The sequence below is a fragment of the Capnocytophaga sp. H4358 genome (assembly GCF_002302515.1).
In the GTDB taxonomy this organism is placed as follows: Bacteria; Bacteroidota; Bacteroidia; order Flavobacteriales; family Flavobacteriaceae; genus Capnocytophaga; species Capnocytophaga canis.
The window spans coordinates 1,460,856-1,518,526 of the sequence record NZ_CP022380.1 but is presented as its reverse complement, the minus strand read 5'-3'; the positions used below and the strand labels follow the sequence as shown (position 1 = coordinate 1,518,526).

At 36.1% G+C, this 57,671-nt stretch carries 43 protein-coding genes and 1 riboswitch (2 of these 44 cut by a window edge); of the genes, 19 read left to right on the top strand and 24 right to left on the bottom strand.

Annotated elements, in window-relative coordinates; translation table 11 throughout:
• Positions 1-1,487: the end of a glycoside hydrolase family 2 TIM barrel-domain containing protein gene (locus tag CGC49_RS06510; protein WP_095912721.1), read on the top strand. 1,585 nt of this gene lie to the left of the window's left edge; 1,487 of the gene's 3,072 nt are visible here — the last part of the coding sequence; its start codon lies beyond the left edge, outside the window; it ends in the stop codon at positions 1,485-1,487.
• Positions 1,488-1,604: 117 nt separating this feature from the next.
• On the opposite strand, the gene CGC49_RS06505 is transcribed toward CGC49_RS06510, so the two are convergent.
• The 3 genes from CGC49_RS06505 to CGC49_RS06490 all read right to left on the bottom strand — a co-directional run bounded on the left by CGC49_RS06505 (position 1,605) and on the right by CGC49_RS06490 (position 4,715).
• Entirely contained in the window at positions 1,605-3,191 is a 1,587-nt protein-coding gene (locus CGC49_RS06505) for an NADP-dependent glyceraldehyde-3-phosphate dehydrogenase (RefSeq protein WP_042006359.1), read from the bottom strand.
• A 31-nt stretch (positions 3,192-3,222) separates the two neighbouring features.
• Positions 3,223-3,399, bottom strand: coding sequence for a CAL67264 family membrane protein (locus tag CGC49_RS06500; protein ID WP_182859263.1), 177 nt, complete (start codon positions 3,397-3,399; stop codon positions 3,223-3,225).
• Positions 3,400-4,115: 716 nt separating this feature from the next.
• Positions 4,116-4,715, bottom strand: coding sequence for a hypothetical protein (locus tag CGC49_RS06490; RefSeq protein ID WP_157909010.1), 600 nt, complete (start codon positions 4,713-4,715; stop codon positions 4,116-4,118).
• A 1,416-nt stretch (positions 4,716-6,131) separates the two neighbouring features.
• Here CGC49_RS06490 and brnQ point away from each other — a divergent pair.
• A complete protein-coding gene (gene brnQ / locus CGC49_RS06485; protein ID WP_095912174.1) occupies positions 6,132-7,430 on the top strand; it encodes a branched-chain amino acid transport system II carrier protein in 1,299 nt (432 codons plus the stop codon).
• A gap of 75 nt (positions 7,431-7,505) precedes the next feature.
• Here brnQ and CGC49_RS06480 read toward each other — a convergent pair whose 3' ends face one another.
• Positions 7,506-9,005: a GH3 auxin-responsive promoter family protein gene (locus tag CGC49_RS06480; RefSeq protein WP_095912173.1), complete on the bottom strand. Its 1,500-nt coding sequence runs from the start codon at positions 9,003-9,005 to the stop codon at positions 7,506-7,508.
• Between the two features lie 163 nt (positions 9,006-9,168).
• A complete protein-coding gene (aspA, locus tag CGC49_RS06475) occupies positions 9,169-10,560 on the bottom strand; it encodes an aspartate ammonia-lyase (RefSeq protein ID WP_095912172.1) in 1,392 nt (463 codons plus the stop codon).
• Positions 10,561-10,906: 346 nt separating this feature from the next.
• On the opposite strand from aspA, the gene CGC49_RS06470 reads away from it, so the two are divergent.
• Positions 10,907-12,073, top strand: a complete 1,167-nt coding sequence (locus CGC49_RS06470) for a dicarboxylate/amino acid:cation symporter (RefSeq protein ID WP_095893768.1) — start codon at positions 10,907-10,909, stop codon at positions 12,071-12,073.
• A gap of 40 nt (positions 12,074-12,113) precedes the next feature.
• Here CGC49_RS06470 and CGC49_RS06465 read toward each other — a convergent pair whose 3' ends face one another.
• Positions 12,114-13,568, bottom strand: a complete 1,455-nt coding sequence (locus CGC49_RS06465; RefSeq protein WP_042009626.1) for a sodium:alanine symporter family protein — start codon at positions 13,566-13,568, stop codon at positions 12,114-12,116.
• 88 nt (positions 13,569-13,656) lie between these two features.
• Positions 13,657-14,220 carry a hypothetical protein gene (locus CGC49_RS06460; RefSeq protein WP_095912171.1) on the bottom strand — a complete coding sequence of 188 codons (564 nt, stop codon included), beginning with the start codon at positions 14,218-14,220 and terminating at the stop codon, positions 13,657-13,659.
• Positions 14,221-14,401: 181 nt separating this feature from the next.
• On the opposite strand from CGC49_RS06460, the gene CGC49_RS06455 reads away from it, so the two are divergent.
• From CGC49_RS06455 to CGC49_RS06430, 6 genes are all read left to right on the top strand, one after another.
• On the top strand, positions 14,402-14,869 hold the full coding sequence (locus tag CGC49_RS06455) for a GbsR/MarR family transcriptional regulator (protein WP_095912170.1): 468 nt from the start codon (positions 14,402-14,404) through the stop codon (positions 14,867-14,869).
• Positions 14,866-15,963 (top strand): efflux RND transporter periplasmic adaptor subunit, encoded by a 1,098-nt coding sequence (locus CGC49_RS06450; RefSeq protein ID WP_095912169.1) that lies wholly within the window; start codon positions 14,866-14,868, stop codon positions 15,961-15,963. The genes CGC49_RS06455 and CGC49_RS06450 overlap by 4 nt, the downstream gene beginning before the upstream one ends.
• A 505-nt stretch (positions 15,964-16,468) precedes the next feature.
• Complete coding sequence (locus tag CGC49_RS06445) at positions 16,469-19,618, top strand: efflux RND transporter permease subunit (RefSeq protein ID WP_095912168.1); 3,150 nt, start codon at positions 16,469-16,471, stop codon at positions 19,616-19,618.
• Between the two features lie 331 nt (positions 19,619-19,949).
• Positions 19,950-20,696 carry a DUF6261 family protein gene (locus tag CGC49_RS06440; RefSeq protein ID WP_013997040.1) on the top strand — a complete coding sequence of 249 codons (747 nt, stop codon included), beginning with the start codon at positions 19,950-19,952 and terminating at the stop codon, positions 20,694-20,696.
• 485 nt (positions 20,697-21,181) lie between these two features.
• Positions 21,182-22,585 carry an efflux transporter outer membrane subunit gene (locus CGC49_RS06435; protein WP_095912167.1) on the top strand — a complete coding sequence of 468 codons (1,404 nt, stop codon included), beginning with the start codon at positions 21,182-21,184 and terminating at the stop codon, positions 22,583-22,585.
• 120 nt (positions 22,586-22,705) lie between these two features.
• Complete coding sequence (locus CGC49_RS06430; RefSeq protein ID WP_095912166.1) at positions 22,706-24,079, top strand: TlpA disulfide reductase family protein; 1,374 nt, start codon at positions 22,706-22,708, stop codon at positions 24,077-24,079.
• Between the two features lie 181 nt (positions 24,080-24,260).
• On the opposite strand, the gene CGC49_RS06425 is transcribed toward CGC49_RS06430, so the two are convergent.
• Positions 24,261-27,119, bottom strand: a complete 2,859-nt coding sequence (locus CGC49_RS06425; protein WP_095912165.1) for an Ig-like domain-containing protein — start codon at positions 27,117-27,119, stop codon at positions 24,261-24,263.
• A 439-nt stretch (positions 27,120-27,558) separates the two neighbouring features.
• Complete coding sequence (locus CGC49_RS06420) at positions 27,559-28,014, bottom strand: GAF domain-containing protein (protein ID WP_042005854.1); 456 nt, start codon at positions 28,012-28,014, stop codon at positions 27,559-27,561.
• 228 nt (positions 28,015-28,242) lie between these two features.
• On the opposite strand from CGC49_RS06420, the gene CGC49_RS06415 reads away from it, so the two are divergent.
• From CGC49_RS06415 to CGC49_RS06405, 3 genes are all read left to right on the top strand, one after another.
• Complete coding sequence (locus tag CGC49_RS06415; protein ID WP_095912164.1) at positions 28,243-28,923, top strand: TIGR02117 family protein; 681 nt, start codon at positions 28,243-28,245, stop codon at positions 28,921-28,923.
• Positions 28,924-29,031: 108 nt separating this feature from the next.
• Positions 29,032-31,626 carry a DNA gyrase/topoisomerase IV subunit A gene (locus CGC49_RS06410; RefSeq protein ID WP_042344656.1) on the top strand — a complete coding sequence of 865 codons (2,595 nt, stop codon included), beginning with the start codon at positions 29,032-29,034 and terminating at the stop codon, positions 31,624-31,626.
• A gap of 234 nt (positions 31,627-31,860) precedes the next feature.
• A complete protein-coding gene (locus tag CGC49_RS06405) occupies positions 31,861-33,291 on the top strand; it encodes an arylsulfatase (protein WP_095912720.1) in 1,431 nt (476 codons plus the stop codon).
• Between the two features lie 24 nt (positions 33,292-33,315).
• Here CGC49_RS06405 and CGC49_RS06400 read toward each other — a convergent pair whose 3' ends face one another.
• On the bottom strand, positions 33,316-34,110 hold the full coding sequence (locus CGC49_RS06400) for a hypothetical protein (RefSeq protein WP_042344655.1): 795 nt from the start codon (positions 34,108-34,110) through the stop codon (positions 33,316-33,318).
• A gap of 24 nt (positions 34,111-34,134) precedes the next feature.
• Complete coding sequence (locus CGC49_RS06395) at positions 34,135-34,629, bottom strand: RNA polymerase sigma factor (protein WP_042005451.1); 495 nt, start codon at positions 34,627-34,629, stop codon at positions 34,135-34,137.
• Between the two features lie 179 nt (positions 34,630-34,808).
• A riboswitch (TPP riboswitch) is annotated at positions 34,809-34,901 on the top strand.
• Between the two features lie 97 nt (positions 34,902-34,998).
• On the opposite strand from CGC49_RS06395, the gene CGC49_RS06390 reads away from it, so the two are divergent.
• Together CGC49_RS06390 and CGC49_RS06385 are read left to right on the top strand one after the other, a co-directional pair.
• On the top strand, positions 34,999-37,170 hold the full coding sequence (locus tag CGC49_RS06390; protein ID WP_095912163.1) for a TonB-dependent receptor: 2,172 nt from the start codon (positions 34,999-35,001) through the stop codon (positions 37,168-37,170).
• A gap of 161 nt (positions 37,171-37,331) precedes the next feature.
• Complete coding sequence (locus tag CGC49_RS06385) at positions 37,332-38,645, top strand: serine hydrolase (RefSeq protein ID WP_095912162.1); 1,314 nt, start codon at positions 37,332-37,334, stop codon at positions 38,643-38,645.
• 68 nt (positions 38,646-38,713) lie between these two features.
• On the opposite strand, the gene CGC49_RS06380 is transcribed toward CGC49_RS06385, so the two are convergent.
• The 12 genes from CGC49_RS06380 to CGC49_RS06320 all read right to left on the bottom strand — a co-directional run bounded on the left by CGC49_RS06380 (position 38,714) and on the right by CGC49_RS06320 (position 51,930).
• Entirely contained in the window at positions 38,714-39,145 is a 432-nt protein-coding gene (locus CGC49_RS06380; protein WP_042005449.1) for a hypothetical protein, read from the bottom strand.
• A gap of 333 nt (positions 39,146-39,478) precedes the next feature.
• On the bottom strand, positions 39,479-40,681 hold the full coding sequence (locus CGC49_RS06375; protein WP_095912161.1) for an IS256 family transposase: 1,203 nt from the start codon (positions 40,679-40,681) through the stop codon (positions 39,479-39,481).
• Positions 40,682-41,054: 373 nt separating this feature from the next.
• A complete protein-coding gene (rhuM, locus tag CGC49_RS06365) occupies positions 41,055-42,056 on the bottom strand; it encodes a RhuM family protein (RefSeq protein WP_095912160.1) in 1,002 nt (333 codons plus the stop codon).
• Positions 42,057-42,083: 27 nt separating this feature from the next.
• A complete protein-coding gene (locus CGC49_RS06360; protein WP_095912719.1) occupies positions 42,084-43,094 on the bottom strand; it encodes a YhcG family protein in 1,011 nt (336 codons plus the stop codon).
• Between the two features lie 38 nt (positions 43,095-43,132).
• Positions 43,133-44,548, bottom strand: coding sequence for a type I restriction-modification system subunit M (locus tag CGC49_RS06355; protein WP_095912159.1), 1,416 nt, complete (start codon positions 44,546-44,548; stop codon positions 43,133-43,135).
• Between the two features lie 100 nt (positions 44,549-44,648).
• On the bottom strand, positions 44,649-45,092 hold the full coding sequence (locus tag CGC49_RS06350) for a hypothetical protein (protein ID WP_095893750.1): 444 nt from the start codon (positions 45,090-45,092) through the stop codon (positions 44,649-44,651).
• Complete coding sequence (locus CGC49_RS06345; RefSeq protein WP_095912158.1) at positions 45,092-45,406, bottom strand: hypothetical protein; 315 nt, start codon at positions 45,404-45,406, stop codon at positions 45,092-45,094. Before CGC49_RS06345 ends, CGC49_RS06350 begins: the two co-directional genes overlap by 1 nt.
• 112 nt (positions 45,407-45,518) lie before the next feature.
• Entirely contained in the window at positions 45,519-46,721 is a 1,203-nt protein-coding gene (locus CGC49_RS06340) for an IS256 family transposase (RefSeq protein ID WP_095893597.1), read from the bottom strand.
• Positions 46,722-46,791: 70 nt separating this feature from the next.
• Positions 46,792-47,259, bottom strand: a complete 468-nt coding sequence (locus CGC49_RS06335; protein ID WP_095912157.1) for a hypothetical protein — start codon at positions 47,257-47,259, stop codon at positions 46,792-46,794.
• A gap of 90 nt (positions 47,260-47,349) precedes the next feature.
• The gene (locus CGC49_RS06330; protein WP_095912156.1) at positions 47,350-47,706 is read right to left on the bottom strand and encodes a four helix bundle protein; all 357 of its coding nucleotides are present in this window, start codon (positions 47,704-47,706) and stop codon (positions 47,350-47,352) included.
• A gap of 27 nt (positions 47,707-47,733) precedes the next feature.
• On the bottom strand, positions 47,734-50,997 hold the full coding sequence (hsdR, locus tag CGC49_RS06325; protein WP_095912155.1) for a type I restriction-modification system endonuclease: 3,264 nt from the start codon (positions 50,995-50,997) through the stop codon (positions 47,734-47,736).
• A gap of 360 nt (positions 50,998-51,357) precedes the next feature.
• Positions 51,358-51,930: a carboxypeptidase-like regulatory domain-containing protein gene (locus CGC49_RS06320; protein ID WP_095912154.1), complete on the bottom strand. Its 573-nt coding sequence runs from the start codon at positions 51,928-51,930 to the stop codon at positions 51,358-51,360.
• Between the two features lie 380 nt (positions 51,931-52,310).
• Here CGC49_RS06320 and CGC49_RS06315 point away from each other — a divergent pair, with 380 nt between their 5' ends.
• Positions 52,311-52,682, top strand: a complete 372-nt coding sequence (locus tag CGC49_RS06315) for a hypothetical protein (RefSeq protein WP_095912153.1) — start codon at positions 52,311-52,313, stop codon at positions 52,680-52,682.
• A gap of 156 nt (positions 52,683-52,838) precedes the next feature.
• A complete protein-coding gene (locus CGC49_RS06310) occupies positions 52,839-53,525 on the top strand; it encodes a transporter (RefSeq protein ID WP_095912152.1) in 687 nt (228 codons plus the stop codon).
• Between the two features lie 105 nt (positions 53,526-53,630).
• Here CGC49_RS06310 and CGC49_RS06305 read toward each other — a convergent pair whose 3' ends face one another.
• A complete protein-coding gene (locus CGC49_RS06305) occupies positions 53,631-55,115 on the bottom strand; it encodes a cellulose synthase family protein (RefSeq protein ID WP_095912151.1) in 1,485 nt (494 codons plus the stop codon).
• Between the two features lie 189 nt (positions 55,116-55,304).
• Here CGC49_RS06305 and CGC49_RS06300 point away from each other — a divergent pair, with 189 nt between their 5' ends.
• The 3 genes from CGC49_RS06300 to folK all read left to right on the top strand — a co-directional run.
• A complete protein-coding gene (locus tag CGC49_RS06300; protein ID WP_095912150.1) occupies positions 55,305-55,778 on the top strand; it encodes a lipocalin family protein in 474 nt (157 codons plus the stop codon).
• A gap of 29 nt (positions 55,779-55,807) precedes the next feature.
• A complete protein-coding gene (locus CGC49_RS06295) occupies positions 55,808-56,488 on the top strand; it encodes an OmpA family protein (RefSeq protein ID WP_042005741.1) in 681 nt (226 codons plus the stop codon).
• 180 nt (positions 56,489-56,668) lie between these two features.
• Positions 56,669-57,671: the 5' portion of a 2-amino-4-hydroxy-6-hydroxymethyldihydropteridine diphosphokinase gene (gene folK, locus CGC49_RS06290; RefSeq protein WP_042344640.1), read on the top strand. Its footprint extends 131 nt past the window's final position; 1,003 of the gene's 1,134 nt are visible here — the first part of the coding sequence; its start codon is at positions 56,669-56,671; the stop codon falls past the right edge of the window.

Genomic DNA, 57,671 nt, shown 5'->3' with positions numbered 1-57,671 from the left:
AGAGCTATCCCGGTTTGCAAGGTGGCTATATCTGGGATTGGATGGATCAAGGTATTTACAAGAAAAATGCTTCAGGAAAAACCATCTTGGCATATGGCGGCGACTTTGGTGATAAAAACACACCCAGCGACAATAACTTCTTGATTAATGGAGTAATCGCATCGGACAGAACCTTTCATCCTCATAGTTATGAGGTCAGAAAGGTGTACCAAGAAATTGGATTTTCCTTTGAAAAAGATAAATTAATGGTTCAAAACAAATATTTTTTCCGTGATTTATCGAACTTCGAATTCAGCTGGACTCTTTTAAGAAATGGAACTCCTATAAACCAAGGCAAATTAGATAACATTAACGTACTACCACGACAAAAAGGAGTTTTCCCGTTGGTAATCAGAGAAAAATTGACAAAAAAAGGGAAAAACACACAGGAAATTAACAGATTAGTATCCGAAATCGTAAAAAATGACCCAGAGAATGAATACTACTTACAGATCGAAGCTAAATTGAAATCTGATGAAGGTATTTTAACTGCCAACACCTCATTGGCTTTTGCCGAATTTCCATTAAACACCTACAAAAAACCTGTATATCAAGTAGATAATAACATCATTACTACCGAACAAACAGACAAAGAAATAACACTATCAAACAGAAATTTCAAAGCAACCATTTCTAAAGAAAAAGGAAGATTGGTATATCACCAAACTAATGGAAAAGAAAACATTTCAGGGGAAGGGCTTTACCTAAACCTCTGGCGACCAGCTACTGACAATGATTTTGGAGCTGGTTTACAAAAAAAGTTAAAAGACTTAAGATACGCTGATAAAGATGCAAAAATTGAAAAAATAACGCTTTCGGACGCTGAAAATGGACAAAAGCAAGTGAAAATACATAAATTTTTGATAGAAAACAGCATTAAATTCACTCAAACATTGACTTTTGACGGAAAAGGAAGCGTTTTAGTAGAAAATACATTTGTTCCTTTGAAGGAAAGCGACAGATTAACTTTCAAAATAGGAAACCACGTTACTCTTTCAAAAGATTTTACAAATCTCGAATGGTACGGACGAGGACCTTGGGAAAGCTATGAAGATCGTCAGACCTCGGCTTTTGTAGGACTTTACAAAGGAAGTATCGACGAACAATACCACCCGTATGTACGACCACAAGAATCGGGGAATAAAACCCAAGTGCGATATGCAAAATTACTGCGTAAAGATGGCAGTGGAATTCTTGTCCAAAGCGAAGAAAAATTCGTGAATATCAATGCATTACCCTATAGTCCTGCATCACTTTACCCTGGAGAAGAAAAACAACAAACACATTCCGAAGAATTGGAAAAAGATCAACACATACATTTAGACGTTGATTATCAGCAGTTAGGTGTAGGAGGCGATAACAGCTGGGGTAATTTACCAATGGCACAGTATCTGCTTTATTTACACAGACCTTACAGTTATTCTTATCGTATTATACCTGTAAAATAAGAACTCTCGGTTTTTTATAGGATATAAACATCAAATTGGGGTAGCATGTTTTAAAAACACGCCGAGATGAGGCATTTGCCTCATCTCGGCGTGTTCTTCAATTGAACCCAATAAAATCTACAAAATATAATCCGTGTTCATAAAGTTTGAAACCCCTGTTCGTAGGAGATTTTCTACAATTTTATTGTTATAATCATCATCCCGTGATGCTACAAAAGTACGTATTGAAAATGAACGCAATGCATCGTGAACACTCAAAGTTCCTACCGCAGAATCCTTACGACCCGTAAACGGAAAAACATCTGGACCTCGCTGACACAGACTATTGATATTCACACGACAAACCAAATTCACTAAATTGTCAATCAAAGGTGAAAGCTCATAAGCATCCTCCCCGAAAAGACTGATTTGCTGTCCGTATTTTGAATTAGCAATCTCATCTAAAATTTCGTTGATGTGCGAAAAAGATTTGATTGGCACTAATGGGCCGAATTGTTCCTCTGAAAACACACGCATATCGGTTGAAACGGGGTATAAAACTGCAGGGAAAATATAATTTTCAGAGCGTTCTCCTCCTCTTTGATTAACAATCTTAGCTCCTTTTGAAATAGCATCATCTATCAGTTCTTGGATGTAGGCAGGTTTTTCCTTCTCAGGCAATGGAGTAAGAGTTACATCTTTATCCCAAGGATTTCCATAGACCAACTCATCCACTTTTTTAGAAAATTCTTTGATGAATTTATCTTTAATTTTCTTGTGTACATATATGATTTTCAGAGCAGTACAACGTTGCCCATTGAAAGACAAAGCTCCCTTCACACATTCTTCAACGGCTAATTCTAAATTAGCATCAGGTAACACTACTCCTGGGTTTTTCGCTTCCAACCCGAACACTAATCGCAATCGGTTTTTATTAGGGTGTAAATCTTGTAGTGCGATAGCAGTTTTACTATTTCCAATAAGTGCTAACACATCCACACGACCACTTCGCATAATGGGCGGAGCTACCGTTCTACCGCGTCCGTACAAGATATTTATAACTCCACGAGGGAAACTGTTTTTGAAAGCCTCTAACAACGGAGCAAATAACAAAACTCCATGTTTTGCTGGTTTGAAAATAACGGTGTTACCCATAATCACAGCAGGAATCAGTAACGCAAAAGTTTCGTTCAGTGGATAGTTGTAAGGCCCTAAACAAAACACCACTCCCAAAGGCCCACGACGAATATGAGCATAAATACCATCTCTTTTTTCAAAACGAGAGGAATCTCGATCGAGGTTTTTATATTCCTCTATTGTGTCGTAAATATACTGTATCGTCCTATCAAACTCTTTGCGAGAATCTTCCAAACTTTTCCCAATCTCCCACATCATTAGTTTCACGACCTCATCGCGTTTGGTTGCCATCTGCTTGACAAATTTTTCCATAAATTGAATTCGGTCTTTCACTTTCATGGTTGGCCACAAACCTTTCCCTTTGCTGTAAGCCTCGCATGATGAATACAATAGCTCTAAAGCCTCTTCTTCTCCCATATTGGGAACACTCCCCAAAAATGTGGGCTCATAGTTTTCGGTCGATGAAATGGTGGAGTAAACATCTGTCATGGCTCCTTCCCATTTGCGTAATTCCCCATTTGCCAAATAAATATCTTGATGCAAAGGCTCGACACGAAACTCTTCAGGAATTTCTCTAAATTTTTTCATTCTATATTAATCTGTTTAATAATTTAAAGCATTACACTCTGCCTTTTAGCGAGTTAAACACCCATGCGATGGCTAAAAAACCTATCCCTACAGTAGCAAAACCTATTCCTGCTACTTCGTTGTATTTAAAAATCCCCAAACCAATGAGAATCAACCCCATAACAACCATAATCAAAGTGGCATATCCTAAAATAGTATTTTTATTCATTGTCATAACTGCAAAATTAATGGATTGCAACTGCAAAAGTCGTTCTTTATTTTGAAAAAACAAACTTAATTTTAGGGTATTTTAATTAGGTTAAACTCCTGAAATATTTTTTAGAATTTATTATGATTAAAACCACATAGTAACATAGAGTTCTATCCTATATTTCTCTTTAATATTGATTATATTTTTTTTGTAACTTTAGAGACACATCAAACAATTAACTTTTTTATTTTCAGTGATTTATATTATTTCTAAAAACATTTTACAAAAATTATTTTCCTATTACAGCAAAAAACATTATCTTAGCGAAAATCATACGAAGATAAATGTCATTTAAAGTTTTTTTTCTGACAGATTTCTAAGCTACGAGAAATTTCTTCATAGGAAAATAGTGCAAAATATAATGTTCTAAAAATCAGTCCATTAAATTAAAATCATAGGATCGGTTGCGTTCATGTTTAAGTGGTACGATAAAATTTTTAACTATGGAAACACTACCTATTTTATTTGGAATATCAATATTACTTTTGTTAGGCTTTATTGTGTTCGTAAAGTATAAAGTCCGCGTTCACTTGGTTTATAATAAGAATATTACAAACAAATCGTTTTATATTTGGGTACCTTTTGCCGATGTGTACTACTATTTTAGATATATTTTCGGAAAGAAAACGTTTTTTTGAATTTAAATTGCGAGATTTTACTATAATCTCGCAATTTTATTTCTCTTCTATATAATAAATTTCTATTGCTAAATTACCTCCTTCGAGTTTGTGCCAACCTTTATTTTCTGGATTTAGGTATATTTCCTTTCGTTTGTTCATGTGTCCTAAAATCCTGTAATTTGTTGATTTTTTGTTTGTATCTTCAGTTTTTTTCAGTGCAACAAAGAAATTTTCACAGAATTTAGGTGATAAATCTTCGATATTTATTTCCAATTTATTTTTCCTAACAGACTCAAATAATAGTGTTTGACTATGCAATTTTTTATCAGGAAGTCCGTTTTCACCTACTGAAAAAAATGCTAATTCAAAGGTTGCTTTCGTGTCGTAATTTTTCTCTATTTTTTCTATAAAGAACACTATTTTCTTGATTATAAAACACTTATCTACTTTAATTTCATTAGCAAAAAACGTATTATAATAGCTTCCTATGCTGTAATTTTTTCTTCCCTTAGTAGCCATTTTATTTAATTTTTCTTTTTGAAATTGTGTTACCACGACTTCACTAAGAAAAATAGTGTCATTTTCTACGGTATTTTGTGCTGTTGAAAGGCAAAAACCGCATATAATAAGCAAATATGTAATTGATTTTTTCATATAGTACATGTTCAGAGAAGTAATTCAAGTAGATTCTCAAATTATTCCTATAATAAACTTAAATTGACTCACTATGTCCTTACCGGAGGAAAGATAAATGTCCATTTCTGTATGTTTATAAACTGTAAACAAAAAAATATTTTTTGGGTAGTTCTTAGTATACGCTGACCAATATCAACATGTTTTTTGAGCAGTTTCTTTATGAAACCAAAATCTTTGCTTCTTGTTTTAAAAAGAGTAAAAGTAACAATACTTATGAACAATAATTTTAAAACTCGTTGCGAATATAAATATATTTTTAACACCGACAAACTGTACTCCATTTTTTGTAACGCATTCCTGTCAACATATAATTATCATATTTTCAAAACTTTATGATTTTTTAAAATTTCTAATAATCAATTACTTATTGTTTTGTAAAACATTTTACAAAATAATTTTCCTATTACAGCAAAAAACATTATCTTGGCGGAAATTATACGAAGATAAATGTCATTTAAAGGTTTTTCTGACAGATTTCTAAGCTACGAGAAGTTTCTTCATAGGAAAATAGTGCAAAAATATGATATACTAAAATCTCATTGTTGATATATCTCCATAAGTGAATAACAAATCTTCAAAAAATCAGTGAGATAACTAATTTATAACATACTTTTATATGAAAACAAATTCTCAAAGATGGTTTTTGGCAGGAAGTATTTTCTGTTTTTGTTACTTTGTATTTTTACTGTTAATTAACTATCATTCACTAAATAATGAAATAATGGTTGGTTCTGTTAGCTTTTTCGGTGAACTACTGACCATTCCATTGATTTTATTTCTTTTATTTATGTTTACTTTTAGTTTAATAAAAGTAATAAAAAAAGATAATAGCTTTAGACTTATATTTATTATTAACCTGATAACCATAGTGTTATTAATTTCGTCTACTTTTTATAATTAATTCCATTCATGGAATTGCGAGATTTTACGATAATCTCGCAATTTTTACTTTTACGAAAAAGTTTTTCAGAATTATGAAGGTAATGAAAAATAAGCGTCTGTTATTAAAAGAATTTTTGTGATTTTAGTAACTATCCTTTTTGCCATAAAAGGAATTGATGCTATTAAACGATTTATTGCAGGTTGTAAATCTGTAAGTTGCAATTGTTCACAGACCAAATGAAATGGCTTTAGTAATTTTTCTGTGAATTCAATTTTGAGTTCCCTAAATAGAAAATCTTTTGTTTTGAAGGGAGAAAGTTTTTTTTACTTTCTCTCTTTTTCTTTGGGCTAGCCCAAAGAAAAAGAGAGAAAAACTATCCCAAAAAATTGCACTTACTAATGGAATTTAAGAAGTTTACATCACAAAAATTTCAAGTGACCCTTTTTATTTTTACTTTTGCAGAAACATAAGTACCTTTTATACCTTAAAGAATGAAAACACACAAAAATAAAACTCTTACTATAACTACTGTTGGATTTGCCTTATTTGCTATGTTTTTTGGAGCTGGAAACTTGATTTTACCTCCTTTCATAGGACTTCAATCAGGCGATGAATGGCTAATGGCATTGGTAGGATTTTTCCTAACAGCCATTTTAGCTCCTTTTCTTGGTGTACTTGTTATTTCAAAATCAGGACTTTCGTTTACGGATTTGGGATATAGAACTCATCCAAAGTTAATCAATGTGTTGGCAATACTAATCATCTTGTGTATCGGGCCGTTAGTAGCAATCCCACGCACAGGAGCCACTGTATTTGAAATTGGAGTGCAACCGTCTTTTCCTTCATTTAGCAATGTTGTTTTCGCTATTCTATTTTTTGGAACAGTATTTCTATTATCAATTTCAAAAACCAAAACAGTGGATATTATCGGTAAGTTTCTGACCCCTTTTTTATTACTATCGTTGGTAGTGTTAGTAGTTCTGGGAGTCATAAACCCTCCTGATGTCATTACTGAAAGCACAATGACCGCAACCGAGGTTTTTTCTTTCGGATTTGTTGAAGGTTACCAAACATTAGATGTACTAGCATCGGTAATTTTTGCAGGAGTCATAATTGAAGCTGTTATTGACAAAGGGTTCTCTTCTGAGAATGAACGAAGTAGGATAACACTTGCCGCAGGACTGGTGTCTACTATTTCATTGCTTCTCATCTATGGAGGATTAATTTACTTGGGAGCTACAACCGATTTTCCAATGCAAGATAACAGTACCCGTACGCAATTGCTATTGCACATTTCCTCCTCCATCTTGGGAGAAAAAGGAACTTTCGTAGTAGCTATTGCTATTGCTTTCGCGTGTTTAACCACGGCAATTGCATTGACTACGGCCACTGGAAGCATTTTTGAAAAAATATCACACGGGAAAATACCTTATCGTTTGAGCGTTATTCTTTGCACACTGATTTCGGTAGTCTTATCCATTAACGGAGTAGATGCTATTATAAAATATGCTGTCAACATATTATTGTTCATCTACCCGATTGTCTTTGCATTAATACTATATTTATTACTTTTTGGTCGATACGTAAAAATACGACAACCCTACGTAGCAAGTATCATTACTACCGCTATCGTTTCTTTAATTTCCGTAGGAATCAATTTGGATATGCAAAAAGAGTTGTTAAGCACTCTAAAATCCTATTTACCATTACAGGAATATAGCTTAGAATGGTTATTACCATCCTTAATAGCTTTTGTCTTTGGAACTGCTTTGGATCGAAATCAAAATTAAAAAAGTAGATAGAAAAATGCTTTTTCGTACTTTATCGAAATTTTATGACAAACCGTAGGACTCCTGTCAAAGTTTTTATTTTAAATTTTCAAGTTCTAGTTGCTCAACAATCTTTCGGTCATTAGCCAAACGTTGTACTTTGTTTTGTCCTCCAAATTTACCACTTTGTTTCATATAACGTACGAATCCATCTTTGGCAACTTTAGTTATTTTCAAAGGTTGTAGTACCTTTCCTTGAATCAAATCGAAGTAATATGAATTCTTTTGCTGTAGGAAATTGTCTAATTTCGAGGCGAAATCTGCCATATTATCAGGTTCTTTTTCAAATTCGACAAACCATTCGTGATAAGGCAACTGATTTTCGGAAGGATTTACCTGTGGAGCTACCGTAAATTCGGACACCCGCACCTCCGTACCTTGAATAGATTGAATCATAGCTTCTTCAATTTCACTAGCGATGACATGTTCTCCAAAAGCCGAAATAAAATGTTTTATACGTCCCGAAACAATTATTCGATACGGATTTAAACTTGTAAACTGCACAGTATCACCAATATTATATGCCCAAAGCCCAGCATTGGTGGAAATAATCATCACATAATTTACATTCAGTTCTACCTCAGCTAAGGTCAGACGTTTTGGGTTTTCTGAAAAAAAATCGTCAGACTTGATAAATTCATAAAATATACCCGAATTGAGCAACAAAAGCATTCCTCTCTCAGTTTGCGTATCTTGAAAAGCAAAAAAGCCTTCGCTGGCAGGAAAAAGCTCAATACTATCGACCTTTCTTCCGATAAGATGTTCAAACTTTTGGCGATACGGCTCGTAATTGACCCCTCCATATACAAAAAGTGAAAAATTCTTAAACAAATCACCTATATTTTTACCTGATTTTTCTTTAAGTCGCTCAAAATACATCTGTACCCAAGGAGGAATACCGCTAATGAGGGTCATATTTTCGCTAATAGTTTCCTCAACAATAGCATCTACTTTGGTTTCCCAATCTTCGATACAGTTGGTTTCCCATGATGGAACACGGTTCTTTTGTAGATATTGAGGCACATAATGTGCCGAAATCCCTGATAGCCTACCTATTTTGATACCATTTTTTTCCTCTAAAACAGGACTTCCTTGTAAGAAAATCATTTTACCGTTAACGAAATTAGCTTTTTTGGTTTCGTGAATATAACACAAAAAAGCATCTCGTGCAGCTTGTACTTGATAGGGCATAGATTCTTTTGTGATTGGAATATACTTAGTTCCGCTGGTTGTACCCGAAGTTTTAGCAAAATAAAGTGGTTTTCCTCTCCAAAGCACATCTCTCTCGCCCGATATCAAACGCTGAATATAAGGTTTTAAGTCTTCATAATCTCGAACAGGCACCTTTTTAACGAAATCGGCATGGTCTTTTATATTTTCAAAATCATGATCTTTGCCAAAAGCAGTATGTTTTGCCCTACGAATAAGTTCCTCAAAGACGTTTTGCTGCGTTTCAATAGGCCTTTTTGCCCATTTGTCTATTTTTCTCTTAACAATAGACGCAAATAGTTTGGCTCCAAACGATTTTAGTGACATCCTACGTATTTATTTTATATTGGCAAAGATACGTATTTTTTTTTACCTATTAACACCTCACAGAAACAATTGATAGACAAGCAAATAGAAAAGATCTACCGTAAAAGTTAAAATCTTCATTTTAACCTTTACGGTAGTTCCAAATATCATTGCTTAGAAAAGTTTATATTCCCAACATATTTTTAGGGTCTAAGATTGTATCCAACTGCTCTTGCGAAAGCAATCCTTTTTCTAAAACCAAATCATAGACTGATTTACCTGTTTCTAAGGCTTCTTTGGCAATTTTCGTGCTGTTTTTGTAACCTATATGTGGATTCAACGCAGTAACGATACCGATACTATTTTTTACCATATTTAAACATACTTCACGATTAGCTGTAATGCCATCAATGCACTTGGTTCTGAGGGTCTCTATAGCTCGTTGCACAAAAACAATAGATTCTATAATCGACTGACATATAACAGGTTCCATTACATTCAATTGCAATTGACCAGCTTCAGCGGCAAAAGTAACCGTAAGGTCATTTCCGATAATCTTGTAACACACTTGGTTAACCACCTCGGGGATAACAGGATTTACTTTCCCCGGCATAATAGATGAACCAGGTTGCATCGGGGGTAAGTTAATTTCGTTTAATCCAGCACGTGGACCAGAAGAAAGTAAACGCAAATCGTTACATATTTTAGATAATTTAACTGCCATACGCTTCAATGCAGATGAGTAGATTACGTACGATCCAGTATCGGGAGTGGCTTCAACTAAATTCGACGCAGCTACGAATGCTTCTCCTGTCAAATCTGCTAATTTTTTAGCACATACAGCAGGAAATTCTTTGGGTGCATTGATACCCGTACCGATGGCAGTTCCTCCCATATTAATTTCTAAAAACAAATTAGCATTGTATTGCAAGCGAGTGATTTCCTCCTCCAACGTTGCGGCAAAAGCTTCAAACTCTTGTCCTAAAGTCATCGGCACAGCATCTTGCAACTGGGTTCGTCCCATTTTGATCACATCGGCAAATTCTACTCCCTTTTTACGGAATGAAGCTATCAATAATCTCAAATGCTCAATCAAGGTTTGATTCATTCGGATAATTGCCAATTTTATGGTAGTTGGGTAGGCATCGTTGGTTGATTGTGATAAATTTACATGGTCATTAGGAGAGCAATGCTGATAGTCTCCCAACCCATGTCCCATAATCTGTAAAGCTCGGTTTGCTATTACTTCATTCGCATTCATATTCACAGATGTACCAGCCCCTCCTTGAATCATATCCACAGGGAACTGATCGTGCATCTTGCCTTCGATTAATTCATTACACGCTTGAGAAATGACGTTCAACAACGAGTCACTTAACAATCCTAACTCGTGATTGGTTTGTGCAGCTGCCAGTTTCACATAAGCAATGGCACGGACAAACTCCGGAAAATCACTCATTTTACTTCCTGAAATATGGAAATTGTCAATAGCTCGTTGAGTTTGTACCCCATAATAGGCATCAAAAGGCACTTGTAAATCACCTAACAAATCAGATTCAGTTCTAAATTTTGACATATTTTCTTATTTTTTTATTAATCTATTTTTTTGAAATTTCATGTATCTATAACTTCGAGTGCTTCACTTTTATTTTATGCAATCATCTATTCTACCAATGGTTGCAAATAATCTTAAATATTTTGTTGTTAAAAAATCTTTTCCTAAAAAGATTGATTATCAAAAAGAAATAAGCGTACCGATTTGCTTTTGTACCTAAGAAAAACGATTAACATTAGAAATGATTAAACCTTATTTCGTGTAAAGATACTAAATATATTTGAATTAAATTGAAAATTATTTTGTCTTTTTTGAAAGGATCTACTATTTTTGTAGCAGATGTATTTCTCACATAAACCGAAATCAAATGAAACTATTTAATAATCTTCTATTTAGAGTGTTTATTGCCATTATCATTGGTATTCTTGTAGGCTCATATGCCCCTGAATGGTATAATCGTTTGTTTGTGACATTCAACAAGCTATTCGGAAGTTTCTTAGGATTTTCTATTCCTCTTATTATCATGGGATTGGTAATGCCTGCTATTGCTGAATTGGGTAAAAATGCAGGACGACTGCTCTTTATGACAGTAATCATAGCCTACTCATTTACTTTATTTTCAGGATTTTCTACTTTTTTTGTAGGGAAAATAGTCTTTCCAAAACTATCAGGAGAAAGTCCAACCGTAAATACAGAAGTTGTTGAGCGTACATTAACTCCTTTTTTCACGCTCGACATTCCGCCAATTCTGGATGTGATGAGTGCTTTGGTACTGGCTTTTATGATCGGAATTGGGTTATCACTAAAAAGTAACTCAACGTTAGGGGGTGTACTTAAAGATTTTAAAGACATCATTGTACTGGTAATTGAAAAAGTGATTATTCCATTATTACCGATCTATATCATGAGTATATTTTCTGAAATAGCCTACAGCGAGAAGGTTGCTTCTGTAATGGGGCTATTTTTTAAAATCATCGGAATCATTTTTGTGATGCACATTGCTTTGTTGCTACTTCAATTTTTACTAGCGGGAATTATCTCTAAAAAAAATCCATTGAAGGCTTTATTGACCATGATGCCTGCATATGCCACAGCATTGGGAACACAATCATCAGCAGCAACCATTCCTGTAACTTTACAACAAGTAATCAAATTGGGGGTTTCGGAACGAATAGCTGGTTTTGTTGTGCCTTTGTGTGCCGCTATTCACCTTTCGGGAAGCACCATGAAAATCACAGCCTGCGCCATGGCATTAATGTTGATGAACGGACAAACGGTTAGTATTGATCTATTCGCGGGATTCATTATGATGTTGGGAGTTATTATGGTTGCCGCCCCTGGCGTTCCAGGCGGTGCTATTATGGCTGCTTTAGCTATACTACAATCAATACTTGGTTTCGATGCTCAGCAACAAGCACTGATGATCGCCCTGTACATTGCTATGGATAGTTTCGGGACTGCTTGTAACGTTACTGGTGATGGGGCAGTATCCTTAATAGTCAATAAATTAAGTAGCAGACAAGTCGGTGAATAACCGACATTTACCAACTCACACCATTCTAAATATTTCTAATCTACGGATTCCAGAAATCACTGTTCTTTATATTAGATTTTTTAGGATCAAAAATTGGATTTTTTATGCCTTTTTTCCTTTGAGAAACATAATCTTTCCAAACGCGGATAACCACACCGCTGAGTAGCAAAATAGCAACTACATTGACCCATGCCATGAGCCCTACACCAATATCCCCAACAGTCCATGCCAATTTAGCTTCTTTAATTGCTCCCATATACACTCCATAGAGGAAACCGATACGCAAAATCCAAATATAAAGTTGAGCATTTCGTTTCCCTTTGAAAATGTAAGCGATATTAGTTTCAGCATAGTAGTAGTATGCCAAAATAGTAGTAAAAGCAAAAAAGAAGAGTGCAAGTGCCACAAAATGACTTCCGATAACTGGAAAATGAATATTCAACGCCTCTTGTGTAAAAAAACTATATTCCACAGAAGGAATCTTTTCGACGATGGCTATTTCTGTTTTTTCATTAATTACGTTGTACTTTCCTGTGAAAAGTATCATAAAAGCAGTTGCAGTACAAATGAAAAGCGTATCAACGTAAACGGAAAATGCCTGTACCAATCCTTGTTCCACAGGGTGTTTTACTTCGGATGCAGCTGCGGCGTGTGGTGCTGTTCCCTGTCCCGCTTCGTTAGAATAAATACCACGCTTTACACCCCATGCGATTGCCGAACCTGTTATACCTGCGTAAATAGACTCGCTACTGAATGCAGCATCAATTATTAACATAAAAACATCGGGAATTTGTGAAAAATGCATACCTATAATGATCAAAACCATCACAATGTAACTAACCGCCATAAAAGGCACTATGATTTGCGTTACTTTACCCAAACGTTTCACACCTCCAAAGATAATAATCGAAACCAGAATAATGATTGCCACGCCTACTGTATGAACTTCATATCCAGCTATGTTTACATTTGGAATCTGTACAGATTGATTCAGGGAGGTTACAATACTATTACTTTGAATACCTGGTAACAAAAAACCACAACTGAGAATTGCCACCAAAGCAAAAAACACAGCATACCACTTGATTCCCAATCCTTTTTCGATATAGTAAGCAGGGCCTCCACGGTATTGTCCTTTGATTTCTTGTTTGTAAACCTGACCAAGCGTAGCCTCTGCAAATGCCGAAGTAGCACCCAAAAGAGCAATCACCCACATCCAAAAAACTGCCCCTGGCCCACCAAAAGAGATTGCCGATGCAACTCCGATAATATTCCCCGTACCTACACGTCCTGAAATTGCCAACGAAAACGCTTGAAATGGCGATATACCTTGTGCCGAATTACCTCCGCTAAAAAGCAAACGAACCATACTTTTTAGATAACGAAACTGCAAAAAACCTGTGCGAATCGTGAAATACACTCCCGAAAAGATACATAAACCAATTAAGGCATACGACCAAACATATCCACTGATAATTTCAAAATATTTTTCCATAGACTTTTCTTTAAGTTCGGAGCCTTTAAACTCGACATTTGTTGTTAAGGAAATTCAACTCTATCGGATACGCATTTTACAACGAAAACTAACGTTTAAAGAAATCGTAACCAATTTTAAAACTAATCCAAAAAGTACCTCCTTTGCTATTAGGTGTTCTTCCAAGTGTGGTCGAATAACCGTAACCAACATTAAATTCGTAATTAAAATTTCGGCTAAAGCTACGGCGAATCCCAAAAACAGGTATAACACTAATCGCATTATAGTCGTTGCTTACATTACTATCATTAGAGATTACAAACCAATTAGGAGAAAATTCTGTCCTAAGTGAAAAATAATTTCCTGAATTATTGCTAATATTTTTTCCTTTTTTTACACGGCGGTTCAATCCATAGTACCACTTTGGCTCTATGGAAATAGCAGGAGCAAGTAAAAAGCCCGTTTTGTCATAAATATCTCCTGTCCAAAAACCTCCATGTAAACTTGCATCAGAACGCAAAGTTATAGCATCGGAAAGCCGGTGTTCATTGTAAATATTTACCCCCAATAATCCTGCTTGAAAGCCTACAAGATCTTTCTCTACACTTACATGTTGTGCATAAACTGCATTCAGTCCTAATACCATAAACATGGTAGCAATGATTTTTTTCATGAAAATAAGTTTTAATTAAAGCGAAGCAAACATATAAAAAAAAATTAAAATACAAACCCATGAACATCTTTAATCGTCTTTTTCACACCTCTAACAGTTAAAAACATCCAAAAAGTTCAATACTTATTGAACTAATTAAACTTTTTTTCTACTTTTGCCCCGAAATGATTTTTTCGCAGAAATGATAAAAAACACAGACCATACTTTACTACAAGATTTGATTACCTTGTACACCAACCATTTTGGGCTAAGCCCTATTATGGCAAAAATTTGTGCTTATCTGAAATTGGACTTCGAAGGAAATGGTGCTACCTTCGACCAACTTCAACAAGCCTTGGGTGTAAGTAAGGGTTCCATCTCGATGAACCTACGTAAACTCATCGATAAGGAGATTATTTTAGAAATTAACAAGTTCAACGAGAGAAAAACCTACTTCGTTTACAATCAAGACTATATTATACTATGGTTAAAACAATCCATCGAGCGGATGGAATACACCCTTAGTGTAGTACAACGCGTTAATAACCTATCGAAAAAGCACCCCAATACTCCTAAAACCTTACTAAAACGCAAACAAATCCATCAAGAATTTTTACAACAAGGTATAGAAGCATTTAAAGAAACCCTTTTTAAAATAGAAAACGTATGAGAATAATCTTCATTTTGGCAGGTTTGAGCCTAATGACAGCCTGTAACAACACCCCAAAACAAGTTCAACAAGGTGTAAAAACGCTTCCGGTAATCACGGTGGGGGAACAAAGCAGTACATATCACCTTTCTTATCCGGTGAACATTGAAGGAAAGGTGAATAGCCCTGTACAAGCGCGAATATCGGGATATATTACACAAGTGTTGGTTGATGAAGGTCAGCAAGTAACCAAAGGTCAACCTCTTTTTAGATTGGAAACTCAAGCACTTAACCAAAGCTCTCAAGCCGCCAAATCGGCAGTAGATGCAGCGCAGGTGGAAGTCAACCGCCTTGAACCTCTTGTCGCCAAAAATATTATCAGTTCCGTACAGTTAGAAACTGCCAAAGCCAACTTGGCTCGGATAAAGGCAAGTTATGCCGAAGTGAATGCCAACATTGATTATGCCATAGTCAGAGCTCCTGTAACAGGTGTAGTGGGTAGCATTCCCTTACGTGAAGGTGCTTTGGTTAGTGCCAATAACACGGTTTTGACTACTGTTTCAGATGTGAAAGAGGTATATGCTTACTTTTCTATGAATGAGAAAGACTATATTACCTTCTTAGAGGTTGCCAAAGGCAAGTCCTTGAATGAAAAAATCGGTAATTTACCTAAGATTACATTAGTTTTAGCCAATGGCGAACGCTATCCGCACCAAGGAACAATCAGTACCGTAACGGGTCAAGTTGATAAAAACACCGGAAGCATTCGGTTTCGAGCTACATTCCCCAATGCGGAAGGACTGCTTACTAATGGTAACAGCGGTACCATACTTATTCCGGAGGTACACGCAAATAGTTTAGTAATTCTGGAGGTAGCCACCTTTGAGCAACAAGGCTTGGTTTTCGCCTATAAAGTAGAGCAAGACACTGTAAAACAAGTCATCATTACCCTTAAAAACCGAAATAATAACTTAGCCGTAGTGTCTGACGGACTGCAAAAAGGCGATATTTTGGTCGTGCAAGGACTTAATGGTATCCGAACAGGTATGAAAATCCAAACGAAACCCATTTCTATGGATAGCTTAGTACAAGCCATCAAACCTGCTTTCAGATAATTTTTATATAAAAACGATAAAAGCAATCTATTTTTTAAGTTTATCAATAATTAAAAATGCTATATCCGAAAATTATAGCGGTTTTTTACAAATGAAAAACGACATATCTGAAAAATATAGTCGTTTTCAGAAGTGAAAAAGCTATTTCTTGAAAAATTATATCGGTTTTTTACAAGTGAAAAACAACATATCTGAAAAATATAGTCGTTTTCAGAAGTAAAAAATCCATTTCTCGGAAAATTATAGCAGTTTTTTACAAGTGAAAAACGACATATCTGAAAAATATAATCATTTTCAGAAGTGAAAAAGCTATTTCTTGGAAAATTATAGCGGTTTTTAAAAGTATAAAACTAAGTAAGTCCGTTATAAAAATAGGTTACAACAAATAACAAACAATAATCATTTATAGAAAAATAAGTTTTATAAATCAGATAAACTCATTCAATTTATTCTATTTGTATGTTTATCAATATATAAAACCATAAAAAATCAAAATAAAACAAATATGGTAAAACTATTTATCGACAGACCTGTAATGTCAACAGTGATTTCCATACTCATTGTAATACTCGGTATATTGGGTATTGTAGGCTTACCCATTTCGCAATACCCTGATATTGCTCCGGTGACGGTTCAAGTATCGGCAAATTATACCGGCGCTAATGCGGAAACCGTTTTGAAATCGGTAGTAATTCCGTTAGAGGAGCAAATCAATGGGGTAGAAAATATGGACTATATCACCTCTACTGCTACGAACAATGGTTCGGCATCGATAAACGTTTATTTTAAGCAAGGAACTAATCCTGATATTGCTGTAGTTAACGTACAGAATCGTGTGGCTCGTGCCAACTCCATTTTACCTGCCGAAGTTACTCGCGCAGGGGTGGTTACTCAAAAGCAAAACACAGGGGCTTTGATGTTTATGACGTTTTACTCCACCAATGATAAGATTAACGACATCTTTATACAGAATTACTTAAACATCAATATCATTCCTGCCATAAAGCGTATCAATGGTGTGGGTGATGCTAATGTATTCGGTGGGAAGGATTACGCTATGCGAATTTGGTTACGTCCTGAAAAGTTAGCCGCTTATGGTTTAAACCCTGCTGAAGTTACCGCTGCCATTACCGACCAAAGTCGTGAGGCTGCAGCAGGTACACTCGGTCAGAACAGCGGTAGCTCTTACGAATACGTAATCAAGTATAAAGGAAAATATAATGAGGTTCAAGAATATGAGAACATCGTAATAAAGGCAATGAACAACGGTCAGATACTCCGATTGAAAGACGTAGCTGATATTGAATTGGGGGCTTTGTCTTACACAGGATTTGCACGTAATAACGGAAACCCTGCCGTTTCAATGGGAGTCTATCAAACGCCGGGCTCTAACGCACGTGATATTATCAACGATGTAAAAAAATACCTCAAAGAAGCCGAGTTAGCCCTTCCTGAAGGTATCGGATACACCATAAATATGGACTCTAATGAGTTTTTAGACGCTTCCATTTCCAAAGTTTTAACCACTTTACTCGAAGCCTTTCTACTTGTTTTCTTAGTAGTTTACTTATTCCTACAAGATTTCCGCTCCACACTAATTCCTGCCATAGCAGTTCCGGTATCAATAGTAGGTACATTCTTCTTCTTGAACCTATTCGGATACTCTATAAATATGCTTACACTATTCGCTTTGGTACTTGCCATTGGTATTGTAGTGGACGATGCTATTATTGTAGTAGAAGCCGTACACGCCAAAATGGAGCAAACTCGCGACAAAGCCAAGGCTTCTACCCTATCGGCTATGCACGAGATAACAGGTGCAATTATTTCGGTAACCTTAGTAATGGCTGCGGTATTCATTCCGGTAACGTTCATTGGCGGAACTACAGGCGTATTTTACAAACAATTCGGGATTACACTTATCATTGCTATTGCTATTTCGGCAGTGAATGCCCTTACGCTTAGCCCCGTACTATGTGCTTTACTACTGAAACCTCATCCGGATAAAGCCTATGAAGAAAAATCTTTCATTGGCAAGTTTTTCCATAAGTTTAACCTTGCTTTCGAGGCAGCCACCAAGCGGTACGGAAAAACCTTTACCTTCTTTTTACGCCACAAATGGGTAACGCTTATCCTCTTTGTAGTGGCAGGAGGTGTGCTTTATTACAGTAACGAGAAAATGAAAACAGGATTTGTTCCTACGGAAGATAATGGTATGCTGATGATGAACGTAGAGCTTATCCCCGGAGCGTCGATGGAGCGTACGGCAAACGTACTGCAAGAGGTACAGGAGCGAGTTCGTAAAATACCCGGAGTGCATTCGGTAACAGGAATTTCAGGTAGAAGCTTTATCTCGGGTGCCGGAAGCAACTACGGAATGGGTTTTTTACGATTGAAACCCTTCGCCGAGCGACAAGCTGACCCAAGGCAAAGCATACAAGCTATCATAGGTCAGGCTTTTGGAGCAGTTTCAGGTATTGCCGATGCCAAAGTCATTTTCTTTCAGCCACCTGCTGTACCCGGTTTCGGTATGAGTTCAGGGTTTTCAATGGTTTTGTTGGACAAAACAGGGGGCGAAATCAGCGAACTTAACAGCACCACACAGCAGTTCCTTCAAGCCCTTAACCAACGCCCTGAAATTCAGTACGTGCAAACCTCTTTCAACGTAAACTATCCGCAGTATCAGTTAGAAATAAACGTAGAACGTGCTGCACAATCGGGCATTAGCGTTACGCATATCCTTTCGGTGCTACAAAATTACATCGGTGGACTCTATGCAACAGACTTTACCAAGTACGGAAAACAATTCCGAGTGATGGTACAAGCACTTCCTGATGACCGAAAAAGCATTCAAAGCCTTGACGGACTTACCGTACGTACCTCCAACGGGCAGATGGCACCTATTTCGCAATTCGTTACGCTCAAACGTACCTTTGGTCCGCAGAGTGTGAACCGCTATAATCTGTTTACTTCGGTAGCCTTAACCGGAGCTAATGCCGAAGGATACAGTACCGGTGATGCCTTAAATGCAGTAAAAGAGGTGGCATCGGAAACTTTAAATAGTAATTATGGCATTGACTATACGGGGCTTACTCGCGAAGAGCAACGTGCAGGTACGCAAACCCTTGTTATTTTTGCACTTTCGCTGATTTTCACCTATTTCATTCTATCGGCTCAGTATGAAAGTTATCTGTTACCCTTGGCGGTAATCTGCTCACTTCCGTTCGGAATTATGGGGGCTTATTTGGGGCAATGGGCAATGGGATTGGAAAACAATATTTACTTTCAGATATCGCTCATTATGTTGGTCGGTTTGTTGGCTAAGAATGCTATCTTAATCGTGGAATTTGCCGTACAACGTAGGCATCACGGCGAGAGCCTATCCAAATCGGCAATCAATGCCGCTATGGCAAGGCTCAGACCCATTTTGATGACCTCATTTGCCTTTATCGTGGGCTTACTACCTTTGGTATTTGCCGGTGGCGTGGGGGCAGCAGGTAACCGCTCGGTAGCCACAGGTGCGGTAACAGGGCTTTTGTTAGGTACATTCATTGGGCTGATTGTCATTCCGGTACTTTTCGTGGTTTTCCAACACCTACAAGAAAAAATAGTAGGGATTAAATCCGTAGAAAAACAACACGAAAGCCAAGCGTAAAACAGATTTATATCGGTACGAACTACCATACAGACACAAAACAACACCTCATACGTTCTTTAAAATACTGTTTATTGGGCTTATCGGGCAGATTTTAAAAACATAAAAACAGCCTTAGTTAGCACTTATAAAAGAATAGTTCAAGCAAAAACCATAGTTACTTAAACAGAAGCTAAGTCATTTTATAACAAAACGTTAAAAACGAGTAGCTACTCAAAATTTAACTTTTCGTTAATGTTAAGCAATCGTTTTTTGAGCTAAATTTGTAACACCTTCCAACTCAAATACACGGAAGGCAAAGTATATTTAACTATTTTAAAAACGCATAACTATGGAAATGATTTTAAAAATTAAGGAGGTAAACCTTGGGAAATTCAACAACGCAGAGTATACTCAATTTTTAAGTTTTACTAAGGAATTGATTGAAAAGGCAGGTTTGGAACAGCTTGGCATAGCCGACACCGCTTTTGAGCAATTTAAAAGCAACATCGAACTGCTTACCGATGCCGCTCATCAGAGTCGCATCAGTAGTGAAACCAAAGAGCTTTCGGAGATTGATAAGCAACGTAATGAAATCCTCGCATTTTTGCTGATGAATTTCCGTTCGGAACTGAAAAACCCTATTGAAAAACGGCGTAAAGCAGGTACCGAACTCTACAATGCTACCAAACCTTACAGCAAAATTAAGAGTTTGCCTATCCGACAGAAGACACAAAACATTGAGGGCTTAATTACGGACCTTACCAAAGAGGCAAACTTACCTCACTTGAATACTTTAGGGATTAAAGAAGCCGTTGAAAAACTAAACGCTCTGAATGTCAAGTACAAAAAACTACTTGCTAATCGGGCTGATAGCCAAATTTCAGTTCCTCAAATCCGTATTGGGCAATTGCGTAAGGAAACCAATCAGATTTATGATTACCTCATCACCAAGGCTTTTGTCAGTTCGGTAGCTTCGCCATCGGAAGAAAACAAAACGTTTGTGCATTCCATAAACAAACTCATTACCGATACCACCATCGCCTACAAGCTACGGCAAGGACAAAAGGTGCGTAAAGACGGAATGAATACCAATTAAAAGCCACTGAAAATTCAGGAGAATGACAAAATGATGCTTTTTTCAATACGTTTGCTTTTACTTATGTAGCGAATTTTTATGCTTCATCTTCCAATATGCTGTAATGGACTTACAGCATATTTTGTTTTTGTGATTTTAAACCCTAAATGGAGTTAAAAATAATTTCTATTATTTACCCCACTACCCTACCCTAAGCCCTAAAAAACAATATTTTGGAAATGTTAGAAACCATTTGCTTTATAAAAGTTTCGATTTTACTCAACTTAACAACACCTTTGTCACGCTGAGCGAAGTCAAAGCCTTATAAAATCTATTGAATAATTTTGAATTACAAGGGTTAAAAACATCCTCCGTCCTACGGACACCTCCTTCAAAAGAGGATTTAAGAAAGTGAGAAATCACAAAATTCCTCCTTTCAAGAGAATTAGGAAGATGTAAAACCCATAAATATTAAAAAAACATCGTATTTAATACTATTTAGCCTTATGAAACAACAGATAAAAAAGGGGATAATTGCCTTAGGAGGGCTTCTCATTTTGGCTTCGTGTGCCGGTAGAAAACCCTACATACGTACCGAATTGCCTACAGAAAACCTTTATCGTACCGACCAACTACCCACCGATAGCATCAGTACCGGTAGCGTATCGTGGCGAACTATCTTCACCGATGACAAACTGCAAGGCTACATTAAGCAAGCCCTTGAAAATAATTTGGACATACGCATAGCGTGGCAAAATATGGAGAAATCAAAAGCACAATTGCTACAAAGTAAATATGCTTTTCTGCCTACTTTAAGTCTGAACCCAAGTTACACCTATACAAGTCCTTCTTTAAACACCCCCTCAGGAAACTTTTCAGGCGAAAGAACCCACCTGCGTCAATGGGATTTGACAGCTACCACGGCGTGGGAAGCCGATGTTTGGGGAAAAATCAATGCCCAAAAGAAAGCCAATTACGCAGGAGCATTATCAAGCATTGCTTCGCACCAAGCCATACAATCGGAAGTGGTAGCTACATTGGCTACGGCTTACTATCAGCTGCTGATGTTGGACAAACAACAACAGATTTTAGAAGCCACCATCAGCCTTCGCCTTAAAAGTTTGGAAACTACACAAGCCCTAAAACAAGCCGGAAGCACCACCGAAGTGGCTGTACAACAAACCCAAGCCCTTTACTACAATGCACAAGCACAGCTTGTTGGTATTAAAAACAACATTCACGCTTTAGAAAATAGCATTTGTATCCTTTTAGGTATTCCCTCACACCCCATAGCACGTAATTCATTGGAAGGACAATCCTTCCCCACAGATTTTAATCAAGGATATGCAGTGAGTTTATTAGAAAATCGCCCTGATGTACGCAAAGCAGAACTCGATTTAATCCAAGCCTTTGAACTGACTAACGTAGCTCGGGCAGCTTTCTACCCTACATTTACCATTACAGCACGTGGAGGATTCAGCAGTCAAACCTTTGAAAATTGGTTGGATACCAAATCCATATTTGCTAATTTCATAGGCGGATTGGTACAACCTCTGCTCAACAAACGGCAAATCCGTTCGCAGTACGAAATTAGCCAAGCTAACCGCGAAACAGCACTGCTCAAATTCAAAAAAACAATGCTTACCGCAGGTAAAGAAGTATCAGACGCTTTGCAAAATTATCATTCGCAACACGAGTATATCCTGCTAAAAACCAAAGAAATGGAGGCTTACCAAAAAGCTACCGAATATTCGCAAGAACTTTTCAATAGTGGTATGGCAAGTTATTTGGAGGTGATTTCGGCAGAGGTAAATCGACTTAATGCCGAACTAAGCGTAGCCAATGCCGAGTTTAATAAGATGCAGTACGGAATTATGCTCTACAAAGCCCTCGGAGGAGGTTGGAAATAACTCAACTTTTCAATCGACTGAAAGAAGAGAACTTTCCCCTTTATTGAATTTTATGCTCTAAAAATTAGGACATTTCAATTTTTATTTTACTTTTGTAACACTAACAAATTTTATTATTTTATGAAAAGATTTATTATCCCCGTTTTAGGATGTGCAGTATTGGCGTCCTGTACAGACAAAGCCCCCGAGTACACCGTGCTATCGGGCAAGGTAAGTAACTATGATTTTGAGAAAATCATATTAGTTGGAGATGGTTTTGAAAAGGAAATTATGCTCAACGCCGACAAATCATTTATCGATACGTTGATGTTAGCCCACGACGGAGGCTATACCCTTGCTCGTACTGATATCTACTTGCAAAAAGGCAAAGATTTGAACGTTGATATGGATTTTAAAAATTCGCAGGAAAACAAATTTTCGGGCAGTTTAGCTCCTGAAAACAACTATCTTTTGAGTAAAGTAAAACTCTCACAAGAGGTATTAGGTAAAGATAAAACAGACTTTTATAAATTAGAAGAGGCTGATTTTATTGCAAAAGTAAATGAATATAGTACAAAACAAAAAGAATTACTCAATAAAACCAATTTCAACGTGAAAGGATTTAAAGCTTTGGAAGAAAAAACTATCGCTTATGAAGCTGATTTCCTATTAAATCGATACGAAAATTATCATTCTTACTTTGCACAAAAGGAAGGGTTTAAAGTTTCTGAAAATTTCCCTAAACTAAATACTACTGACCTTGATAACGCTGAAGATTTTCGCTTTTCAAGAACCTACCGAAGTTTGGTAAATGAATTATTCCAAAAAAATAACGATAATGCATACAATGAACAATTCGGACAGGAATATGATAAAGAAAAATACTTAGGTATTATTTTGACTAATTTCAAAAAGATAAAAAGTGACAACGTTCGTAATGCCATCGCAAAAAGATTCTTAGAACACTACATTTCACCGGAAAGTCCTCTAACAGAAAAGGTTTATCAAGAGCTTATGGCTAACGTAACTGATGAAACTCTGAAAGAGAAATTCACCGAAAGCTATAACAAAGTTAAGGCTTTGGCAAAAGGAAACCCCTCACCTACCTTCAATTTTGAGAATCATAAAGGTGGAAAAACCGCTTTGGCTGACCTAAAAGGCAAATTGGTATATATTGATGTTTGGGCAACTTGGTGCGGACCTTGTTTGCAAGAAATTCCTCACCTAAAAGAGGTAGAGAAAAAATACCACGGAAAGAATATTGAATTCGTGAGCATTTCAGTAGATGATAAAAGAGATTACGATAAATGGAAAAACTTCGTAACAGAAAGAGAATTGGTAGGCACACAACTCTTTGCTGACAATGCGTGGGAGACTCCATTCGTTAAAGATTATGTAATCACCGGAATTCCGCATTTTATATTGCTTGATACACAAGGAAACATCATCAGTGCAGATGCTCCTCGTCCATCAGACCCTAAACTCATTGAGTTACTCACCGAAAACGGTATTTAATAAACTACAAAGGACTGTCGTTAATGACAGTCCTTTTTTTATTAGAGTTATTATCAGTTTGAGTATTTTGTAGGTTTGCTTTGTTTCAACCTTAAAAAAACTCCGACTTCACTTGGTTTAACATCTATTTAATCTAACACAAGTGAAGCCGAAGCTGAGTTTTAAAGGATATAGTATTGCTTTAATTTACAACCATCCCTACTCTTACATCTATTGATGCTGTCTTTTTCGTTTTTTTATCTCTAATAGTTATAACACCCTCTTTAGTTTCATTTCTTGTAGATTCTATTCGGATACTATTCTGCACAATTTTAACGGTAATCAGATCTCCTAATTCATTTTTAATTATTTCGTAATCACCACTTCCTGAAGTAATTGAAATCCAAGCAACAGTATCTTCATTGACATAGTTCGAACCTACTGTACCCCATATAAACAGTTGATTGTGGGACAGCTCAAAAGGAACATCAACCACAGGTTCTGTTACGTTTACTCGTACCACTTTGGTTTGTTTTGTCACTGTGTCCTCAACAGTTACAAAAGATTCTCCCGCAGCATATGTTTTGAGATTCAATGTACTACCTATAAGGGCTGCTGAAACAATCCTTCCATTTGATTCAGTAACTCGATATGAACCAGAACCACTAATTATCAAAACATTAGCCGATTTAGGATATTCAATAGAAATAATTCCTGTTGATAAAACCAAATCAGGTGCTCCATCAACAATAACATTCAAAACATCCGTTTTTCCAGTTTGGGCATCGGTAACTGTAATAGTTGCTCTTCCTGAATTGGCAGCATAGATGTAAAGAACTCCTCGGGAGCGGAAACTATAAGCCACTTTTGAATCACTGGTTCCAAAACTGTAGGCACCACTACCAGAGTGTACGGAAACCGAAGAATTTGTTTCACCCTTTTTCAATCGAAGCTCTCTGGCTGAGAATTTAACATCCCCTATTTGATTGAGTACTGTTACTTTTATTTCTGCTTTTATGTGAGTTCGACGATCTGTAACAGTAATTGTAGTATTTCCTCTCTGACTTCCTTTGATAGTGAGTAGATTACCATTAATTTCTGCACTGGCATATGCGTGTTGAATGCTAAATGAATAATCACCACTTCCTGAGGTAATGACTACCGCTACTTCCTGTCCTTTTAGCACTGTAACTTCTGTTTTATCCAATGCCAATCGCTCTCCATCGGAAACAATCACACGTAGCGTATCCGTTTTTCCTGTTCGCGTGTCGGTAACTGTTAGGACTGCTTCCCCTTCTCTGTAAGACGAATGGATGTAAAGCACTCCTCTTGATTGTGAAGCACGAGCAATGTCAGGATTACTTGAAGCTATACTGTAGAATCCACTTCCTGAAACAATTTGAACGGTAGATTCTGTTTTCCCTTTTTTAATATTAAATTCTCTGACTGAGAATTTAACATCGGGAATCACTTCAATAACGCTGACAGCAATTGTAAACTCGTGCTTAGTTTCATTATCCACAACTTTGATGGTTGTATTTCCTTTAGCATTTCCAGTAACGACAACCTTCTGTCCTGAAATATTTGCTGTTGCTACTGATGGATTTACGGATGAAACACTATAGGAATCATTCCCTGACAAGATGATCGCTTCTTCAGTTTTTCCTTTATGAACACTTATGCTTGAAGGCTCAAGAATCAGAGGTTTTAATGCCTTTATTACATCAATTTCCAATGTTTTTTTCTCGTTTGTTTTGAGGTCTGTGACGGTAAGTGTTGCTTTTCCGACAGCATTGGTTTCAATTTGAATAAAATCTTCCTCAACAGAAGCCGAAACAATAGAAGGGTTGGTTGATTCTACAGCATAGTTTCCATTCCCTGATATTATGCGAATAAATGAAAGATATCCTTCCTGAATTTGAATTTTATCTGTTTCTAACTGCAATTTTTTATCCATATTAACAACCTCTATTCCGATTTCAATTTTCAAACACGGATTGGCTTTATCAATCATTACGATATTTACCTGTCCCAAATCTTTTGTTGTAAACTTCATTCCATTATTGTCATTTGAAACCTCAGCAACGGTAGAGTTCGATGTAGAAATTTCATAATTTCCACTTCCTTTAAGGACTTTAATCGGATAATCATATCCTTTTGCTACTTTGTATGTAACCTTACTCCACGTTTTTATTTCTGTATTATCCGTTCCTATATTGACAACAAAATCTTCTAACGATTTTATTTTGATGGATTTTTCAAAATTAGTTTCTAAGTCTCGAACCGTAAGTTTCCCTTCAGTTTTGCCTTTTGCATTGAAGATTATTTTTGTACCTATTTCGTCAACAGCAAGTGAAGCATCAATATTAGGGTTGTCCATCATGAGTTCATATTCTCCCGAACCAAAGATTTGGAATGACGATTCAGAACAATTCGGAGCGAACTCAAACACTTCTTCTTTAACACTAAATTCCAATTTAAGAAGTTGAACAACTACTTTAACCTCTACCACCTCTTGTGATGTTTTATCTTTTATTTTTACAGTTGTAGATCCTTCCTCTTTTCCCTTGAAAACAATTGCTGTAGTTGTGGATGTGGTTGAAGAAAAGGTTGTTGCAACAATCTTCTCATCGCCACCGACCACCTCGTAAGAACCGTTTCCGGATGTGATAGCTATTGATTTGGAAGCTCCTACATGCAAGGTAGTTTCCGTAGTAGCTACAGAAAATGGAAGATTGACTACCACTTTAATTTTTAACTCTTCCCCACTAACTTTATCTTTTATTGAAATACGGGTTTCTCCCGATGAGTTAAATCTGATGGAAATGACATTCTTAACAACACGTGCTGTGGCAATTTTTTCATTTTCTGAAGTAATTTCATATTGACCATTCCCTGTGGCAATCTCAATAGTCTCGTTGAAGTCCTTAGAAGCATCCCCCGTGAAAGTAGCTACAAGCTCTTGCTTATTGAGGGTTAGTTTTTCTATTTTCTCTTCTGGAATACATGCCGTAGCCATTACAAAAAGTAACGTAACTACATAAATACCAATTTTTTTCATAACATTTTCCTTTTTATTTTCAGGACAAAGGTAAAATGTTACGTTCTAAAAACACTTGTAGAAACGTAAGAAAGAATTGTAAAAACTCTGCATTAACATTCCTTTGATTTGCAAAAATCAAGCATAAGATTTCGCTATGTTTTTCACTGAGTGCAATTTACGAATACAAATAACAAACGAGTAACAAATATTTTTCTTAAAATTATTAATAACCCGACACTATTACAAGAAGCATATGAGATAAGAAACTGAAAATCAAGCAAAAATATACTCTTGGCAGAGACTTAAAGATAATTCGGAACAGACGTTCGGCTCACTCTCCGACAATGCTCAGCTGAACAATTAACGTGTCAGCTGAGCTATCGAAGATTTATTACAATGTTTTTTTCAAATACAAATAGTTCGTATTCGTGAAATACTATTTTAAAAGAAACTTATTTTAGTCAAATAGCTTGGCTACCTGCGTATTTACGAATTCTAAAAAACGAACATCCTCTTGCGAAAAAGGATTCAATTGATGAGAATCTATATCAATTTGTCCGATATTTACGCCATTGACAAACAGAGGAATAACGATTTCAGACTTCACAGTAAGACTACAAGCTATGTAGTTGTCCTGTGCTTTGACATCGGGAACTACAAAGTTTTGATTGGAGACTGCTACTTGTCCACAAATTCCTTTCCCGAACGGAATTTCAGTGTGATCGGTAGGTTCTCCTGCAAAAGCTCCTAAATGCAAAGTTCTCGTTTGGTGATTGGCAAAGTAAAATCCTACCCAATCGTAATGCTCTACTCTGGATTGCAACAAGTCACAAATGGTTTGCATTTTCTCATCACGAGATGCATCTTCTTGATTACAAATAGCTGTAATACTTAAACTTAACTCTTCAAACATATTTTTATTCTATTTTTTATTCTATTCAAAGGTAGAAAAATCAGCAGTGTTGTAGCTATAAGCCTAACTCAGACCATGCAAAAATATAAACTATTTTCCTACGCTCAAAATAGGTAACAATCCATTTTTTATTGTATTTTTGCTGAAATTTTATTGATTATTAAATGTTTATGTACAAACAAAAACATTAACTTTATTGATAATTTAAAGATTTAATATCATAATCAGATGAAAAAATTTTTTATTTTACTTTTAAAAACTATTGGGACTATTATAGGATTTATCGTTTTATACATTCTTTTAGGTGTTCTACTTCCCTTTGTTCAAATTGCAGAAAAGGAAGTTTCTGAACCAAAAAACATGCCTATATACATCTATACCAACGGAATGCACACTGATTTGGTAGTTCCTATCAAAACAGAAATCATAGATTGGAGTCAAAAAATTCTATTCGAGAACACTCTATCGAAAAGAACTGATTATCAATATATTGGAATCGGTTGGGGAGACAAAGGATTTTATCTAGAAACCCCCACTTGGGCAGACCTAAAAATTTCTACTGCTCTAAAAGCTGCTTTCTGGCTGAGTGAGTCTGCTATGCATTGTACTTTTTACGACAAAATTATAGAAAACGAAGATTGTAAAAAAATAATGCTCACCGAACAACAATATCAGGATTTGGTGAACTTTATCCAAAATCAGTTCGACCAAGACGAAAAAGGCAATTTTATTTTTATTAAAACTGATGCGGTCTATGGAGAAAATGATGCCTTTTACGATGCTAAGGGAAAGTATAACCTCACTCGAACTTGTAACACTTGGGTAAATGATGGACTAAAAGTAGCGGGACAAAAAGCAGCCCTATGGACTCCAACGGATACAGGTATTTTTAGGCATTATAAAGAATAAAAAAACCTCACAAAAGAAACTACAAAAATCACTCGTTGAGACTTTCGACTGAAAAATATTTTCTATATTTGCGGACATTGAATTTCTATTCATAACTCTATTTATCGTATGGAAGAGAACACACCACAAGAGCAACCCTCAGGCGAGAGTATCATTAAAGTTACAGGAATGTACCAAAACTGGTTTTTGGACTATGCCTCGTACGTTATTCTGGAACGTGCCGTCCCTGTTATTGAAGATGGATTCAAACCTGTTCAACGACGTATTATGCACTCTCTCAAAGAATTGGAAGACGGAAGATACAACAAAGTTGCTAACGTTGTGGGACATACGATGCAGTATCATCCGCATGGAGACGCGAGTATTTCCGATGCCATTGTACAAATTGGACAAAAAGATTTACTCATTGATATGCAAGGTAACTGGGGAAACATTCTTACGGGTGACCGTGCAGCAGCCTCCCGTTATATTGAAGCTCGACTCTCGAAATTCGCTTTAGATGTGGTGTTTAGCCCCAAGGTAACGCAGTGGCAAATGAGCTATGACGGACGCAAGAAAGAACCCGTACACCTACCCGTAAAATTTCCGCTACTCTTGGCTCAAGGCACAGAAGGGATTGCAGTGGGATTATCAACCAAAATATTACCTCATAACTTCGTGGAATTGCTCGACGCATCAATCGCTCATCTGAAAGGAAAACCTTTTGAGTTATACCCTGATTTTCCTACGGCAGGAGTAATGGATGCAAGTAACTACAACGATGGACAACGTGGCGGACGCATTCGTGTACGAGCTAAAATATCGCAAGTGGATAAAAGTACGCTCCGCATTACCGAAATCCCGTTTTCAACTACCACCGATTCACTTATCGAATCCATACTGAAAGCCAATGAAAAAGGAAAAATAAAAATCAAAAAAGTAGAAGATAATACCGCTGAAAATGTAGATATTATAATACATTTACCTTCAGGAATATCGCCCGATAAAACCATTGACGCTCTCTATGCTTTTACGGCTTGTGAAACTTCAATTGCTCCACTGGCGTGTATCATTGAGAACAATACGCCTCTTTTTCTGACCGTATCGGAAATACTAAGGCGATCTACAGATAACACGGTACAGCTGCTCAAAAGTGAATTAGAATACGACTTGGCCGAATTAGAAGAAAAACAACACTTCTCTACTTTGGAAAAGATATTTATTCGCGAAGAAATGTATATTGACTTTAAATTGTACTCGGAAAGAGAAACTCTTTACCAATACTTACGCGATCGCTTTGAGCCTTTCAAAGAACAACTTATCAAAGAAATTACGGACGAACATCTGCAGCGCTTAACGCAAATCCCGATGATTCGTATCACCAAGTTCGACACTTTCAAGGCAGATGAAAATTTGCTCAAAATTGAAGCCGATATCGAAGAAATAAAAAATCACTTAGCAAACCTAATTGATTATGCCATAAATCATTTCAAACGCTTGAAAGAGACCTACGGAAAAGGCAAAGAACGCAAAACTGAAATACGTCCGTTTGACAATATCGAGGCAACAAAAGTGGTAGTGAGGAACATCAAATTATATGTCAATAAAGGAGAAGGTTTTGTGGGTACATCACTCAAAAAAGATGAATATATCGGCGATTGTAGTGATATTGACGATGTGATCGTCTTCACCGAGAGTGGAATGATGAAAGTGGTAAAAGTCAGCGAGAAAACGTATATTGAGAAAAACATCATCCATGCAGCTGTTTTTAAAAAAGATGACAAACGTACCATCTACAACGTTATCTATAAGGACGGACATACCGGTTTTTCTTACATCAAACGCTTTAACGTCACGGGAATTATCCGCGACAAAGAATACGAACTGATACCGAAACATAAAGACTCAAAAATACTGTATTTCACCCCTAATCCAAATGGAGAAGCCGAAGTAGTAACCATTAATTTACGCCAAGTAGGAAGCATTCGTAAATTAAAATGGGACGTGGATTTTGCCGATACCATTATAAAAGGACGCGGAGTCAAAGGTAATTTAGTGTCAAAATTTGCTATTAAGCGCATTGAACTTAAAGAAAAAGGCGTTTCGACTCTCAAACCTCGAAAAATTTGGTTTGACGATATCGTAAAACGCTTAAATACAGACGAAAGAGGAAATCTACTCGGTGCATTCAAAGGCGACGATCGATTGTTATTGATCACGAAAGACGGTAGCGTAAAAACTGTAATTCCAGACTTAAATTTACACTTCGAGAACAATATCTTAATCATGGAAAAGTGGATTCCTCAAAAGCCTATTTCTGTGATTTATTATGACGGCGAGAAAGAACGTTACTACGTAAAACGTTTTGTCATTGAGAACGAAAACAAAGAAGAACTTGTGATTACAGAACATCCAAAGTCACAGCTATTGTTCGTTTCATCGGATTGGAGACCAATGGCAGAAGTAGTTTTTGCCAAAGAAAAAGGAAAATCCGAGAAGGAAAATCTAATAGTAAATCTGGAAGAATTCATATCTATAAAAGGCATAAAAGCCCTTGGTAATCAGCTTTCTACTGAAAAAGTAAAAGAAATAATAACCATAGAATCGCTCCCTCCACACCAGGAGAACGAAATGGAAGAAAACTTGGAAGAGGAACTTGGCGATGACGAAATCACTGACTCATCCGATGAATCGGATGGGCTACAAACCGAATTGGAATTCTAATAAACTTAATTGATATGCTCACTTTTCCTCTTGAAATGTTCTTCATAAAGTCGTACCTTCGTGGTTTGAACTTAACTTAAGAGTTATGACATCCGTAAGGATATATAGATATCAAATATCGGTTAGAAAAGCCAAGAACACAACTTCTCGAAACATGTAGTTGATAATTTTGTGATTTCTAAATTGTCTTCTGAGTTAAAAATCCGTATGAATGAAATTTTAATAATTAATTTTATGAAACAAATTTTTAGTTTTTTACTGCTTCTGTGTGCTATTCCAGCAGTGGCACAAATGGAGAAGAAACCAAACATTATCTTCATTTTGGCAGATGATTTGGGCTATGGCGACACCGAGCCTTACGGACAGCAAATCATCAAAACGCCACATCTGAACAAATTGGCGGAGGAAGGTATGAAGTTCACGCAATTCTATGCTGGTGCATCTGTGTGCGCTCCCTCCAGAGCATCAATTATTACTGGCGAAACTACAGGGGTAACACATATTCGTGGAAACAAAGAAGTTTCAGAACCCATTGATGGTCAAGCTCCTATTCCCAAAAACTCACGCTCCATAGGCAAAATACTAAAATCAGCGGGTTACAACACGGCTATTTTCGGAAAATGGGGATTAGGTACGGTAGCCTCAACAGGAAACCCTCTCTTACATGGTTTTGATACTTTTTTCGGATATAATTCCCAGCTTCGAGCCCATCGCCGATTCCCTCCTTTTTTGTGGCAGGACAACGAACGTTATTACCTTACTGAAAATGGAAATTACGAACATCAAATCGTTTATTCTGAAGATGTTATACATGAAAAGGCACTAGACTACTTAGAAAAACAATCCTCTGAGAAACCTTTCTTTGCAATACTTGCCTACACCTTGCCACATGCCGAACTCGTAGTGCCACAGGACAGCATCTTAGAGTCTTACTCACATCTTCCTGAAAAGCCATACAAAGGAATTGATTACAACGGTGAGAAAACAATTATTGGAGGATATATGAGCCAACCTAAAGCTCATGCTACACATGCCGCTATGGTCTCTCGCTTGGATAAGTATCTGGGAGATGTTCGTAAACTACTGAAACGTAAAAACTTAGATGATAACACAATAATCATTTTTGCCAGTGACAATGGAGCTCATTTTGAAGGTGGTGCCGACCCTGATTTTTTCAAATCATCAGGTATTTTGCGAGGTTTAAAACGTGATCTATATGAAGGTGGCATACGCACTCCATTTATTGTTTATTGGAAAGGGAAAGTTAAACAACAGACTACGAGCAACTTTGTGGGAGCTTTTTGGGATTTGATGCCTACCTTTGCGGATATTGCAGGGGTTCCATATACTAAAACTGGAAGTGAAGTTTCGATTTTGCCAACCTTATTAGGAAAGGATAAAAAACAAAAGCAACATAAATATCTCTACTGGGAATTTCACGAACTTGGTGGGCGACAAGCTGTTCGTTATGGAAAATGGAAAGGCGTCCGTTTGAATGTGAATAAAGACAAAAATGGTTCTATTGAACTGTACGATCTTGAAAAAGACCCTTCAGAGAAAAATAACATTGCTAAGAATCATCCAAGGATAGTAAAAAAAATAGCTAAAATGATGGAACAAGCTCACCAACGCTCAGCATTGTTCCCATTTGCTTGGGAAAAATAATTATATGAGAGATGCTTGGTGGGACTATCCTTCCCACCAGGCTACTGCAAAACCAATAATAAAACCTACGCAAAAGCTCGCGATAAATAAGGCTAACAAGATTAGCGATACCCAAAGGATACCATTAATTATTTTCCCCGCCTTACCAAATTTTTTTTCGAAATACCCCCTGCTCAATGTGTACCAAATATAACTTATTTCGGAATTCAATGAGTCTCTACCGAATTGAAATTCATCATTTTCATCGCTCATTGAGGTTACTAAATCTGAAATTTCAACAATGTATTTTCCGTACATTTCCTTGAGCCACATTTTTCCAATAATATACAATGCTATAACAAAAACAACCATACAACAAGCTACCAACATCAGATGAGGGATATTACCATTTAAAAACGTAGGACTCATTGCCCAATAAAAACAGAAAGCTATCGGGATAGAGGAAATGTAGTACGATTTGTACAATTCCGTGTTTAAAACCAATTCATATCTGAGGTTCAATAAATTGTGATACGTACTGAAGCTCTGAGTGTTGATTCTTTTGTAAAGCGAATAAAACTTACGGAAATAGTAGGCTGTAATTAATATTAAAATAAGATACAATCCGCCAAAAACGAACAATTGTTCTGAGGTTTCACAGAGGAAGAGTAATCCTGCAACTACGGCTAATGTGAATACGGAAAACCAAAATTCTTTTTCCATATTAGCTCGGATTTTCTCCAAAGGTGTACGCAATTGTTGTTGTTTTTCAATAGAAATTTCAGGAGTTTGACTTACTTTTTCTTCGCTCCAAAGGTTTTTAATGTTTTCAATATTCATTTTTAAAAGGTGTTAGATATTTAATTAAGATTTATTGACCAATTCGGTAAGTTTAGCCTTAGCTCGGTTGAGTTTCACACGGACATTTCCTTCAGAAATCCCCAGTTGCATTGCTATTTCTCTGCCAGAATAATCTTCTAAGTAATAGAAAATAAGAGCTTTATCAATTGGATTTAGTTTTTGTATAGCTTCATACAATTGTTTTATTTGTTGTTCTTTTTCAGAGGAATCTTCCTCAACAATTTTGATTTGTTCCCAATTTTCGTGATTGGAAATAAATCCTCGTTTTTTTTCTGATTTCAAAAATACGATGGCAGTATTCAAAGCCACGCGATACATCCACGTGGAAAAAGAACTCTTTTCTTGGAAAGTTGGGTAGGATTTCCAGAGCTGATACGTAATTTCTTGGAACAGATCTTTTTGGTCGTCAGGGTCATTCATATACATCTTGGCAATTTTGAAAAGTACACTCTTGTGCTTCTGCACCCGTTCCAAAAATTCTTTTTCTAATGCCTTCATCTTTTTTTGATTTCTGTTTGGTTAGTATTTGGTAAATCAAATTTGTTACAAAGAAAATGTTTTTTTTAATTGGAAGAAAGCAATTAGAATAAACTTCTGTGCGCTAATCACTGATACTGTTGACCAAACGCTAATCACAACCTCTGTTGTATATATTAACTTTTTTTTATACTTTTGCGACCGTCTCAAAGGGGTGCTGCGTTTGCGGCTGAGATTATACCCATAGAACTTGGGCTGGTAATGCAGTCTAAGGAAACGAAGTCAATAATAAGTGGCTTGTTTTTGCTTTTTGGGTAGCAGAAACAGGCTTTTTTTATTCATTCCATAAAATAATTACCTCTTTTATTTTGTAAAAATTTCATTTTACTGATGAAAAAATTATTTTTTATGGGAGCGATGAGCCTTATTACTTCGGCTTATGCTCAAACAATTGAGTCTGAAAAAGATTCTATCAATCAGGATGTAATCCAATTGGATGAGGTTTTAGTTTCTGCTGTCCGGGCTGACAGAAAAACGCCTATTGCATTTTCTTCTATCAACAAAAAAGAGTTAGCTAAACGCAATTTAGGACAAGACATTCCTATTTTACTTAATTTTATGCCTTCGGTAGTAACTACCAGTGATGCAGGTAATGGCGTAGGGTACACTGGAATACGAGTTAGAGGAAGTGACGCTACACGTGTGAACGTAACTATCAACGGCATACCCTACAACGACTCGGAGTCACACGGCACGTTTTGGGTGAATATGCCAGATTTTGCATCCAGCGTAGAAAACATTCAATTACAACGTGGAGTTGGCACGTCCACCAACGGTTCAGGAGCGTTTGGAGCAAGTTTGAACATGCTTACAGACGCATCTTCTTATGAATCAAATGCTTTACTATCAACTTCTTACGGAAGCTACAACACTCAAAAGCACACAGCGAAATTCTCTACAGGGTTGATGAATAACACCTTTGAACTTTCAGGACGTTTGTCAAAATTATATTCTGATGGATATATTGATCGTGCTTCCTCAAAATTAAATTCTTACTTCTTACAAGGAGCCTTTGTTGATCAAGGAACTCTTATCAAAGGATTGGTATTTGGTGGAAACGAAAAAACCTATCAGGCGTGGAATGGCGTTGATGAAGACGAAATGAAAAAATACGGTCGCCGTTACAATCCTTCAGGGAAACATAAGGACAACAACGGAAACACTGTTTTCTATGACAACGAAACCGACAACTACAAACAGGATCACGCTCAGCTGCATTGGAATCAACGTTGGAGTAATATGTGGAACACTAATTTTGCGTTGCACTACACCAAAGGTTTCGGATATTATGAAAACTATAAAAAAGACCAAAAACTATCCAAACATGGCATCAAGCCAATTGAGTCAGGAGGCGTAACATCTTCAAAATCAGATTTAATTCGCAGAAAATATTTGGATAACGATTTTTACGGAGCAGTGTTTTCATTGAACTACAAAAATAAAAATTTAGATTTTACCTTCGGAAGTAGTGCCAATCGTTACGTAGGCGATCACTTTGGAGAGATTCTATGGGTTAGAAAACCTGCAAAATATAATTTCAAGCAGGAATACTACCGCGATGATGCTATTAAAACAGAGGCAAACAATTTTTTAAAAGCGACTTACTCTATTGGCAAATGGATTTTCTTTGGAGATTTGCAACTTAGAAACGTAAATTACAAAGCTAACAGTGAGGATACAGGTTTGGTAAATGACTCGTTTGATTTTTTCAATCCGAAGGCAGGCGTAACATATTCATTAAACACTCAAAATCAACTATACATTTCGTATGCGAAAGCTCAACGCGAACCGAATCGTGACGACTACGAAAACGGCAATCCACGCCCAGAAAAACTAAACGATTTTGAAGGAGGATGGCGATTCAAATCTGAAAATATAGCATTGAATATCAATGGATACTACATGCAATATCAAGACCAATTGGTACTAACAGGAGCTTTGAACGATGTAGGAGCTCCAGTGCGTGAAAATAGTGGAAAAAGCTATCGATTGGGCGTAGAAATTGACGCGGTTGTAAAACTCGGAAAATGGCAAATTCAACCGTCAGTAACGCTTAGCCAAAACAAAAATATTGATTTTTACACCAACTTTGACGGAAAGTTAGTGAATTTGGGAAATACGAATATTTCATATTCGCCAAACATAGTGGCTGGAAATGGATTAACATTCAACCCTTTGGAAGGACTACAATTAAGCTTATTCAGCAAATACGTTGGAGAACAATTTATGAGTAACACGGATGCTGACAAATCAAAATTAAATTCTTATTTGATCAATGACCTCAGCATAAATTACCAAATTCCAATGAAAAAATGGGCAAAATCTGTAACCTTTAGCTTATTGGTTAATAATATCCTCAATGAGGAATATATTTCTAATGGATATTATTACACTTACGATGATGATTGGACTACGGTTGGAGTTATCAAAACCATTGAAGCCACAGGTTTTTATCCACAAGCCGAAAGAAATTTCTTGGCTGGAGTAACGGTTTCATTCTAAATATATTTGTATTTTTATAATAATTTTCGGCTTTGTTTCAAAAATGAAACAGAGCCGAATTTTTAGTAAAACATTAGTTGTAAATAAATTACATTCATAATCATCCAATTTTTGTAACAAATTTCATATTTAAATACTAACGGAATAAAATTCAAAAGGAAATGAAAACACCATTAAAGATTTTTCTGCTATTTGTTTGCCAAATCACAGTAGCACAGCAATTCAACAAACAAAAGTTGGATGCTTACCTAACAACTTTGGAGCAACATAACAAGGCAATGGGAAGTTTCGCTATTTCTAAAAATAGTAAAATTATTTACGAAAGATCCATAGGTCTTGCTAATGTCAACACACAACAGAAAGCAACGAACGATACGCGTTATCAAGTTGGATCTATCACTAAAACATTCACTTCCGTATTAGTTCTTAAAGCTATTGAAAATAAGAAATTAGCTATAGAGCAACGTTTGTCTGACTTCTTTCCGAACATACCTAACGCAAATATCATAACCATCCGACAATTACTTTCACATCAAAGCGGTATTTTCAATTTCACATCGGCTGAAGATTATTTCAATTGGCATACCACACAACAGACAAAAGAGCATATGTTAGAAAGAATTGCTTTGTTTGAACCTGCTTTTACACCAGGCAGTAGAACGGAATATAGCAACTCTAACCACGTATTATTGAGTTATATTTTAGAAGAGATCTACAAAAAACCATTGGCATTAATCATTGAGTCTGAAATTGTAAAACCATTGAAGTTGAAAAACACATACTTGGGCGGCGAAGCTAAAACTAATGACGGTGAAGCTACGTCGTATCAATTCGTAAAAGAATGGGTTAAAGAACCTGAAACACACCTATCATTTGTTTCAGGAGCAGGAGCTTTGATTTCTACTCCCACTGATTTGATAACATTTGCCGAATCTCTATTTGACGGAAAATTACTCTCAAAAGAAAGCCTGAAACAGATGCAAACTATAGAAAGAGGATTTGGATTAGGATTATTTACCTATCCGTTTTATGAGCATACAGGATATGGACATTCGGGAGGTATCGATAAATTCGTGTCTGTTATGATATATTTCCCCGAAACGAAGATAGCTTATGCGAGAGTTTTAAACGGAATAACTATGACTGCTAATGACATTGATATAGCGGCACTTAGTGCTGTTTTCGGCAAAGATTTTAAAATTCCCGATTTCACAAAAAAAATATCAGATAAAAACATAGAAGTAGGCTATGAAGGAGTTTATACCTCTGCCGAGACACCTCTGAAAATAACCATATTTAAGAAAGACGGACAGTTAATGGCTCAAGCTACAGGACAATTAGCTTTTCCGTTAACTGAAAAAACAAAAGATATATTTACTTTTCAACCTGCCAATATCGAAATAGAATTCGTCCCCAACGAATATCAATTTATAATAAAACAAAGAGGCACGACAACCGTTTTCCATAAGGAATAAAGAAAAACTATCTGAAAAATCACTCTTTTTCAGATAGTTTTTTCTTGATCTTTCGTGAATTATTTATGCTAAGCTAACCACTTACTCCAAGGAATTCTTGACAAAAAGCAGACAAGCCCTAACGCATAGAAAAGAGCTATTTTACCAAAAGCTCGATTGCTTGTTTTCTGTTTTTTGTGTAATGACCACCCAATGGTAATAAACACAACTCCAATGATAACCATCATCGGGTGCTCCAATAATAGTTGGCGTATGTACGAATTTTTCATAACGCCACCAGCTTTCCAATTTTCGATTAAAGGAGTTACTACGTACAGAATTAATCCTAAAAGCAACTGAAGATGTGAAAAAATCAACGCAAAAAGCCCTATTCTCAAATCTTTAGAGCCATACTCACGTTTAACAAAAAAACCTATTGCTGCATTGATAGTTGCTATCAAAACTGTTGCTAAAACAACATACGCAAAAAGGGAATGAACCTGAAGGAACGTTGAATACATATTGATGAATATTTAGTTTGAGCAAAGATAGGAATTAATTGTGAATTGATGTTTTTTTCAAGTAAGAATTAAATCAAAAAAGTAAACATAAAAATATAATTTACTCATAATAAGACATTTACTTTATCTTTTAAAAAATATTGAAAATTAATATGTAACGTAATATGGCAGATACAAACAAAGTTAGTTTACTAAATCGTGACCTAACTACTTTTAAAACTGTAAATAAAAGACTATGATTGAAAACTTTAAATTTTAATCTCTTAGGATATGGGGATTTTTCAGAGACACTATCCCTCTAAGTGTGTAAGTTAAAAAGTTGGGGTTAAGTTTTTATAGTTTGAGTCTTTGTGCAAATATAAGCATAAATTGGTTCAAGACAATCCCCCAATTTTGGATAGGCATACTCCACTTTTTGGTAGCTTCTCTCAAAGCCAAGAAAACGGACTTTTGCACAGCTTCGTCTGTTGGGAAAGACAGCTTGTTTTTGGTGTATTTCCGAATCTTACCATTCAGATTCTCAATAAGATTGGTTGTGTAAATAATTTTTCTTATCTCTAACGGAAAATCGAAAAATACGGTCAATTCGTCCCAATTGTCATACCAAGATTTGATAGCATAGCCGTATTTTGACTCCCATTTTTGGGCAAAATCTTCCAAAGCAACCTTGGCAGCTTCCTTGTTAGGGGCAGTATAAATGTGTTTCATATCGGCTGTAAATTCTTTTCTGTCTTTGTAAACCACATACTTACAAGCATTCCTAATCTGATGAACCACACATATTTGCGTTTGTGATTGGGGAAAAACCGTGCGAATGGTTTGCGTAAATCCGTTTAAATTATCGGTGGCAGTAATGAGAATATCTTCCACTCCACGAGCCTTTAAATCAGTGAGAACGCTCATCCAAAAGGCGGAACTTTCATTCTTTCCGAGCCACATTCCTAAAACTTCCTTTTTTCCCTCTCGATTCAAGCCCACAGCAAGGTAAATGGTTTTGTTGACAACTTTTGAGTTCTCACGAACTTTAAAAACGATGCCGTCCATCCAAACGATGAGATACAGGTGGTCCAATGGGCGGTTTTGCCAAGAGACCATTTCATTGGTAACCGCATTGGTAATCCTTGATATTGTGGAAGTTGATACTTCAAAGCCGTACATTTCTTGGATTTGTTCTTCGATGTCGCTCACGCTCATTCCTTTGGCATAGAACGATACGATGATGTTTTCCAAACCATCGATAACGTTCTTGCGTTTAGGAACTAACATTGGGTTAAAACTACCGTCTCTATCCCTAGGAACTTGGATTTGTTCTTCGCCAAAGGAAGTTTTTATCTTCTTGGAAGTGTGTCCGTTACGATAATTTCCATCTTTAGTTTTGTCGTGTTTTTCGTTGTCCAAGTGAACGTCGAGTTCGGCATTGAGCATATGTTCCACCGCTTTTTTGTGGAGCTCTTTAAAGAAACCTGTCAAGTCCTCAGCAGTCTTAAATGACTTGTAAAATTCTTTGCTGTTGAGCAATTCTTCCTTGTTAATCATATCTGTTTAAATTATGGGTCAAAAATAGTTAAAAAGTTATTTCCGAAATTTTTTTTGAGCTTTTAAGGGCTCAAAAAATTTCAGAATAACTTTTCAACTTACACAGATTATGGGATACTCCTTTTTCAGAAGTTATATAAGATGATTTTTTATCTTTTTTTATTTTTTTCTGTTCGATGAGTTGTTGTTTTTCTGCACGGATTTTTTCCAATAATACTGATGCTGGTTCGTCTTTGTCGTCTTGCGGTACAAGTTGCCCACGAATGGCAAGGTCAAGTATTTTTTATCTGAGCTGTTGGGTGTTCACTTTTCTAAATTGTTAATTATTAATTGTAAATGGTTAATTCATCATTTATAATTAACCATTAATAAATTATTTGTTGCTTTTCACTTGTTTTTCCAATAGTTCTATTTGTTTGAGGTCTTCCAAATCGGCTTGCTCAGCATCGGCTATTTTTCGTCTTTGGTTAAAATATTCATAGATTTCGCTTGCTGTTTTTTCCATTTGGGCGTTGCTTATAGCCCCTTTACCTTTAAGGAGCTTTTTATCATTAAACTCGATGATTTTATCCACATTTTGTCTCCAAAAATCCATTGTAATGTCTTGTCGGTTTTTAGCACGGAGTTCGGCTGTTTCGAGGAACACGACTACCAAGCGATTGAGGGTATCAATTTCGTCTTCGGTCAGATAATTTTTTGCAGTAAAAATATCTCCTTTTCGCACGATACTTCCTTTCCAAGAGGTAAGCCCCATATTGGGTTTTTCGGTATTGGCTCGGCTTGCCACAATTTCGGCTGTGGTTTGGTGTGTTACGGCATAAAGGAGCTTGTTTTGGGTTTCGGCAAAAAACATTTGCGTAGATTTATCGGTTTTATCATAATCGTTGCTCAATTTAAACAAATCACGCACTTTTTGGTAAAATCGTTTTTCAGAGGCACGAATATCGCGAATACGAGCCAATAATTCATCAAAATAATCGGGGCGTTCATCAGGATTTTTCAGTCGGTCATCATCCATCACAAAACCTTTTATTAAATATTCTTTGAGGTTTCGGTTTGCCCATTGTCGGAACTGCGTACCGCGTTTGCTTCGCACTCGAAAGCCGATAGCTAAAATCATATCTAAACTATAAAAAGTTACCTCATAATTTTTTCCGTCAGAAGCAGTTGTCAAATAATTTTTGACAACTGAATTTTCATTTAATTCATTTTCTTCCAATATGTTAAGTATATGATAACTTATTGTTTGCTTAGAGGTGTCAAAAAGTTCTGCAATTTGACTTTGATTCATCCACACCGAACCATCTCGGGCATAAAGTGCTAATTTAGCCTTGCCGTCTTGGGTCTTGTAAATGATGATATTTTGTTGTTCCATAACTTTTTTTAATTGTTCATTTAATCATTAACCATTATTTTTCATTTCGTTCATTACCAAATGTTGTAATTCTTCTTTTGGCAATAAAAATTGATAGTCCGAAACGCCTATGGGCTTGGCAATGTCTTGCAAGGCGATTTCCACATCCAAATGGTCTTTATCTGCACAAAGGATAATGCCAATAGAAGGATTTTCGTTTTCGCCTTTTTCTAATCTATCTAAAAGAGAAAGGTAAAAATTCATTTTTCCTACATATTCGGGTTTGAAACTTCCTATTTTCAGCTCTATGGCTACCAAAGATTGTAACCCTCTATGGAAAAAAAGCATATCTACAAAATATTCCTTTTGGTTGTATTCCAATCGGTATTGATTGCCTATAAACGAAAAACCTTTGCCTAATTCTAATATAAAAGAACGAATTTTTTCGGTCAATCTTTTTTCTAATTCTTGCTCTTTTATGGGTTCAGTAATTCCTAAAAATGCTAAATTGTAGGAGCTTTTAAATACTTCATTGGCATATTCGGCACTTATTTTAGGAAGTGTGGTAGCAAAATTGTTGGTAGGCAATTGTTTTGTTGTATGTGTATAGGTGTCCATTTTTATAGCATTGAGCAACAAATCTCTCGACCATCCTTTTGTAATCACTTCATTAGCGTAAAATGCCACAGCTTCTAAGGATTCTACCTTACTTAAAAGCAGTAAATTATGTCCCCAAGGCAAAACTGCGACAGAGCGTCGCAGTTTTTCATCTGCCTGATAATAACGCTCATAGAAGCGTTTCATATCCCATAAGTTTCGTGGCGAAAATCCCATATCAGGAAATTCGTTTTTTAAATCAACTGAGAGTTGTTTCACCACGGCACTGCCATAGCCTTCTGCCAATTGCCTTTCTGATAAGATTTTTCCCAAATTCCAATACACCGAATTGGCAGCACTATTTACCTGCTGAGCAATAATGGTGCGTGTGGTGTGAATTTGGCTAATGGCTTGGCTCAGTATCTCGCGATATTCCGTAGTATTTGTCAGTTCTTTACTCATAACATTTGTTGTAATCATTAAACATTAACAATTAAGCATTAATCCTTAATCATTAACTTCAATTTTTCTACTGCCGACACAATATTGGTAGCTTTTTCTTCGATATTTTCAAGTAGTTCATCAAGGGGAATGTCTTCGATTTCTTCGCCTTGTTTGAGCCAAGAGACGTCCAAGCTAGTTTTATCGCGTGCTATAATTTCTTCTATGGTGTATTTTCGCCATCGTCCTTGCGGATTTTCAGCCGAATAGGTTTCTTTTCGCTTGCTGAAATCGTCTTCGCAATAGCATTCGATAAACTCCTGAAAATGTTCGTATTTCAAAGGATTGGTTTTCCCAAAATTCGGCATATTGCTTCGCAGGTCGTAAATCCAAACTTCTTTGGTATTGTTTTTTTCGGTTTTACCTTTGGTAAAAAATAGCACATTGGTTTTCACGCCTTGGGCATAGAAAATCCCTGTAGGCAGACGCAAAATAGTGTGCAAATTGCACTTGTCCATTAGGTCTTTACGGATTTTTTCGCCGTCGTTGTCTACAAACAAAACATTATCGGGCAATACGACACCTGCACGACCATTCACATTCAAACTTCGGTAGATATGTTGCAAGAAGTTGAGCTGTTTATTAGAAGTCGGAAAGGTTAAATCGTCGCGAGTAGCTCTTTCACCACCTTTCTTTGTACCAAAGGGCGGATTGGTCAGTACCACATCAAAACCTGTCATTTTTTTACCTTCGGAAGAAAGCGTATCACCCAATTTTATATCGCCCTTGATGTCGTGGAGCATCGCATTCATCAGTGCCAAGCGGTGCGTTTCGTGTACGAGTTCGCCCCCTGTAAAGGCTTCATTGATTTGAAAATTTTGCTCTTCTTCGGACAAATCGAAAAGGTCATCGGTCTGATTTTTAATATGTCGGTCGGCGGCAATCATAAATCCGAAAGTTCCGCAGGCAGGGTCGTTGCATCGCTCACCCGCTTTTGGGTTAATTAGCTCGGTAATGACATCAATCAGCACACGCGGGGTGAAATATTGCCCCGCTCCCGATTTCTTTTCGTTGGCGTTTTTCTCCAAAAGTCCTTCGTACAAGTTGCCCAAGCCCTCTTCCTTAGCAGAATACCAATCGAGTTCGTCAATGGTTTTGATGATTTTTTCAAGATTTTTAGGCTCTTCAATATTCGATTTTGCACCGCCATAAATTTCGCGTATGCGTCCCGTACATTCTTCGCTCAAATGCTCCAAAAGTTCTTTGTAAAACTTTTTCAGGGGGATGCCGTCTTGTTTTACGAGTTTGTCCCAACGGTACAGCTCAGGAATTTCCTTTTCGGTATCGGTTTCCTTTGCCATTTTTAGGAACAGAATATAAGTCAGTTCCGTTACATACTGATGATAGGTGATGCCATCATCTCTTAATACATTACATAAAGCCCACAGCTTCGATACGATTTCTTGGTTGTTCACGGGGTAATTGTTAATTATTAATGGTTAATTGTAAATTGTTAGTTGTATTCATCTCCGAAATTGAGTTTTAGTATATTTTTCTCTGCTTTTTTCCTTGTATTTATTCATTTGTTGGATATGTGAATATCTTTAATAAATCATCAAACAATACTTTAAAACAAAAAAGTGAACCTAATAAAATAGGTAAAACAACTAAATTTTTTCCAAATTCTAATCTAAAACTTCTGATATTCATTTCATAATAAAATTCTGGTATGATAAAAATTATTATGACAGAAATAACTTCAAAATATATAGAAGCCTTATACAAGTACATTATCCTATGCAACTCTGTTTCATAATTTTTAATTTTTCTATCGTAAAGTAATTTTTTTAATTTGGAATTAAAAACTAACGAAAAAGATGTTATTTTGAAACCTATCATAATTGATAAAAAAGTAATAATATCTGAATAACCATCAAATGAAAATGGAATAACAAAATATCCTAATAATATAGATGTTATTATTATAATTATCAATTTTTGTTTGTCTTTTCCTTTCATTATATACTTTTTAATAGGTTATTCAATACATCTTCTGAATCAAACTTTCCATTTGATTTTCTCTTGCAATTAATTTCAGTTAACTTCACAAAATTATGTTGATTATATACAAAGTTAAAATTATTTTCGTCTGTACCTTTAATAACTAATGACGAAGAATTTGTTCCTCGTTTGTTTAGTAATTTTTTTAAAAAATTGATATTGAGAAAGTTGTTGGAATAATGAGCAGTTATTTTAAATTTTTCAGGAGCATCAGTTCCTGTCAAATCTTTTAAAGCTTTTCTTTGCTCATTATCATTGAATAAATTATTCACATCTGTAAAACTTATTTCTGATACAGATTTTAGAGTTTTGATAAATTCATCTTGAGTTTTTAAATGACACTATCCCTCTAAGTGTGTAAGTTAAAAAGTTGGGGTTAAGTTTTTATAGTTTGAGTCTTTGTGCAAATATAAGCATAAATTGGTTCAAGACAATCCCCCAATTTTGGATAGGCATACTCCACTTTTTGGTAGCTTCTCTCAAAGCCAAGAAAACGGACTTTTGCACAGCTTCGTCTGTTGGGAAAGACAGCTTGTTTTTGGTGTATTTCCGAATCTTACCATTCAGATTCTCAATAAGATTGGTTGTGTAAATAATTTTTCTTATCTCTAACGGAAAATCGAAAAATACGGTCAATTCGTCCCAATTGTCATACCAAGATTTGATAGCATAGCCGTATTTTGACTCCCATTTTTGGGCAAAATCTTCCAAAGCAACCTTGGCAGCTTCCTTGTTAGGGGCAGTATAGATGTGTTTCATATCGGCTGTAAATTCTTTTCTGTCTTTGTAAACCACATACTTACAAGCATTCCTAATCTGATGAACCACACATATTTGCGTTTGTGATTGGGGAAAAACCGTGCGAATGGTTTGCGTAAATCCGTTTAAATTATCGGTGGCAGTAATGAGAATATCTTCCACTCCACGAGCCTTTAAATCAGTGAGAACGCTCATCCAAAAGGCGGAACTTTCATTCTTTCCGAGCCACATTCCTAAAACTTCCTTTTTTCCCTCTCGATTCAAGCCCACAGCAAGGTAAATGGTTTTGTTGACAACTTTTGAGTTCTCACGAACTTTAAAAACGATGCCGTCCATCCAAACAATCAGATACAGCTCGTCCAACGGGCGGTTCTGCCAAGCGACCATTTCATTGGTAACCGCATTGGTAATCCTTGATATTGTGGAAGTTGATACTTCAAAGCCGTACATTTCTTGGATTTGTTCTTCGATGTCGCTCACGCTCATTCCTTTGGCATAGAACGATACGATGATGTTTTCCAAACCATCGATAACGTTCTTGCGTTTAGGGACTAACATTGGGTTAAAACTACCGTCTCTATCCCTAGGAACTTGGATTTGTTCTTCGCCAAAGGAAGTTTTTATCTTCTTGGAAGTGTGTCCGTTACGATAATTTCCATCTTTAGTTTTGTCGTGTTTTTCGTTGTCCAAGTGAACGTCGAGTTCGGCATTGAGCATATGTTCCACCGCTTTTTTGTGGAGCTCTTTAAAGAAACCTGTCAAGTCCTCAGCAGTCTTAAATGACTTGTAAAATTCTTTGCTGTTGAGCAATTCTTCCTTGTTAATCATATCTGTTTAAATTATGGGTCAAAAATAGTTAAAAAGTTATTTCCGAAATTTTTTTTGAGCTTTTAAGGGCTCAAAAAATTTCAGAATAACTTTTCAACTTACACAGATTATGGGATACTCCTTTAAATTGTTTTTTCACAATAAATTTTTTATCAAGTTTTTGTGATAAAATTTCATTTATAAACTTCATTTTTTTTATGTTTGAAACGTATAAAATATTATTTTGATAGTGATATAATATAAATAATTGACTTGTAAGCTCTACTTCATCATCTTCTCTTTTGTTTGGTAGTTTATTACCTGTAATTATGTTAGTAAGATTCTCATCTTTTGGCATAGGATTACCATAATCTATATTAATCCATATATAATCAGAATGCTTTGAAACGATTATTTCGTAGAATATTTCATTGTGCAAAATATGAAAATAATCTTCTAATTTATCGAAGGTGTTTTCATTGATTGTTTTAAATCTTTCAATTCCATTATTAGCTTCCTCTATCAGTTGCAAGAAATAAAATGATAGTTTATCAGACATAATTTTTGTATTTTATATATTTTCAATATTTTTTCTCTACAATCCTGTAAAACTATTAATCATTAATCATTTATAATTAACAATTTACAATTATAAATGTTTTTTCTTCGTGGTTTTTAATATTTTTGTGATTATTTTTATGATTTCAACAGCATCGTTATTTATGCTTTCATATTCAGTTTTATTGATATATTCAGTTGCAAATAACAATTCTAACCAATATAACACTTCGTTAATTTCCTTCTGAGCAACGGAAAGTTTATGAACAAAATCATTGGTAGATTCAGAATGCTCTGCCTCTCGTACCATTGCCCCTACACTCGTGCCACTTCTTAATAATTGTTTAGACAAAACAAATTCCTTCTTGCTATCTTGTAAATATTGATAAAGTTTTACAATACGAATAGCAAAAGCAAAACTTTTCTCTTTTATAATATTCTCTTTCATTTACAATTAACAATTTATAATTTACAATTAAACAACAAAAAGATATTCCTTCAGCTCATCTACGATTTCATCTAACTGATTTTTAAAGGCTTTGTTTATTTTTTCGTAGCCACCTTCGTTTTTGAATGCTCCCGTGTTAAAACTTTCGTGGTCGATGAATTGTTCTTTGACGAGGTGTTTTTCGATGCGGTCGAGCCATTTTTCTTCAATTTTCGTGAATTGACGATGGTTTTTGAGTTTCTTAAACGCATTTTCTAAGCGAACGGAATAATCCACCAAAGCACTGCCCAACGCCAAAGTACGAACGATACCGATAATATCCGTGGTGATGTCCACATTTTTGGCTTTGTTCCAAGCGTGGTTGATTTCCCTGATGGAATAGCCCGCCTGTTCCATTTCCAATCGGAGGCTTTTCAGTTCGTTGCGTGTCAGTTCCTTAGGTCGGGAGCAGAGGATGCTGAGAGCGGCTATTCGGTTCTGATTTTCCGTGATAAAAGTTCTGAAGGCTTCGATGTAATCCTCGGGGCGTTGTTCCGCTCCGCCGTAGCCTTGGTAGCGTTCGGCAACTTGGTCGGTTTTATCACTGATGATTTTGTATTGATTTGATTTTGATTTGGAATGAAACAAAAATTCAATCGCTTTTTTATGGTTTTGGATAAAGATTTTTACCTCATCAATGGGTTGTTCTTTCAGTTCTCGGATAAACTCTTGTGGTGTTGTTTTCTGTAAATTAAGGAAATAATCTTCGTCTTGTTTTACAATATTTTTTACTCGTCTTTGCAATCTTCCAATGAGCTGATTTACATATTTTTTCACCGAAGAAGTCTCGCCGTTGTGGTTAATTCCATCGATAATATCCTCAAAAGAGGCAGACGGATTGGTAGCTACGGGCGTCATTTTTGTAAAATCTACAATGCTTTCAAAAACGCCCACAGGGTCGTAAATTTCAAAATTTTCTTTATTAATTTTCGGACAAAGACGCGTGGCTCTCCCTAACATTTGTTCAAACAAAATCCTTGATTTCACACGGCGTAAAAACACCAACGAGGTGATTTCAGGCACATCAATTCCTGTGGTGAGCAAATCCACCGTAACGGCAATGTTCGGATATTTTTCGTTCTTGAATTGCTTGATGGCTTCCAAGACGCGTTTTTTTCCACCCATCGAGTCATTTGCTGTGATTTTTTTAATTGCATCATTATCAATACCTTGCTCGGCATAAATTTCTTTGAGAATTTTTACGATGAGGTCGGCGTGTTGGTCATCTACGGCAAAAATCAGCGTTTTTCCTTGTCCTTCAGGGTCGAGGTCTTGGGTGATTTCGTTGAGTACCACTCGGTTAAAATCTTCTACAATGATTTTTTTATTAAATTGTTCGATGTCAAAATCGAGTTCGTCTTCAATTTCTGAAAAATCGGTAATTTCATTTTTTTCAGGGTCAAAAATTTGAATAGTATCTCCTTTTTGGTAATGAATGCCTTCTTTTCGCAATTGCGTAATGATTTGATGCGGAAGATTATAATCCACTAAAAATCCGTCTAATACCGCCTCACGGTACGAGTATTCAAATACCGGTTTTCCGAAAATTTCGGTAGTATGGAGGGCAGGGGTAGCGGTAACGGCGATTTTCACGGCATCGAAATAGTCAATTACGCTTCTGTATTTGCTGATAAAATCGTCCTGATTGCGGAACTCCAATTCATCGTCAGCCATCTCTTTATCAAGGGTATAGCCTCGATGGGCTTCGTCGATGATAATCAAATCATAATCGGAAACCGACGGGACATTTTCGCCTTCGTTGTACAAAATCCGTTTGACCATCGCCTGCACCGTACTCAAGTGAATTTTGGTTTCTCGCTCGATAGTTTTATCTTCCAATCCTTTGATATTGTAGATATTTGCTAAGGTTTGCAAATCTTCCAATCGAACTTCTTTGAATACATCGTGTGCTTGTTCGCCGAGCGAGGTTCTATCCACTAGAAACAAAATGCGTTTGAAGCGTTGGGTTTTTAAAAAACGATATATCATCGCCAAAAGGGTACGCGTTTTTCCTGTGCCAGTTGCCATTGAAAGTAAAATTGACGATTTGCCTTTAAGTAATTCTCTTTCAGTGGTTTCTACGGCTTTTATTTGGTATTCACGCAAGTTGAGTCCGTCCTTGTCTCTTAACAAATTGTAAGGCGTTTCGGCGAGTTTTTGGTTGGCTTTTTCGATGTCTTTTTCCAAATCTTCCAATAAGCCTTGCGGACTTTTCCAACTTTGTAACGCCTTGGGAATGTTATCATTTCGGCGTGTGTCCAAAAACCAAATACCCGATTTGGTCTCCAATTGCTTTAAATATTTTCTGCCGTTGGTGGCAAAGACAAAAGGCACTTGATAAGCTCCCCATTGGGAAATAATGTATTCAGAATGTTCTGATTTGATGTGTGTTGCATAATCCTTACACTGATTGGTGATGATAGCGGAAATGTCTTTGTGTTCAGGCTTGGCTTCTACAATTCCGACTAATTTCAAACCTGCAAATAGGGCATAATCGGCGTTGCCTTTATCGGTGGGAAATTCGGCAATAGCGATGTTTTTTCCTTTTTTAGGGCGAACGCCTTGCGAATATGTAAGGTGAATAGAATCCGCTTCCCAACCCGCTTCATTGAGTTGAGCATCAATGATTTTTCGCGTTTCCGCTTCGGAAAGGCTGAGCTGTCCTGCGTATTTTTGCGATTTTTTCACGCGTTCTTTTTGTGCCGATAAAAATTCTTTGGATTGGCTTTCTTCTAAATATTCTTTCTGTTTTTGAAGTTCAAATAATTGCTTTTGAAGGGTCTCAATCTGTTTTTCCTGGGATTCTTTTTCCGTTTTCAAATCTTCTACGGAAATGGTATTTTTTTCGGGCAATACAAATTCCGAATGTCCTTTGGTACCCTCGCCATACGACAACGCAAACCAACGAGCCAATTGGTAAGCCATTCTAAGCAAAGTTTCGGCAGATTTTTGCGAGGCGTACACCGAATGTACAGCATCGTTTCCTTTGAGTCGAAGTTGATGAAAAAGATCGGCGATGATAGGCTCTATAATGCCTTCTTTTTTGAGCGTATTGATTTTAGTAGCCTGATTTCCCTCATACGGTAACTGAATATGCTCAATCTGATAAATTTCATTAATCATCACTTCGCTAAACTGCCGAAGTTTAAACATACAAGTATTGGGGTCGGAATAGAGATTTTTTTCAGATAAATAGGCGATATTGTATAGTAAATTATGATCTTCTTGTAAAAAAATAAAATTTGAGTTCATAGTTTTATTTTTGAGCGGTTAATTCAGAAGAACTTCCCATAATGTAAATTTATCGGAAGTAAAGCCACAAAAGTACAAATTATTTGAATAAAATCCTTTTGAGAAATATAATTTTTTGTCGATATGAAAGCTACTTTTCTAACTATAAAAATCTTTCTGAAATACACCCCAAAACAAATAAGTTTAACAAAAACAATCGGGTTATTAATTACTTTCTATATTTCAAATTTTAAGAGATACGTTTTATAGTAACTCAAAAGCAAACAGTATAACTAACTATCAATTAGAATTATAAAAAGAACAACAATCCGTGTGGGATTGTTGTTCACGCTTATGAAGGAAAATTAACTTGAAGCAACCTTAAAAGTTATATCTTGTCCAACCAAAAATAGATGTTGAACAACCTTTGTTTGAGTCTTTAATTGTGATTTGAGAATTGATGTTATCTGCATCCATATTAGATTCCTTTCCTGAAATAGCTGTTGTTAAAGAGTTTGTGAATGAAACCGTAGCAACACCGCCCCCTTTTCCGTCTTTCAAATCGACAAGGTCGATTACAACCAAAAGTACGCTTTCCGCCTCTCTATTAACATTCCATTGTACTACGACCTCTTCCAAACCAACTCCTGCAGAGTTTAAACCGACTTCGATTTGTAGTCTCTTTCCTGTCTCTACCTTCACCGGAATTTCTTTTTCTTCATACCCCATAAAACTTACCAATAGCGTATAATCCCCGGCCTCTAAATTCAAATCAAACTTTCCGTGAAGGTCAGTAGTTGTTCCTCTACTTGTACCCTTAACAATCACACTGGCAAATGACAATGGCTCTCCGTCCATTTCTTGATCGGTCACTACTCCTGCCACTCCTGTTTTGGTTTGAGCACTAAGCATAGTAACCAAAAACATGGAAAAAACGCATAAAATTTTGTTCATACTATTATCATTTTTTTCTGTGGCAAAACTACAGTGTAAATGTAAAATGAACGTAATGAGTATATTATAAAAACATCACGAAATTATTACTGACAAGTAATCAAAAGTTTAAGGAAATGTTAAGGAAAAACGTAATTGTTGTCCTTGTTTAAAATGAAGTAGTTTTATCGTTTATTCTATGCGCAAATGATAACAAAAATTAATTTTCACTTTGTTTCTATCTTGTTTTTTGTTTTCTTTGCCAAAAGTAAGGAATGTTTATGAGGTAAAAACTTAAAAACTGATTCAAAAAAATCAGTTACGATTAAGTTTACAATTGAACTGAGAACTTGATAATACTTTATCAACGCATTTTTATTACAAAAAAGATTATTAAAAATATGAGATTCTTTTTATTAGCAATCTGTTGTGCCATTTTAGGCTGTAGCAGTAAAGAACAAGATTTACGAATATACGTATCAGGAAAGGTGTCGAACGAATCTGGAGAAGGAATATCAAATGTCAAGATTCAAATTTTACGTGGGAAGATAGGACATTACGCTGCGACGAGATATTCGAACTATGAGACGATTCATACCAATCATAAAGGAGAGTTTAACTATACAATCCAAAATGACACCTATGTGTACAAAATCTGTTGTGAATTACCTTCGGGTTATGAATCTGTCACACCTTCATGTAAGGAAATTGATCACAGCATCGTCAACGGAGGTACTATCTTCAACGTCATCAGTTTCAAATTGGTAAAATAATAAGTTTCTGCATAAAGGGTAATAGCATTTAATCAGCACAATAGAATATTTTCACCCCAAAAATTCTGGAATTTTGTTTACTTGATTTTTAAATACTAGCTTTGCCCCCGTTACTACTTTCACTCCACGCCTCAAAATAATAAATTCCATATAAGAATGAAACAATTATTTTTTATTATACTAATTATCAGTAGTATACCTATTTTAGCACAAGATTTGGACGAAATCAATACCGATCGACCAGACCAGAGTGAAGGGGTCTATACACTATCTCCCAAGAAATTACAGTTTGAGAACGGATTTACGTTCGCAGAGAATTCTTTTGCGGATAATTTGATGCTACGCTATGGTTTATGGCAAGGAACAGAAGTACGTTTTTCCACGGATATTTCAAAAATAAAGAGTGAAAAGTGGCAAGTTGACAATCTTTTTGTAAGCGTAAAACAACATCTATTATCTGAAAATGAATGGATTCCATCAATCACCTTGGTTGGATATGGAGGATATGATTTCAGAGACAAAACCTTTAAACCCGATGTATGTTTAGCCTTTGAAAACACCTTATCAGAACAATTTTTACTGGCATACAATATCGGCACAGCAGAAAAGTTTCAGAACCTAACCACCACATTCCAAGTAGGATATGCTCCTTTGAAAGAAGTATATCTTTTTGTAGAATATTTTGCTGTTTTCAATGCAGAAACACTCCCTTCACACAACATTGACACAGGAGTTTTATATATGTTGAACCCTAAATTTCAGATAGATGTTGCTTTTGGACGTGCTTTGTTCAGTTCTTCAGCGGACTTTTTTGTAACCACGGGGTTTTCGTACCTCTTTTGATTGAGGCAACCCTAAAAACTCTGTGTGAAAGAAAACTAAAGACAGATCCTATAAGTCAGAAATCACAAAGTGATTCCGTTCGCAACAACCCTTAGGTAGGATATATTATGCTTTTGAAGTCAACGACTTGAAAAAAACAAAACCGAATCCTAATGTTAGCATACAATGGAAAGGGAACATCCCGAAATCATTCAATCGAACGGCACTGTACAATCCGAAAATGAAATATATCATCAGCATGAATTCAAAAATCATGTTTGGAGACAGTTTTGTATTGATATATTTGTTGTTTTTCCAACTATCGGACAGTGAACTGATATTAAACTTAGGAGTTCTCACAAACTCACTTTTTTTACCAGTATGCCCTTCCAAAACAGCAATAGTATTGTGGAATGAAAATCCTAATGCTACTGAGAAAAATGTAAAAAATAGTGTGACATAACTCAGGAAATCGTCGAAGGTTTTGCCTTGCAGATTTTTATAGGTTACCCAATAGCAAATAAAAAGGATAATGGTACTTAGAATAAAGAAACTGGTTATTTGAAATAGCCAATCCAAATGCCCATAGGTATTTTTGATGTAAAGTACGGGAATACTGAGTATCGAAACGATGAATACCCACAGAAACATTGAGCTATTAAGCAAATGCATCACTCCATGGAATTTGGTTTTCCAACCAATATTTTTTGAAGACAGCACTCGCATCATCGATTTTCTGAAATTTTCAGCTCCTCCTTTGTTCCAACGGAACTGTTGCGAACGAGCTGCTGAAATAACCACAGGCAACTCAGCAGGAGTTTCAACATCTTCTAAATATTTGAATTTCCAATTTTTAAGTTGTGCGCGATAGCTGAGGTCTAAGTCTTCGGTTAGGGTGTCGCCTTCCCAATTTCCCGCATCATAAATACATTCCTTCCTCCAAATACCCGCCGTTCCGTTGAAGTTTATGAAATGTCCTTTTGAGCTTCGACCTACTTGTTCCAATGTAAAATGAACATCTAAGGCCAAGGCTTGAATCCTAGTTAGGATGGAGTAGTTTCGGTTTAGATGCCCCCAACGAGTTTGAACTACGCCTATTTCAGGATCCTTAAAGTAAATGACTGTTTTTTTTAGCCAATCGGGCTGTGGCATAAAATCCGCATCAAAAATAGCAATGAAATCTCCTTTGGCTATAGCCGTTCCTTCTTTCAAAGCTCCTGCTTTAAAGCCTTGGCGATTGGCTCGGCGAATATGCTGAATATCTAACCCTGTTTTTTGAAGGTCTTCCACAATAACAGCTGTTTCAATCACAGACTCATCCGTAGAATCATCCAAAACCTGTATTTCCAATTTATTTTTTGGGTACTCCAATTGGGCGATATTTTCCAACAACCGTTTTACTACATATTTTTCATTGTACAAAGGTAACTGAATCGTTACATACGGTATTTCCTTAGGATCGAGCAGATTGAATTTGGGTGACTCATCATTTTGTTTTCTGTGTTTCAGATAGTTGAATAACAGATTAAGCATTGAGAGGCTATACAAAAAAATCAGTATTAATGCCACTGCGTAAATCGCAACAAGGGTGTAATTGATAATCAACTCCATAGGGTACTCAAATGTTAATAAGAAATATTTTGCAAAGATATGTATTTTGTCTTATGCTCCGTTTTTTTCCATATTTTTTTTGGAGGAAAATAAGAAATTAATTTCGTAATCAGTTAATTTTTCGTTAATTATTCTACGAACTAAAAAACAATGCTTATCTTTGCCTCACTAATATAACACGAAAAAAAGATGAAGAAATTTACATTTCTATTGTTTGCCATGCTTTTGGTTGCTTGTGGAGGGAACAAACCCAAGGAATCAAGAGTCGCAAACAAAACAATTAAAGGGGAGTGGATATTGGAATCCGTAACCTACAACCAAACAGGAAAATATGACATCACTTTGTTGAACGACACTTCCAAAGAATGTTTCGAGGGAAGTAAATGGAAATTCGTTCCGAACAACAATCGTGGAACATATTCGATTGAGAATGGAGATTGTTCAACGGGACAACGTAACTTCGTTTTCACAGTACAAGAAATTGATAAATCATCAGGCTATTACGATTTTTTACTGAAACCAACCAATGAAAAATATCAGTCGGAAACGAATCAGGGGATTCGTATGCACTTGGCATATCTTTCTGACGATAAAATGACTTGGGAACAGACCTTACGCGTTGATGGTAAGCCTTTTGTTATTTCGATGAACTTTATAAAATAGCTAAAAAACTTAAATAGACTTTTAAACAGATGAAAAAAATAGGAATCGTGTTGCTTTCTGCAACTATGTTAATGGGGTGTGATGCCTACAATAACTCGAACAAAACACAACGTGCAGCAGTAGTAGGAGCAGCCGGAGGAGCTTTATTGGGAGCTATCTTAGGAAATAATGTCAAAGGAGGTAGCAGTGAAATCGGAGCCGTTATCGGAACGGTGGTTGGTGGTGCAGCAGGAGCTGTTATCGGAAACCAGATGGATAAACAAGCTAAAAAGATTGAAGAAGAAATTCCTGGAGCTGAAGTAAAACGTGTTGATGATGGAATCATCGTAACGTTTGATGAAAACAGTGGTGTTTATTTCGATACTAACAAATCGGATGTGAATGTGGCTTCACAAGAAACATTGAACAAGTTAGTCGATGTACTTAAAGAGTATGTTGAGACTAATGTAATTATTATCGGACACACAGATAGCTCAGGAAGTGATACTTATAACATGAAATTATCCGAAAGAAGAGCAAAATCTGTGACAGATTACTTCATTAAACAAGGTTTAAAATCAGATCGTTTCACTACAAAATGGTTTGGAGAAGAACAACCGACACACGACAACTCTACTGCTGAAGGTCGTGCTAAAAACAGACGTGTGAATGTGGTAATTGTTCCAAACGAAAAAATGAAGGAACAAGCTCAAAAAGAAGCAGGACAATAATTCTAAATATTTTTAAACGTAAAATTAAAGAGGGAAACTGTTCGAAAATTTTCGAACAGTTTCTTTTTTACAACCTTACATACAATCAAGAGAAGAGATTTACAAGTACAGTTCCAACCGAATAAAAAACATCCTCGTTTAAATTTATGTTACGGTCAAATTTCGTAACTTTGCCCTCGTATGATGCACGAGGTTTACATATCATTAGGAAGTAATATTGGCGACAGGAAAAGATTTCTGCAAGATGCTGTAAACGCTATAAATGAAAAAATAGGAAGCGTAAGGAATATTTCATCAATTTATGAAACGCCTTCATGGGGTTTTGAAGGTGAAGCGTTTTTCAATGTATGCTTATTGTTAAAAACTTGGTTGACACCTACCGAGGTTTTGACAGAACTTTTGAATATTGAGAGGCAGCTCGGAAGAGTTCGGTCGAGCTTAAAAAAGGGGTATCAATCGCGATGCATCGATCTGGATATATTACTTTTCGATGACATCACATTGAATACGAACGAATTGACTATTCCACACCCACAGCTTCCAAATCGTAAATTTGTTTTGTTTCCGTTAGCAGAAATTGCTTCAGAAAAAAAACATCCTGTAATTCAGAAGAGCATCGCAACGCTAAAAGATGAGACATCCGACACTTCGGATATCCAAAAAATAACTGAAAAACTTATCTCTCCAAGATTCAATTCGCCTTTTGCGAACTACAATTATATTGCCATTGAAGGAAACATTGGAGCAGGAAAGACAACCTTAGCAACCAAAATTGCAGAAGATTTCAACGCAAAACTCATTTTAGAACGCTTTTCCGACAATCCGTTTTTACCAAAGTTTTATGAAAACCCAAAACGTTATGGGTTCACTCTTGAAATGTCCTTTCTTACGGAAAGGTATCAGGCCGTTTCTGAACAATTGATGCAGTTGGATCTATTCAAGCAATTTGTGGTATCTGACTACGATATTTTTAAATCTTTAATTTTCTCAAAAGTCACCCTAACCGAAGATGAATTTATTCTATACAGAAAATTGTTTTACATACTGCATAATCAAATTATAAAACCCGATTTATACGTATATTTATACCAAAATACAGACAGATTGATTGAAAATATCGCAAAAAGAGGACGATCTTATGAGAAAAACATATCTGCGGACTATCTAAAACGTATTCAGGAAG

What these genes read in the sequence shown, in the direction of transcription:
- CGC49_RS06430 (WP_095912166.1), top strand. Translation starts at nt 22,706, where the DNA reads ATGAAAAGATTTATTATCCCCGTTTTAGGATGTGCAGTATTGGCGTCC.
- CGC49_RS06335 (WP_095912157.1), bottom strand. Translation starts at nt 47,259, where the DNA reads ATGTCTGATAAACTATCATTTTATTTCTTGCAACTGATAGAGGAAGCT.
- CGC49_RS06480 (WP_095912173.1), bottom strand. Translation starts at nt 9,005, where the DNA reads ATGTCACTAAAATCGTTTGGAGCCAAACTATTTGCGTCTATTGTTAAG.
- CGC49_RS06425 (WP_095912165.1), bottom strand. Translation starts at nt 27,119, where the DNA reads ATGAAAAAAATTGGTATTTATGTAGTTACGTTACTTTTTGTAATGGCT.
- CGC49_RS06390 (WP_095912163.1), top strand. Translation starts at nt 34,999, where the DNA reads ATGAAAAAATTATTTTTTATGGGAGCGATGAGCCTTATTACTTCGGCT.
- CGC49_RS06395 (WP_042005451.1), bottom strand. Translation starts at nt 34,629, where the DNA reads ATGAAGGCATTAGAAAAAGAATTTTTGGAACGGGTGCAGAAGCACAAG.
- rhuM (WP_095912160.1), bottom strand. Translation starts at nt 42,056, where the DNA reads ATGGAACAACAAAATATCATCATTTACAAGACCCAAGACGGCAAGGCT.
- CGC49_RS06375 (WP_095912161.1), bottom strand. Translation starts at nt 40,681, where the DNA reads ATGATTAACAAGGAAGAATTGCTCAACAGCAAAGAATTTTACAAGTCA.
- CGC49_RS06460 (WP_095912171.1), bottom strand. Translation starts at nt 14,220, where the DNA reads ATGAAAAAAATCATTGCTACCATGTTTATGGTATTAGGACTGAATGCA.
- CGC49_RS06435 (WP_095912167.1), top strand. Translation starts at nt 21,182, where the DNA reads ATGAAACAACAGATAAAAAAGGGGATAATTGCCTTAGGAGGGCTTCTC.
- CGC49_RS06340 (WP_095893597.1), bottom strand. Translation starts at nt 46,721, where the DNA reads ATGATTAACAAGGAAGAATTGCTCAACAGCAAAGAATTTTACAAGTCA.
- CGC49_RS06455 (WP_095912170.1), top strand. Translation starts at nt 14,402, where the DNA reads ATGATAAAAAACACAGACCATACTTTACTACAAGATTTGATTACCTTG.
- CGC49_RS06500 (WP_182859263.1), bottom strand. Translation starts at nt 3,399, where the DNA reads ATGAATAAAAATACTATTTTAGGATATGCCACTTTGATTATGGTTGTT.
- CGC49_RS06405 (WP_095912720.1), top strand. Translation starts at nt 31,861, where the DNA reads ATGAAACAAATTTTTAGTTTTTTACTGCTTCTGTGTGCTATTCCAGCA.
- hsdR (WP_095912155.1), bottom strand. Translation starts at nt 50,997, where the DNA reads ATGAACTCAAATTTTATTTTTTTACAAGAAGATCATAATTTACTATAC.
- CGC49_RS06415 (WP_095912164.1), top strand. Translation starts at nt 28,243, where the DNA reads ATGAAAAAATTTTTTATTTTACTTTTAAAAACTATTGGGACTATTATA.
- CGC49_RS06300 (WP_095912150.1), top strand. Translation starts at nt 55,305, where the DNA reads ATGAAGAAATTTACATTTCTATTGTTTGCCATGCTTTTGGTTGCTTGT.
- CGC49_RS06380 (WP_042005449.1), bottom strand. Translation starts at nt 39,145, where the DNA reads ATGTATTCAACGTTCCTTCAGGTTCATTCCCTTTTTGCGTATGTTGTT.
- CGC49_RS06410 (WP_042344656.1), top strand. Translation starts at nt 29,032, where the DNA reads ATGGAAGAGAACACACCACAAGAGCAACCCTCAGGCGAGAGTATCATT.
- CGC49_RS06490 (WP_157909010.1), bottom strand. Translation starts at nt 4,715, where the DNA reads ATGAAAAAATCAATTACATATTTGCTTATTATATGCGGTTTTTGCCTT.
- CGC49_RS06295 (WP_042005741.1), top strand. Translation starts at nt 55,808, where the DNA reads ATGAAAAAAATAGGAATCGTGTTGCTTTCTGCAACTATGTTAATGGGG.
- CGC49_RS06315 (WP_095912153.1), top strand. Translation starts at nt 52,311, where the DNA reads ATGAGATTCTTTTTATTAGCAATCTGTTGTGCCATTTTAGGCTGTAGC.
- CGC49_RS06320 (WP_095912154.1), bottom strand. Translation starts at nt 51,930, where the DNA reads ATGAACAAAATTTTATGCGTTTTTTCCATGTTTTTGGTTACTATGCTT.
- CGC49_RS06440 (WP_013997040.1), top strand. Translation starts at nt 19,950, where the DNA reads ATGGAAATGATTTTAAAAATTAAGGAGGTAAACCTTGGGAAATTCAAC.
- CGC49_RS06385 (WP_095912162.1), top strand. Translation starts at nt 37,332, where the DNA reads ATGAAAACACCATTAAAGATTTTTCTGCTATTTGTTTGCCAAATCACA.
- CGC49_RS06445 (WP_095912168.1), top strand. Translation starts at nt 16,469, where the DNA reads ATGGTAAAACTATTTATCGACAGACCTGTAATGTCAACAGTGATTTCC.
- CGC49_RS06420 (WP_042005854.1), bottom strand. Translation starts at nt 28,014, where the DNA reads ATGTTTGAAGAGTTAAGTTTAAGTATTACAGCTATTTGTAATCAAGAA.
- CGC49_RS06505 (WP_042006359.1), bottom strand. Translation starts at nt 3,191, where the DNA reads ATGAAAAAATTTAGAGAAATTCCTGAAGAGTTTCGTGTCGAGCCTTTG.
- CGC49_RS06360 (WP_095912719.1), bottom strand. Translation starts at nt 43,094, where the DNA reads ATGAGTAAAGAACTGACAAATACTACGGAATATCGCGAGATACTGAGC.
- brnQ (WP_095912174.1), top strand. Translation starts at nt 6,132, where the DNA reads ATGAAAACACACAAAAATAAAACTCTTACTATAACTACTGTTGGATTT.
- aspA (WP_095912172.1), bottom strand. Translation starts at nt 10,560, where the DNA reads ATGTCAAAATTTAGAACTGAATCTGATTTGTTAGGTGATTTACAAGTG.
- CGC49_RS06330 (WP_095912156.1), bottom strand. Translation starts at nt 47,706, where the DNA reads ATGAAAGAGAATATTATAAAAGAGAAAAGTTTTGCTTTTGCTATTCGT.
- CGC49_RS06450 (WP_095912169.1), top strand. Translation starts at nt 14,866, where the DNA reads ATGAGAATAATCTTCATTTTGGCAGGTTTGAGCCTAATGACAGCCTGT.
- CGC49_RS06305 (WP_095912151.1), bottom strand. Translation starts at nt 55,115, where the DNA reads ATGGAGTTGATTATCAATTACACCCTTGTTGCGATTTACGCAGTGGCA.
- CGC49_RS06470 (WP_095893768.1), top strand. Translation starts at nt 10,907, where the DNA reads ATGAAACTATTTAATAATCTTCTATTTAGAGTGTTTATTGCCATTATC.
- CGC49_RS06310 (WP_095912152.1), top strand. Translation starts at nt 52,839, where the DNA reads ATGAAACAATTATTTTTTATTATACTAATTATCAGTAGTATACCTATT.
- CGC49_RS06350 (WP_095893750.1), bottom strand. Translation starts at nt 45,092, where the DNA reads ATGAAAGGAAAAGACAAACAAAAATTGATAATTATAATAATAACATCT.
- CGC49_RS06400 (WP_042344655.1), bottom strand. Translation starts at nt 34,110, where the DNA reads ATGAATATTGAAAACATTAAAAACCTTTGGAGCGAAGAAAAAGTAAGT.
- CGC49_RS06465 (WP_042009626.1), bottom strand. Translation starts at nt 13,568, where the DNA reads ATGGAAAAATATTTTGAAATTATCAGTGGATATGTTTGGTCGTATGCC.